This is a genomic window from Serratia sp. S4, assembly GCF_000347995.1.
Lineage (GTDB): Bacteria > Pseudomonadota > Gammaproteobacteria > Enterobacterales > Enterobacteriaceae > Serratia > Serratia quinivorans.
The window spans coordinates 4,767,604-4,825,274 of sequence record NZ_KB661120.1 but is presented as its reverse complement, the minus strand read 5'-3'; the positions used below and the strand labels follow the sequence as shown (position 1 = coordinate 4,825,274).

The 57,671-nt window shown below is 56.1% G+C and carries 48 protein-coding genes and 1 riboswitch (2 of these 49 only partly in view); of the genes, 24 read left to right on the top strand and 24 right to left on the bottom strand.

Going from position 1 to position 57,671, the window contains the following annotated elements; translation table 11 throughout:
- A protein-coding gene (gene metH, locus SERS4_RS0123200) for a methionine synthase (RefSeq protein ID WP_371257932.1) crosses the window boundary here: on the top strand, window positions 1–1,726 show its end. It extends 1,970 nt beyond the left edge of the window; 1,726 of the gene's 3,696 nt are visible here — the last part of the coding sequence; its start codon lies beyond the left edge, outside the window; it ends in the stop codon at window positions 1,724–1,726.
- Window positions 1,727–1,763: 37 nt separating this feature from the next.
- On the opposite strand, the gene SERS4_RS0123195 is transcribed toward metH, so the two are convergent.
- Complete coding sequence (locus SERS4_RS0123195) at window positions 1,764–2,474, bottom strand: UTRA domain-containing protein (protein ID WP_026142562.1); 711 nt, start codon at window positions 2,472–2,474, stop codon at window positions 1,764–1,766.
- A 191-nt stretch (window positions 2,475–2,665) separates the two neighbouring features.
- Here SERS4_RS0123195 and SERS4_RS0123190 point away from each other — a divergent pair, with 191 nt between their 5' ends.
- The 6 genes from SERS4_RS0123190 (at window position 2,666) to SERS4_RS0123165 (ending at window position 8,961) form a co-directional block, all read left to right on the top strand.
- Window positions 2,666–3,727, top strand: a complete 1,062-nt coding sequence (locus SERS4_RS0123190) for an ABC transporter substrate-binding protein (RefSeq protein ID WP_017894228.1) — start codon at window positions 2,666–2,668, stop codon at window positions 3,725–3,727.
- A gap of 11 nt (window positions 3,728–3,738) precedes the next feature.
- Window positions 3,739–4,536, top strand: a complete 798-nt coding sequence (locus SERS4_RS0123185; RefSeq protein WP_017894227.1) for an alkaline phosphatase family protein — start codon at window positions 3,739–3,741, stop codon at window positions 4,534–4,536.
- Between the two features lie 9 nt (window positions 4,537–4,545).
- On the top strand, window positions 4,546–5,385 hold the full coding sequence (locus SERS4_RS0123180; RefSeq protein WP_017894226.1) for an ABC transporter permease subunit: 840 nt from the start codon (window positions 4,546–4,548) through the stop codon (window positions 5,383–5,385).
- 17 nt (window positions 5,386–5,402) lie between these two features.
- Entirely contained in the window at window positions 5,403–6,188 is a 786-nt protein-coding gene (locus SERS4_RS0123175; protein WP_012147179.1) for an ABC transporter permease, read from the top strand.
- A gap of 3 nt (window positions 6,189–6,191) precedes the next feature.
- Entirely contained in the window at window positions 6,192–7,184 is a 993-nt protein-coding gene (locus SERS4_RS0123170) for an ABC transporter ATP-binding protein (protein ID WP_017894225.1), read from the top strand.
- Window positions 7,185–7,311: 127 nt separating this feature from the next.
- Complete coding sequence (locus SERS4_RS0123165; protein ID WP_012147177.1) at window positions 7,312–8,961, top strand: Na/Pi cotransporter family protein; 1,650 nt, start codon at window positions 7,312–7,314, stop codon at window positions 8,959–8,961.
- Between the two features lie 90 nt (window positions 8,962–9,051).
- Here SERS4_RS0123165 and SERS4_RS0123160 read toward each other — a convergent pair whose 3' ends face one another.
- The 5 genes from SERS4_RS0123160 to SERS4_RS0123140 form a co-directional block, all read right to left on the bottom strand.
- The gene (locus SERS4_RS0123160; protein ID WP_017894224.1) at window positions 9,052–13,899 is read right to left on the bottom strand and encodes a hemagglutinin repeat-containing protein; all 4,848 of its coding nucleotides are present in this window, start codon (window positions 13,897–13,899) and stop codon (window positions 9,052–9,054) included.
- A gap of 45 nt (window positions 13,900–13,944) precedes the next feature.
- Window positions 13,945–15,621, bottom strand: a complete 1,677-nt coding sequence (locus SERS4_RS0123155; RefSeq protein ID WP_012147175.1) for a ShlB/FhaC/HecB family hemolysin secretion/activation protein — start codon at window positions 15,619–15,621, stop codon at window positions 13,945–13,947.
- A gap of 385 nt (window positions 15,622–16,006) precedes the next feature.
- Window positions 16,007–16,924 (bottom strand): ketopantoate/pantoate/pantothenate transporter PanS, encoded by a 918-nt coding sequence (panS, locus tag SERS4_RS0123150; RefSeq protein ID WP_017894223.1) that lies wholly within the window; start codon window positions 16,922–16,924, stop codon window positions 16,007–16,009.
- A gap of 144 nt (window positions 16,925–17,068) precedes the next feature.
- The gene (gene lysC, locus SERS4_RS0123145; RefSeq protein ID WP_012147173.1) at window positions 17,069–18,436 is read right to left on the bottom strand and encodes a lysine-sensitive aspartokinase 3; all 1,368 of its coding nucleotides are present in this window, start codon (window positions 18,434–18,436) and stop codon (window positions 17,069–17,071) included.
- A 109-nt stretch (window positions 18,437–18,545) separates the two neighbouring features.
- Window positions 18,546–18,739, bottom strand: a riboswitch (Lysine riboswitch).
- 52 nt (window positions 18,740–18,791) lie between these two features.
- Window positions 18,792–20,600 (bottom strand): sodium:proton antiporter, encoded by a 1,809-nt coding sequence (locus SERS4_RS0123140; RefSeq protein WP_017894222.1) that lies wholly within the window; start codon window positions 20,598–20,600, stop codon window positions 18,792–18,794.
- A gap of 273 nt (window positions 20,601–20,873) precedes the next feature.
- Between SERS4_RS0123140 and pgi the strand changes: the two genes are divergently transcribed.
- Entirely contained in the window at window positions 20,874–22,520 is a 1,647-nt protein-coding gene (gene pgi, locus SERS4_RS0123135) for a glucose-6-phosphate isomerase (protein ID WP_017894221.1), read from the top strand.
- Between the two features lie 62 nt (window positions 22,521–22,582).
- Here pgi and SERS4_RS0123130 read toward each other — a convergent pair whose 3' ends face one another.
- Entirely contained in the window at window positions 22,583–24,016 is a 1,434-nt protein-coding gene (locus SERS4_RS0123130; protein WP_017894220.1) for a capsule assembly Wzi family protein, read from the bottom strand.
- A gap of 221 nt (window positions 24,017–24,237) precedes the next feature.
- Here SERS4_RS0123130 and psiE point away from each other — a divergent pair, with 221 nt between their 5' ends.
- Window positions 24,238–24,645, top strand: coding sequence for a phosphate-starvation-inducible protein PsiE (gene psiE, locus SERS4_RS0123125; RefSeq protein ID WP_012147169.1), 408 nt, complete (start codon window positions 24,238–24,240; stop codon window positions 24,643–24,645).
- Between the two features lie 219 nt (window positions 24,646–24,864).
- Here the strand turns inward: psiE and malG are convergent, their stop codons facing one another.
- The 3 genes from malG to malE form a co-directional block, all read right to left on the bottom strand.
- A complete protein-coding gene (gene malG / locus SERS4_RS0123120) occupies window positions 24,865–25,755 on the bottom strand; it encodes a maltose ABC transporter permease MalG (RefSeq protein ID WP_012147168.1) in 891 nt (296 codons plus the stop codon).
- An 11-nt stretch (window positions 25,756–25,766) separates the two neighbouring features.
- Entirely contained in the window at window positions 25,767–27,344 is a 1,578-nt protein-coding gene (gene malF, locus SERS4_RS0123115; protein WP_017894219.1) for a maltose ABC transporter permease MalF, read from the bottom strand.
- 63 nt (window positions 27,345–27,407) lie between these two features.
- Complete coding sequence (gene malE, locus SERS4_RS0123110) at window positions 27,408–28,601, bottom strand: maltose/maltodextrin ABC transporter substrate-binding protein MalE (RefSeq protein WP_017894218.1); 1,194 nt, start codon at window positions 28,599–28,601, stop codon at window positions 27,408–27,410.
- A gap of 359 nt (window positions 28,602–28,960) precedes the next feature.
- On the opposite strand from malE, the gene SERS4_RS27475 reads away from it, so the two are divergent.
- The 4 genes from SERS4_RS27475 to malM all read left to right on the top strand — a co-directional run bounded on the left by SERS4_RS27475 (window position 28,961) and on the right by malM (window position 33,372).
- Window positions 28,961–29,932 (top strand): alpha-amylase family glycosyl hydrolase, encoded by a 972-nt coding sequence (locus SERS4_RS27475; RefSeq protein ID WP_012147165.1) that lies wholly within the window; start codon window positions 28,961–28,963, stop codon window positions 29,930–29,932.
- On the top strand, window positions 29,925–31,034 hold the full coding sequence (malK, locus tag SERS4_RS0123100; protein WP_012147164.1) for a maltose/maltodextrin ABC transporter ATP-binding protein MalK: 1,110 nt from the start codon (window positions 29,925–29,927) through the stop codon (window positions 31,032–31,034). The genes SERS4_RS27475 and malK overlap by 8 nt, the downstream gene beginning before the upstream one ends.
- A gap of 29 nt (window positions 31,035–31,063) precedes the next feature.
- The gene (locus tag SERS4_RS0123095; protein ID WP_153858812.1) at window positions 31,064–32,368 is read left to right on the top strand and encodes a maltoporin; all 1,305 of its coding nucleotides are present in this window, start codon (window positions 31,064–31,066) and stop codon (window positions 32,366–32,368) included.
- Between the two features lie 95 nt (window positions 32,369–32,463).
- Window positions 32,464–33,372, top strand: a complete 909-nt coding sequence (malM, locus tag SERS4_RS0123090; RefSeq protein ID WP_017894215.1) for a maltose operon protein MalM — start codon at window positions 32,464–32,466, stop codon at window positions 33,370–33,372.
- 55 nt (window positions 33,373–33,427) lie between these two features.
- Here malM and SERS4_RS0123085 read toward each other — a convergent pair whose 3' ends face one another.
- Genes SERS4_RS0123085 through SERS4_RS0123075 form a run of 3 tightly spaced genes read right to left on the bottom strand, consistent with a single transcriptional unit; the run spans window position 33,428 to window position 36,840 of the window.
- Entirely contained in the window at window positions 33,428–34,411 is a 984-nt protein-coding gene (locus SERS4_RS0123085) for a nucleoside hydrolase (protein WP_017894214.1), read from the bottom strand.
- 22 nt (window positions 34,412–34,433) lie between these two features.
- Window positions 34,434–35,435, bottom strand: a complete 1,002-nt coding sequence (locus SERS4_RS0123080) for a LacI family DNA-binding transcriptional regulator (protein ID WP_017894213.1) — start codon at window positions 35,433–35,435, stop codon at window positions 34,434–34,436.
- Between the two features lie 22 nt (window positions 35,436–35,457).
- The gene (locus SERS4_RS0123075) at window positions 35,458–36,840 is read right to left on the bottom strand and encodes an MFS transporter (protein WP_017894212.1); all 1,383 of its coding nucleotides are present in this window, start codon (window positions 36,838–36,840) and stop codon (window positions 35,458–35,460) included.
- A gap of 392 nt (window positions 36,841–37,232) precedes the next feature.
- Here SERS4_RS0123075 and ubiC point away from each other — a divergent pair, with 392 nt between their 5' ends.
- Both ubiC and ubiA read left to right on the top strand, forming a co-directional pair.
- A complete protein-coding gene (gene ubiC / locus SERS4_RS0123070) occupies window positions 37,233–37,757 on the top strand; it encodes a chorismate lyase (RefSeq protein WP_017894211.1) in 525 nt (174 codons plus the stop codon).
- Entirely contained in the window at window positions 37,754–38,647 is an 894-nt protein-coding gene (gene ubiA, locus SERS4_RS0123065; protein WP_017894210.1) for a 4-hydroxybenzoate octaprenyltransferase, read from the top strand. The genes ubiC and ubiA overlap by 4 nt, the downstream gene beginning before the upstream one ends.
- A 110-nt stretch (window positions 38,648–38,757) precedes the next feature.
- Here the strand turns inward: ubiA and SERS4_RS0123060 are convergent, their stop codons facing one another.
- From SERS4_RS0123060 to plsB, 4 genes are all read right to left on the bottom strand, one after another.
- Entirely contained in the window at window positions 38,758–39,204 is a 447-nt protein-coding gene (locus SERS4_RS0123060; protein ID WP_017894209.1) for an SgcJ/EcaC family oxidoreductase, read from the bottom strand.
- Window positions 39,205–39,264: 60 nt separating this feature from the next.
- Window positions 39,265–39,819, bottom strand: coding sequence for an ankyrin repeat domain-containing protein (locus SERS4_RS0123055; RefSeq protein WP_017894208.1), 555 nt, complete (start codon window positions 39,817–39,819; stop codon window positions 39,265–39,267).
- A 57-nt stretch (window positions 39,820–39,876) separates the two neighbouring features.
- The gene (locus SERS4_RS0123050) at window positions 39,877–41,430 is read right to left on the bottom strand and encodes a catalase (protein WP_026142559.1); all 1,554 of its coding nucleotides are present in this window, start codon (window positions 41,428–41,430) and stop codon (window positions 39,877–39,879) included.
- A 396-nt stretch (window positions 41,431–41,826) separates the two neighbouring features.
- Window positions 41,827–44,292, bottom strand: a complete 2,466-nt coding sequence (gene plsB / locus SERS4_RS0123045) for a glycerol-3-phosphate 1-O-acyltransferase PlsB (RefSeq protein ID WP_026142558.1) — start codon at window positions 44,290–44,292, stop codon at window positions 41,827–41,829.
- A gap of 149 nt (window positions 44,293–44,441) precedes the next feature.
- Between plsB and SERS4_RS0123040 the strand changes: the two genes are divergently transcribed.
- From SERS4_RS0123040 to SERS4_RS0123025, 4 genes are all read left to right on the top strand, one after another.
- The gene (locus tag SERS4_RS0123040; RefSeq protein WP_012147155.1) at window positions 44,442–44,810 is read left to right on the top strand and encodes a diacylglycerol kinase; all 369 of its coding nucleotides are present in this window, start codon (window positions 44,442–44,444) and stop codon (window positions 44,808–44,810) included.
- Window positions 44,811–44,931: 121 nt separating this feature from the next.
- Window positions 44,932–45,540 carry a transcriptional repressor LexA gene (lexA, locus tag SERS4_RS0123035; RefSeq protein WP_012147154.1) on the top strand — a complete coding sequence of 203 codons (609 nt, stop codon included), beginning with the start codon at window positions 44,932–44,934 and terminating at the stop codon, window positions 45,538–45,540.
- A 292-nt stretch (window positions 45,541–45,832) separates the two neighbouring features.
- The gene (gene dinF, locus SERS4_RS0123030; protein WP_017894204.1) at window positions 45,833–47,191 is read left to right on the top strand and encodes an MATE family efflux transporter DinF; all 1,359 of its coding nucleotides are present in this window, start codon (window positions 45,833–45,835) and stop codon (window positions 47,189–47,191) included.
- A gap of 291 nt (window positions 47,192–47,482) precedes the next feature.
- Window positions 47,483–47,692 (top strand): CsbD family protein, encoded by a 210-nt coding sequence (locus SERS4_RS0123025; RefSeq protein ID WP_017894203.1) that lies wholly within the window; start codon window positions 47,483–47,485, stop codon window positions 47,690–47,692.
- Between the two features lie 108 nt (window positions 47,693–47,800).
- Here SERS4_RS0123025 and zur read toward each other — a convergent pair whose 3' ends face one another.
- From zur to SERS4_RS0123005, 4 genes are all read right to left on the bottom strand, one after another.
- The gene (zur, locus tag SERS4_RS0123020) at window positions 47,801–48,313 is read right to left on the bottom strand and encodes a zinc uptake transcriptional repressor Zur (protein ID WP_026142557.1); all 513 of its coding nucleotides are present in this window, start codon (window positions 48,311–48,313) and stop codon (window positions 47,801–47,803) included.
- 156 nt (window positions 48,314–48,469) lie between these two features.
- Window positions 48,470–49,228, bottom strand: a complete 759-nt coding sequence (locus SERS4_RS0123015) for an anti-sigma factor (RefSeq protein ID WP_017894201.1) — start codon at window positions 49,226–49,228, stop codon at window positions 48,470–48,472.
- A complete protein-coding gene (locus SERS4_RS0123010) occupies window positions 49,225–49,674 on the bottom strand; it encodes an RNA polymerase sigma factor (protein ID WP_026142556.1) in 450 nt (149 codons plus the stop codon). The genes SERS4_RS0123015 and SERS4_RS0123010 overlap by 4 nt, the downstream gene beginning before the upstream one ends.
- 89 nt (window positions 49,675–49,763) lie before the next feature.
- Window positions 49,764–50,297: a tetratricopeptide repeat protein gene (locus SERS4_RS0123005; protein WP_012147148.1), complete on the bottom strand. Its 534-nt coding sequence runs from the start codon at window positions 50,295–50,297 to the stop codon at window positions 49,764–49,766.
- Between the two features lie 206 nt (window positions 50,298–50,503).
- On the opposite strand from SERS4_RS0123005, the gene dusA reads away from it, so the two are divergent.
- Both dusA and pspG read left to right on the top strand, forming a co-directional pair.
- Entirely contained in the window at window positions 50,504–51,514 is a 1,011-nt protein-coding gene (gene dusA, locus SERS4_RS0123000) for a tRNA dihydrouridine(20/20a) synthase DusA (protein WP_017894199.1), read from the top strand.
- Between the two features lie 159 nt (window positions 51,515–51,673).
- A complete protein-coding gene (pspG, locus tag SERS4_RS0122990) occupies window positions 51,674–51,892 on the top strand; it encodes an envelope stress response protein PspG (protein WP_012147146.1) in 219 nt (72 codons plus the stop codon).
- Between the two features lie 311 nt (window positions 51,893–52,203).
- Here pspG and SERS4_RS0122985 read toward each other — a convergent pair whose 3' ends face one another.
- Window positions 52,204–52,635 (bottom strand): lysozyme inhibitor LprI family protein, encoded by a 432-nt coding sequence (locus SERS4_RS0122985; RefSeq protein ID WP_017894198.1) that lies wholly within the window; start codon window positions 52,633–52,635, stop codon window positions 52,204–52,206.
- Window positions 52,636–52,753: 118 nt separating this feature from the next.
- A complete protein-coding gene (locus SERS4_RS0122980; RefSeq protein WP_017894197.1) occupies window positions 52,754–53,743 on the bottom strand; it encodes a quinone oxidoreductase in 990 nt (329 codons plus the stop codon).
- Between the two features lie 177 nt (window positions 53,744–53,920).
- Here SERS4_RS0122980 and dnaB point away from each other — a divergent pair, with 177 nt between their 5' ends.
- A complete protein-coding gene (dnaB, locus tag SERS4_RS0122975) occupies window positions 53,921–55,345 on the top strand; it encodes a replicative DNA helicase (RefSeq protein ID WP_012147143.1) in 1,425 nt (474 codons plus the stop codon).
- Between the two features lie 17 nt (window positions 55,346–55,362).
- Entirely contained in the window at window positions 55,363–56,442 is a 1,080-nt protein-coding gene (gene alr / locus SERS4_RS0122970) for an alanine racemase (RefSeq protein ID WP_017894195.1), read from the top strand.
- Between the two features lie 42 nt (window positions 56,443–56,484).
- On the opposite strand, the gene SERS4_RS0122965 is transcribed toward alr, so the two are convergent.
- Window positions 56,485–57,252: a transporter substrate-binding domain-containing protein gene (locus tag SERS4_RS0122965; RefSeq protein ID WP_012147141.1), complete on the bottom strand. Its 768-nt coding sequence runs from the start codon at window positions 57,250–57,252 to the stop codon at window positions 56,485–56,487.
- Window positions 57,253–57,466: 214 nt separating this feature from the next.
- Between SERS4_RS0122965 and SERS4_RS0122960 the strand changes: the two genes are divergently transcribed.
- Window positions 57,467–57,671: the 5' end (the start) of an Lrp/AsnC family transcriptional regulator gene (locus SERS4_RS0122960; RefSeq protein ID WP_012147140.1), read on the top strand. The gene runs 263 nt beyond the window's last position; the window shows 205 of its 468 coding nt (coding positions 1–205); the start codon lies at window positions 57,467–57,469; its stop codon lies beyond the right edge, outside the window.

Sequence of the window (57,671 nt, the reverse complement as noted above, 5' to 3'; positions counted from 1 at the left end):
ATGGCGCGGCTGGCCGGTCGAAAAACGACTGGAATATTCACTGGTCAAAGGGATTACCGAGTTTATCGAACTCGATACCGAAGAAGCGCGCCAGCGTGCGGATCGTCCGATCGAAGTGATCGAAGGGCCGCTGATGGCAGGCATGAACGTGGTCGGTGACCTGTTCGGCGAAGGCAAGATGTTCCTGCCGCAGGTGGTGAAATCCGCCCGTGTGATGAAGCAGGCGGTGGCCTACCTGGAACCGTACATTGAGGCCAGCAAGGAGAAAGGCACGACGGCGGGTAAAATCCTGCTGGCGACGGTGAAGGGCGATGTACACGACATCGGTAAAAACATCGTCGGCGTAGTGTTGCAGTGCAACAACTACGAAATTGTCGATTTGGGCGTGATGGTACCGACGGAGAAAATCCTGAAAACCGCGCGTGAACAAAACGTCGATATCATCGGCCTGTCGGGGTTGATTACCCCGTCGCTGGACGAGATGGTCAACGTGGCTAAAGAGATGGAGCGTCAGGGCTTTACCCTGCCGTTGCTGATTGGTGGTGCCACGACCTCCAAGGCCCATACTGCGGTGAAGATTGAGCAAAATTACAGTGGCTCAACCACCTACGTGCAAAATGCCTCACGCACCGTGGGTGTGGTGTCGGCACTGCTTTCCGCCACCCAACGCGATGATTTTGTGGCGCGTACTCGTAAAGAATATGAAACCGTGCGCATCCAGCATGCGCGTAAAAAGCCGCGGACCCCACCGGTCAGCCTGCAGAAAGCGCGCGATAACGCCATGGTGCTGGATTGGGAAAATTACCAGCCGCCAGTGCCGAAACAGTTGGGCGTTTACCCGGTTGAAGCCGGTATAGAAACGCTGCGCCATTACATCGACTGGACGCCATTCTTTATGACCTGGTCGCTGGCGGGTAAATACCCGCGCATTCTGGAAGATGAAGTGGTGGGTGAAGAGGCCAAACGGCTGTTTGCCGACGCCAACCAGATGCTGGACATGCTGGCCGCCAACGGCAGCCTCAACCCGCGCGGCGTCTACGGCCTGTTCCCGGCCAACCGTGTCGGCGACGATGTGGAGGTGTACCGCGACGAAAACCGTGACGAGGTGCTGGTGGTCAGCCGCCACCTTCGTCAGCAGACGGAAAAAACCGACTTCCCGAACTACTGTCTGGCGGACTTTGTCGCGCCGAAAAGCAGCGGCAAGGCCGACTACTTCGGCGCCTTCGCGGTGACCGGCGGTCTGGAAGAGGATGAACTGGCGGCGGCCTATGATGCGCAGCACGATGATTACAATAAAATCATGGTGAAAGCGCTGTCGGATCGTCTGGCGGAGGCTTTCGCCGAGTACCTGCACGAGCAGGTGCGCAAGCTGCACTGGGGCTTCGCGGCGGAAGAGAGCCTGAGCAACGAAGAGCTGATCCGCGAAAATTACCAGGGCATCCGCCCGGCTCCGGGCTATCCGGCCTGCCCGGAACACACCGAGAAAGCGGAAATCTGGCGCCTGCTGGACGTTAACCGCCACACCGGTATGGTGTTGACCGAATCCTTCGCCATGTGGCCGGGGGCGGCGGTGTCCGGCTGGTACTTTAGCCACCCGCAAAGCAAGTATTTTGCGGTAGCCCAGCTCCAGCGCGATCAGGTGGAAGACTATGCGGCGCGTAAAGGCATGAGCGTCAGCGAGGTTGAACGCTGGCTGGCACCCAACCTCGGCTACGACGCCGACTGATTATCCTTCTTTAGGGGCGCGGCTTGCCGCGCCCCTGTCATTGCGCCTCCACGTCAATGTGCAGCGCGTCGTAACGCCAATATTCCAAATCACAATCAATCACCCGATCGTGCTGATCGCGGTTAACCCGGGTAATAAACAGCGCCGGGCTGCCGTAGGTTACTTTCAGCATGGTGGCCGCGTCCTGTGGCAGCAGGGTGGGTAGCATATCGAAACGCACCCGGCCATAACGAATGCCGTAGCGTTCGGCGTACAGCCCGGTCAGCGACTGGGTTAAATCTTCGTCCAGGATACCGGCAAAATAGGCGGGATTGAGGTAGTGCTCGCAGTACAACACCGCACGACCGTCGATATAGCGCAGCCGACGAATGCGGTAGATCTCGCTACCAGGGGACAGATCCAACCGTTGGCACAGGCTGCCGTACAGCGGCAGAGTGGTGGCGTCGATCACTTCGGTATGGGCATCGCGTCCCTGCTGCTGCGCCATGGCGTGGAAATGGCTGCGCTGCAACGGGTTGTACACCAGCCGGGGCGGCGAAATAAACCAGCCACGCCTGACCTGACGGTAAATCACACCCTGCGCCTCCAACTGGCCGAGCGCTTCCTGCAGCGTAATGCGGGTGGTGGAAAACTGTTCGCTCAGGGCTCGCTCGGAAGGCAGTTTGCCATCGGCGTTGAACTCCCCGTCGGCGATACGGCTGGCCAGAATCTGGCAAATAGTCGCCACGGTTGTTGTTCCTTCACTCATGCACAGTTGCCCCAATTGAGTGCGCTTTGCCCCGCTAAAGGTAGACCAACGCCAGCTTCGGTGACGCCCGAATGCGATAAAAATGCTGCTTTTTTAGACTGACATATAATTATCACATTCGTCCGTTAGATTGGCTTGGTTCTTGCTGGACTAGTCCAGCCACTTCCACACTACCACCCGGAGCATCAGTTATGAAACGTTTGTGCGCTTCTGTGTTAACCAGTGCCATTATCCTGTCCAGCCAAACCAGCTGGGCTGCCGATTCCGATCTGGCGGCGCTGGCACAGGCTGCCAAGAAGGAAGGGGAAGTCAACAGCGTCGGCATGCCGGACAGCTGGGCCAACTGGAAAGACACCTGGCAGGATCTGCTCAGCAAGTACGGCCTGAAGCATGCCGATACCGACATGAGCTCGGCGCAGGAAATCGCCAAGTTCGATGCCGAAAAGAGCAACGCTACGGCGGATATCGGTGATGTGGGCGCAGCATTCGGCCCGATCGCGGTACAAAAAGGGGTGACCCAGCCGTACAAGCCATCCACCTGGGATCAGGTGCCTGACTGGGCGAAAGACAAAGACGGTCATTGGGCGCTGGCCTATACCGGCACCATTGCTTTCATCATCAACAAGAAACAGGTGAAGGAGATCCCGCATAGCTGGGCGGATCTGCTGAAAGGAACCTATCAGGTCACTATCGGTGACGTGGGTACCGCCTCGCAGGCGGCCAGCGGCGTATTGGCGGCCACTTACGCCATGGGCGGCAATGAGAAGAACCTGAAGCCGGGCCTGGAATTCTTCGGCAAGCTGGCGAAAGCTGGACGTTTGAGCCTGAGCAACCCGGTGATCGCCTCACTGGAAAAAGGCGAAGTACAGGTCGGCGTAGTTTGGGACTTTAACGGCCTTAACTACCGTGACCAGATAGACAAAACCCGCTTTGAAGTGTTGATCCCGTCCGACGGCTCAATCACCTCAGGCTACACCACCATCATCAACAAATACGCCAAGCACCCGAACGCCGCCAAGCTGGCGCGTGAATACATCTTCTCCGACGCCGGCCAGATCAACCTGGCGCGTGGCTACGCCCGTCCCATCCGTGCCGAACATCTGACGCTGCCGGACGATGTCAAAGCCAAGCTGCTGCCGGCCGAACAATATAAAAATGCTCACCCAATCGCCGATCCGGCGGCCTGGGAGCAAAGCGCCAAAACGCTGCCGCGTCAGTGGCAGGAAAACGTCATTATGTTTATGCAGCAGTGAGTTAAGCCATTATGAAAACGATCCTCGTATTGCTGGACGGGCTGAACTATCAGGTGGCGCATGACGCCATGGGCTATCTGCAGGCCGAATGTGCGGCAGGGCGCGGACGTTTATATCAGTTGGAGAGCGAGCTTCCCTCGCTCTCCCGCCCGCTGTATGAGTGCATCCTCACCGGCGTGCCGCCGGTGGAGAGTGGCGTGGTGCATAACCAGGTATCGCGCCTCTCGCATCAGCAGAGCGTGTTTCACTATGCGCGCGCCGCAGGGCTGACCACCGCAGCGGCCGCCTACCATTGGTTCAGTGAGCTGTATAACCGCACCCCGTTTGATGCCGCCCGCGATCGTCATACCGACGATGCCGAGCTGCCGATCCAGCACGGCCATTTTTATTACGACGACCGCTACCCGGACTCCCATCTGTTTGATGACGCGGAAAGTTTACGCCGCCGCCATCAGCCCGATTTCTTGCTGATCCATCCAATGAACATTGATGATGCCGGGCACCGCTTCGGCCTGTCTTCGCCGCAGTACCGCAATTCGGCGCGCAATGCCGACGGCGTGCTGTCGCGCTATTTGGCCGATTGGTTGGCCGACGGTTATCAGGTGATGGTTACCGCCGATCACGGCATGAATGACGATCGCAGCCACGGCGGCGTGCTGCCCGAAGAGCGTCAGGTGCCGCTGTTTGTCTTCGGCAGCGCATTCAGCCAAAACGATGCCGACCCGCAGCAAACCGACCTGTGCGGCACGCTGTGCGAACTGCTGCAGGTGGCACACAACAAGCCGCGTTGCCGTGCGCTGTTGGCATAAGGGTGATTGATGAAAGCCAAGTGGATTGCCGCCTTGTGCCTGTTGCCGTTTATCCTGCTGTTTGGTGCGTTCCAAATCGCACCGCTGGTGTGGATTGCGGTCAGCAGTTTTTTCAGCCAAACCAGCGGCTGGGGGCTGGGCAACTATGTTGATGTGTTGACCTCGCCGTTCTATCTGCAGGCGTTTCAGTTCTCGCTGGAGATTTCTCTCTGGTCGAGCGTCTATGGGCTGTTAATCGCCCTGGTGGGCAGTTACTCACTGCGCCAGCTAGGCCAGACGCGGTTCCATGATTTTGTGATGTCGTTTACCAACATGACCAGCAACTTCGCAGGGGTGCCGCTGGCATTCGCCTTTGTCATCCTGCTGGGGTTAAACGGCTGCCTGACGTTGCTGTTACGCAAGTACGGCCTGATGGAGAGTTTTAACCTTTACTCCAAAACCGGCCTGATCGTGCTCTACACCTACTTCCAGATCCCGCTCGGCGTGCTGCTGCTGTACCCGGCGTTTGATGCACTGCGTGAAGACTGGCGCGAATCGGCATCCTTGCTCGGAGCCAGTCCGTGGCGCTATTGGCGGCATATCGGCCTGCCGGTGCTGGCTCCGGCGCTGATGGGCACTTTTGTCATCCTGCTGGCCAACGCATTGGGCGCTTATGCCACTGTGTATGCGCTGACCACCGGCAATTTTAACGTTATCCCCATCCGGATCTCGGCGCTGGTGGCGGGGGACATCTCTCTCGATCCTAACCTGGCCAGTGCGCTGGCGATGCTGCTGGTGGCGATGATGGCGTTTATCACTCTGATCCATCAGTGGCTGCTGCGCAGGAGTTACCTCAATGCACACTCATAATATTGCGGAGGGCGGCCATGTCGCGTTTTGAAACCGGCTATCACCGCGTAGTGAGCGGCTTGCTGCTGCTGATCCTGCTGTTACCGCTGGCGGCGACGCTGATTTATGCGCTGGCCACCCAATGGGGCGCGACCATCCTGCCGGACGGTTTTACCCTGAAATGGCTGGTGACGTTATGGAGCGATCCGCGTTTCCTGCTGGCGCTGTGGCACTCGCTGCTGATCTGCTTTGGCACTTTGGTGCTGGCGGTGGTGGTGATTTTGCCGATGATGTTTGTGATTGCTTACTATTTCCCCAAGCTGGATGCGGTAATGAACGTGCTGATCCTGCTGCCGTTCGCCGTACCGCCGGTGGTGTCGGCGGTCGGGCTGATGCAACTGTTTGCCGCCGATCCGCTGCCGCTGCTGGGTACGCCGTGGATCCTGATTGGCTGCTACTTCTCTATCGCGCTGCCGTTTATTTACCGCGCCATCAGCAACAACATGCAGGCGATTAACCTGCGTGATCTGATGGATGCCGCGCATCTGCTGGGGGCCAGCACCTGGAAAGCGGCACTGTTGGTGGTGCTGCCGAACCTGCGCAAGGGCGGGATGATTGCCGTGCTGTTGTCGTTTTCTTTCCTGATTGGCGAGTTTGTCTTCGCCAACCTGCTGGTGGGTAGCCAATATGAAACGCTGCAGGTTTACCTGTTTAACATGCGTAACGGCAGTGGCCATTTCACCAGCGCACTGGTCATTTCTTATTTCGCCGTGGTGCTGATCGTCACCTGGTTGGCGAATTTGCTGAATAAAAATAAGGGCTAACCCATGGCTTATCTCAACGTCACCCGCCTCAACAAACACTACGGCCAGACCCAGGTATTTCAGGATATCGATTTCACTGCCGAAGAAGGTGAGTTTGTCACTCTGCTCGGGCCGAGCGGCTGCGGCAAGTCTACGCTGCTGCGCTGTCTGGCGGGCCTGACTTCGGTCGACAGTGGGCAGATCCTGCTGCAGGGTCAGGATCTGGTGCCGGTGCCGCCGCAAAAACGCGGTATCGGCATGGTGTTTCAGAGCTATGCGTTATTCCCGAACATGACGGTTGAAGGCAACGTGGCATTCGGCCTGAAAATGCAAAAGCTGGCGACCGGACAGATCCAGCAGCGGGTACAGGAGGTGCTGGCACTGGTGGAACTGACCGAGCTGGCGAAGCGCTACCCTCATCAGCTTTCCGGCGGCCAATGCCAACGGGTGGCGCTGGCGCGATCCCTGGTGACGCGTCCGCGCTTGTTATTGCTGGATGAACCGCTCTCGGCGCTGGATGCCCGTATCCGCAAACATCTGCGCGAACAGATCCGTCGGATCCAGCGTGAGCTGAACCTGACGGCGATCTTTGTCACCCACGATCAGGAAGAGGCGCTGACGCTGTCGGATCGCATCGTGCTGATGAACAAGGGGCAAATTGTACAAAGTGGCGATGCGGAAACCTTATACACCCAACCGGCCGACGTTTTCGCTGCCGGGTTTATCGGCAACTACAACCTGCTGAGCGCTGAACAGGCGTCCGTTTTGACCGGCAACACTTATCGCGGTAAGGTGGCTGTTCGCCCGGAGTCCATGACCTTACTGCCTGCCGGGCAGGGTATCGCCGCCACTATCCTCAACCACAGCCTGCTGGGCAACGTGGTGCGCTATCGGGTTAAGGCCCGTGGCGTAGAGCTGGTGGTCGACGTGCTCAACCGTTCGGTCGAGGATTTGCGGCCCGACGGCAGTGAAATTGGACTACACTTAGAAACTGTTACATTACGGGAAGTTGCATGACATTTTCCCGCTGACAAACGGAATTTCCCTTCCCTTCAGCGGCAGTCTGCAACCCGTTGCCGCTGTTCTGCTCTTTTAACGCCCGGCAGAACGGTTGCCTTGCTGGCGTTTAGGGAGCGTATTTTTCGTGTTGACCCTTCTTCATCTGCTCTCTGCGGTGGCGCTGTTGGTGTGGGGTACCCACATCGTGCGCACCGGGATTATGCGGGTCTATGGCGCTAATTTGCGTCGAGTATTGAGCGACAGCGTGCAGAAAAAGCCGCTGGCGTTCGTCTCAGGTATCGGCGTGACCGCGCTGGTGCAAAGCAGCAACGCTACTGCGCTGCTGGTGACCTCTTTCGTCGCACAAGGGCTGGTGGGGCTGACGCCTGCACTGGTGATCATGCTCGGTGCCGACGTTGGTACCGCGCTGATGGCGCGCATCCTGACCTTTGATCTCTCCTGGCTGTCTCCGCTGCTGATCCTGGTCGGCGTGTTCCTGTTTCTCAGCCGCAAGCAAACTCGCGTGGGCCAAATGGGCCGAGTGTGTATTGGCCTGGGGCTGATTGTTCTGGCGCTGGAGCTGATCGTGGCTGCCGCAACGCCAATCACCCAAGGGGCAGGGGTGAAGGTGTTGTTCTCGTCATTGACCGGTGATGTGATGCTGGATGCACTGACTGGCGCGTTGTTCGCCATTGTCAGCTATTCCAGTCTGGCGGCGGTGTTGCTGACGGCAACCCTGACTGCCTCCGGCGTGATTTCACTGAAAGTGGCACTGTGCCTGGTGATCGGTGCCAATCTTGGCAGTGGTCTGCTGGCTGTGATTAACACCAGCGGCCAGAATGCCGCTGGCCGTCGGGTGGCGCTAGGCAGCCTGCTGTTCAAGCTGATCGGTTGTGTGCTGGTGCTGCCCTTTGTCTCTTATCTGGCTGATGCGATGGCTCGGCTGCCCGGTGGCAACGAAGAGTTGGTGATTTATTTCCACGTGTTCTACAACCTGATCCGCTGCCTGATACTGATCCCGCTGGCCGGGCCGATGGCGCGGCTGTGCGAAACGCTGATCGCCGACGTAGCGGCTGACGATCCCCGGTTGCGACCACGGCATCTGGATGCCAGCGCGTTGGATACGCCGACGCTGGCGTTGGCCAATGCGGCGCGTGAGACCCTGCGTATGGGGGATGTGGTAGAACATATGATGATCCTGCACCGCGAAGTGCTGCACGGCAAGATTGGGCAGGATAAAGAGGTGCGCCGGTTGGACGATGACGTTGATGTGCTGTACACCGCCATCAAGCTGTATCTGGCGCAGATCCAGAAAGAGGAACTGGGCGAAGAGGATTCGCGACGTTGGGCAGAAATCATCGAAATGGCGCTCAACCTGGAGCAGGCCGGGGACATTATCGAACGCATGACCGGCGATATTGCGTCGAAGTCACTTGCGGCGCGGCGGGCGTTTTCAGCCGAAGGGTTGGCGGAGCTGGACACATTGTATGAGCGACTGATTGGCAACCTGCGGTTAAGTCTGTCGGTGTTCCTGTCCGGTGACCTCACCAGCGCCAAGCGGCTGCGACGCTCCAAGCACCGCTTCCGTATTCTGGATCGCCGCTACGCGCATGCGCACGTCGATCGCCTGCACCAACAGAACGTGCAAAGCATCGAAACCAGTTCGCTGCACCTGGGGTTGCTGGGTGACATGAAACGTCTGAATTCCCTGTTCGCAGCGGTGGCGTATAACGTGCTGGATCAGGATGAGAAGGATGACGAGCGTGAGTGGGAGGACACCCCGAGCACGCTATAAAAAAATGCCCCCGGCTGAAACCTGCTGCCAAAGGCATTGCTTAAATAAACGTCTCCCTCTCCCGAAGGAGAGGGGACCATTTACCGCCAGTTATTTACCCGAAAAGACTCCTGCCTTGGCATCAGCGGCCTGGTTGTTGATATAACCACCGACCGGGGTCTCCAGGTTCACCACGCTTTTTCCGGCGATGCCCAGCAGTGCGCCGGCCGAGGCGGCCGCATCGAGGTGCCCGCCACCCTGATAGCGATTGCCCGCCACGTCCTGTTGCTCCAGCTTGCCGTTACCCAGCGTCACCTCCCCCTGTTGGCTGCGGATCTCGCCGCCTGTCAGGTGCGTGTTGCCCTGCACGTTCAACGTCACGTCATTTTTCCCGCTGATGGCGGACTGCACGCCAACCGCATCGTTATTGACCACGTCGGCGTTGACCTTGAACTGGCCCTGTAGCCCTGCGGGGCCGGTCAGGCTCTCTTTGGACTTGTTGCCGAGGAAGCGAGCGCCGCGATCCCACAGCGGGGCCTTCTCTTTTTCGCCGACCAGCGTTTCCGGCAGGGTGACTTTGCTATCGGCCTTGCTGAAACTGACTGCGCCGGTGGTGTCCTGTTTTGGATCGAGACGACGGGCCACGCTGTTGTACTTGTCGGTAGTGGCGTCAGCGACCTTGTTGATGCCGCCCTCCAGCTTCTCCTTCACCTTGCCGGCATAGTGCGGCGTGCCCACTTTCGACAGTTTGGAGGTGATGCTGCTGGCCGGGTCGTTGGTGTGGCTCAGGCCGACGTCCACGTTGACCTTGACGCTGCTTTCGCTGTCTTTACGGCTCTCGACGTGCAGATCGCCACCGACGTTGCCCTGTACGCGATCGGCATCGATTCGCGCGCCGGCCAGGGTAGTGTCCTTGCCACTGTTGAGCGTCACTTCGTCGGCGCTAATCAGGCTGTTGCCCTGGGTCGTTTTCTGCAGCTTATCGACGCCGACCTTCACTCCGGCACCCAGAGTATGGGTGTCGCTGCCGCTGGTGGCGTCAACCTTGCCGTTGGCATCCTTGTTGAAGGATTGGCCGCCTTTGACGTTGGCCTTCAGCCCCAGGTTCCAGTTGTTTTTCTGCTCCTGATTTTGCGCCGACTCTAACACCACACCGCCGTGTTCGGCATTCAAGGCGACGCTGCTGCCTTTGACCTCGGTTCCCTGCAGGTGCAACGCCTGGTCGCCATTGCCTTTGGCGGTAATGTTCACTGCGCCGCCGCTGGTGATTTTGCCGCCCTGTTGAGCCGTGGAGGACTCATCGACCTTGGCAATGTCAAATGCGCCGCCGAGGGAAATGACACCCGCGCTTTTTTTGTCGTTGTCGGTGCTGATACCACCAATATCGATATTGCCTGATAGCGTGTCGTCCTTACGCGTTTGGTGCGACTTGGCTGCCTGTATCGCAACCTTATCGCCTGCCTTCAGCGAGACGTCACCCTGGCTGGTAACCGTGCTGCCTTGCAGCGTCAGCCCACGACCGGCCTCAAGCTCTACGCCCTGCTTCCCGCCGAGGTGGCTGACCTGTGCGCTGCTGCCATCGCTCGCCCCTTTGCTGTGACCGCCGCCCAGCCCGGCGCCGAAGCTTTTGGTTTCCGGTGAGGTACCGCCTTTGGCCGACACTTTGACATTGAAGCCGCTGTGGCTTTCATGGTTGCGATCGGTGGCCTGCTCGAAACGGATGTTGCCGTCTTCCGCTTTCACCTGTGCCTTACCCTTACCGGCATCCAGCGAGGTACCCTGATACACCGCGTCCTGCTTGACCTTGATATCGATGCCATTGGCGGCGGTGATGCTGCCGGTAACGGCCTGGCTGCCGCCGCTTTCGCTGCGTTTATTGCCGCCTTCACCTTTGGCATCCACGGTCAGATCGCTACCGGTGGTGGTATAAACGCGCACGCTGGCACCGCCGCGGGTTTCGCTGTTGCTTTCCTGCCGACTGTTTTGCGCCGCTTCACTTTGGTGGCTGTCTGCCGTCAGCGTTACGCTCCCCTGGGTGGCCTGGTATTTTGTTCCGCTATCCTGCAGTTTGCCGCTGGCGGATACCTCAATATCCCCGGCGGTAATGGTGCTGATCACGGCCTGCGAACTGCTGCTGCGCTTTTCGCTGCTGCCGCCATTGGCGCTGATATCCAGCCCGACATTAGGTGCGCCGATGCCGCCGATCTCGTTAATTACACCGTTGGCGTCCAGCTTCGCGGCTTTCCCTACCGCGCGCTCAACCGGGCGGGTGACGGCGCTGTAATCAATGTTGGCACCGATATCCACGCCGACGTCGGTTTTGCGGGTGTGGCTGCTTTCGCTGTCGATAGCGGCCAGATGGGCGATGCTGTCGGCATTTTCCTGATATTTACCGCCCGCCTGGTGCTGGGCACCTTGCTGGGTCAGCTTGTCCTTGGCGTTAATGGTCAGATTGCCGGCTATGTCACTGCCCGAGGTCACAGCCTTGCGGCTTTCCGAGTGTGTTTTGCTGTTCTCGTAACCGCCTTCGATACCGGAACCGACTTTATCTATGCCACCGGTGTAATAAAAACCGCCGCCAATTTTGGTTTTCTCGGTGTCGCTGGTGGTCTTGTTTTCCGCCGCCAGGAAGGAGACGTTGTCGCCGCTGACGCTGGCATCACCCTTAGTGGTCACCAGTTTGGAGCCGGTGAAAGTCACGTCTTTATCCGCTTTCAACGCTACGCTGCCGCCACTGAGCATCGAAGACTGTTGCTCGCTGCGGGTGGTTTTCTCGCTGTCGCTGGTATGTTCAATTCGTAGGCCGGCGCGGTATTGCTTATCACCTTGCTCTTTGGCATAACCGTTGACAGTCAGCGCGGTTTTCTGCTCATCAATGCGTTGCTGCTGCTCTGCGGCGCTGACGTTGATATTGCCACCGGCGTTGATGTCCAGCTTGCCGACGCTGGTCACCTTGCTGCCCACCACGTCGGTATCCTTTTTACTGACCAACTGCAGGTTGGTATCGGAAACCAGCTCACTGGCGGTGGACTGTTGGTAACTGTTGTTGGATTTTTGCGAACTGCTGGTGATGTTAAAGGCAGTGCCGGTGCGGGCATTGACCTTGTCGACGTTGGTACTGAGCGCGTTGTCGATCCGCAGGCCACCTTCACTGGCTTCGACAAAACCCCCCTGTTTGCCTTTCACCTTGCTGCCGGTAATGGTGACGCCCTGCTGCCCGTTCAGCCGCAAAATGCCGTCGGCTGTCAGTTCGGAGGCGTTGCTGATCTCGCGAAGGTTGCTGTTGTCCTTGTTGTTACCGCCGCCAATCCCGCCCCATGAGGTTTTATTGTCGCGGACGGTCTTCGCATTGGCGGTTTTTTGCACGTTGATGTTGATTTGGTCCTTGGCGTCGACCGTCAGGTTACGCCCCGCATGGACTTTGGCCCCCTGGGCCTGCAGATTGTTGCCGGCCGTGAGCGTCAGATCGCCGCCGGTATACAAATCGCTGGCTTTCAGGCTTTCGGTCTCCTGGCTGTTGTACCAACTGCCGGTGCGCAGGCTGGAGGTATGGTTGCGCTGATTACCGCGTTCGCTGGATTTATCCTTCTCGACCAGCCCGCTGAGCTGCACGTCGCGCTTGGCCTCGATTTTCAACGTGTCGCCCGCCGTGATCTTGGTGCCAAGCAGCTTCACATCCTGTTTGGTGGCGGTCAGCGTGGCATTCTTTGTGGCGCTGATGGTGCTGCCGATCTGCTGATGCTGTTCATTATCACGGCTGACGTTGTACTTCCAGGAGTAGAACCATTGGTTGTCGGTGTCGCCCTGAGCCTGTTTCAGTTGCTGACCGTCGAGCGTCAGGCTGGCGCCTTGCAAGCGGATCTCGTCACCCTGAATATCGACGGCGCTCAGGTGGTTGCTGTTATCGGCCAGCAGGCTGATGTTTTTACCTTTCAGCTTGGTGCGGGTCAGTTGCTGGCTGTTGTTGTAGTCGCTGATGTAAATACCGCCGCGATAGTTTTGGTAGTTTTTAACGCTGGTGTAGCTGTTGTTGTCGTCAATGACCTTGCTTTGGGCACTGATGTTGTGGGCTTTCACCCGGATCTCTTCGCTGCCCTGCAGTTGGCCCGCCAGCTTCACACCGCTGCCGGTTAGGGTATGGACGATATTGATGCGCCCTGCCTGCATGCTGCCAAGATAGTAGCTGTCCGTTGTGCCTAATATCTGGTCCCAGAATGTGACCTCAGGTTGCTCGCTGCTGAGCACCTGTGCATCGCGCGATACGCGGTTGTTGCCGCTGATGGCATTGATATCTGATACCCTTTTGTTGCTTTTCTGATCGTAGACCGGGTTAACGATCACCTCGCCGTGGCTGGTGATTCTCGGTGCGATCAAATCCAGCACGCCAGCGGCGTTGAGTTTGCCATCCAGGCTCAGGGTGTTGCGATTACCCAGCGTGCTGTAGCCCTGCAGCATGCCGTTTTCCACCAGCGGGTTGCCCACCACCAGTGATGAACGGCTGGTATTGATAAAACCGCAGCCGTTACAGGTGATGCCGTTCGGGTTGGCCAGCACGTAGTCGGCCGCCATGCCGAAGATTTCCTGCTGGCCGAGCAACAGTGATGGATTGCGGCTGATCACTTCGTTGAGGATCACGCTGGCCGCCTGATTGTTCAGGTTCGGGTTGGCACCCAACTGCCCGGCCAACTGAGACTGCCCGGCGTTGAGTGAGTTATTCAGCACCGCGCCTGGCTGGTTGACGTTGAAATCCTGATATTGGTTATGCGACAGCCCGTGGTCATTCGGCGTCACGATATTCACCACCTGCGCACCGTTACCGGCAGTGGTAACACCGGGTCCGTTAGCACCGTTGGCCGCCACGATCTCAGCGGCGTAACCGCTGCCGAGCGAGGCGAGAATGATCGCCAGTGAAGCGGCCAACTTACCCGCCGCCGAAAGCCTGAAGTTATTATTTTTCATCCATGTATCTCCATATATCGCTGTGGTAGTGCAAGAAAACGCTGACTAAAAGGTGTACGAAAAGCGCGCCAGTACCTGGACGGGATCGTCGGGCATGGCGTGACTGGACAGTAGCCAGCCACGGCTGGCTTCGACGTCGAGCGACGCCCGCTGGTAACGCAGAGTGGCGCCGGCACTCAGACCTGCGCTGCTTTGCCAGCCCGAAGGCCGATTGTCACGCGGCAGCACCCGGCCGACATCGCCACCAATGCGCGGGGTGAGGATGCTTTGGCCCAGGTTGAAGCTGCGGGACAGGGTATTTTGCAGATACCAGCCGTTATCGCCGGACAGCGTGCTGCGGCTGAAACCGCGGATCGCGCTGCGGTCGGTCAGGCTGAGCCATTCCACGCCGGGCAGGCGATCGCGGCTGTATTGCCCGTAAAGCAGGTTACTGAGCTGGTAGCTGGAACCGGCCAGGGTGAAACGTTGGTTGAGGTTGGCAAACAGCTTGCCCTTGGTGAATTGGGCATCGGGCAGCCCGGCACCGCCGTGGCTGTCGGCCCCAAACCACGGCAATCCTTGTTCCACGCTGAGGTTGGCGCTGACAAGCCCGCCAGGCAGGATCTGCAGGTGGTTAACGCCCAGTTCGAACAGGCTGAGCGTCGGGCTGCCGAGGCCGATACGCACGGTGTCGAAATAGTTATTGATGCGCTTATGGGTTAGCTGACCGCTCAGGGCGTTGATTTGATCGCGATCGCGGTAAAATACATAGTCGCCGCGCAGGCCGTACTGCTGGGTCTGGCCGTGCAGCTTATAGCTGTTGAACACCAACTGCTGGCGGTTCATGTATTGCGAATAGCTGGCAAAGCCGCTGAAGGTAAAGGCGCCGTAGGGCAGGGAATAGAGCAGGGTATAGGCGCGGTTGTAGCGCTGCGATGGGTCTTTCAGCGTGCCGGCGACGTTCAGACTGACAAAGTCCGACAGGCCGAATGGACTGTCCAGCGTTGCCGTGCTGCGCGCTAACCACTGGCCGGTATTTTTTTGGCCATAATTGTCCAGGGTGGCAGACAGCAACCAGGGTTTGGCATGTTGGTTGTGCAAGCGAATAATGGAGCCGCCGGTTTGGCTGCCCGGCAATATATCCAGACGGGTTTTGTTCGATTGCAAACGATTGGCCTGATCCAATCCCTGATCGAGCTGAGTTAATTTCAGCGGCTTACCTTCCAGTCCGGGGAATAATAATTGGCTGTTAACCCAACGATCGCCACCTTCTATTTTCTCGATAAATCCTTCGGTCACCCGCAGCCCTAATTCCCCCTCGGCATTAGGGCGAATAAACTGTACGCGGGCGGTGATATAGCCTTTATCAAGATATAAACGGGTTAATTCGCGCGCCAGGCGGTTGATGTCATTACTGCTGATGCAACGTGGTGGCAGTGCGCTGAGCGCCGCCAAATCTTTCGCCGACAGCAGGGTAATGCCTTGCAGATATACGCCATCGATGGGCAGGCACTGGGCCGAACGCGGTAATGCCGGGGTCGCAGGCTCGGGTTCTGCCAGTAATTGCTGCTGTTTAAGCTGTCGGTAGCGGCGTTGCTCTATCTGTTGATTCACTTCACGCGTGCCGTCTTGCAGGGCGCGGCGTGATTCACCCATCGGCGAAAAATGCTCCATTTCCGGCAGGGTAGCGGCGGGGAGTGCGGTGCTGAACAGCAACGCCAGTGCGACGGTTTTTTTAATCATTTTAATCCATTATGAGAAGCCAGCGGGGTGGCCTGCTCAATCCATGAGGTCAAGAAACGGACGGCCAGAGGCCGGCCCGAAACAGCGAGCGACAAGCACATTGCGTGATATCTCGATTTGCCGCAGGCAAATTAAGACGATGGGTATTTATCTAAATAATAATTAGGCTGCTTGTTTTAATTTTCTGATTCCTTTAGTTAATTAACTAAAAAAAGTAATTAACCTGTCCGTTATTTAAACTTTATCGGCACGGATGGGAAGAATCTGAATTTTTATTTTTCCTGGGGATAATAGGGGAACGGGATATTTCTGACAATCCGACCAGTGGCAAATACGAAATTTCGCAGAAGGGGTGGGGCGCAGTTATTTGCGCCCCGGAGTGAGATTATTTTTTGTCGGTCGGCCGACCGGACCAGTAACCCGCCAGCAGGGAGCCGGACAGGTTATGCCACACCGAGAACAGCGCGCCCGGCAGAGCGGCCAGCGGCGAGAAATAGATTTTGCCCAGCGTTGCCGCCAGCCCGGAGTTCTGCATGCCGACTTCAATCGCCAGCGTACGGCAGGTGGACTCGTCGAAGCCAAATAGCTTGCCGCCCCAGTAACCGCTCAGCAGCCCGATGGCGTTATGCAGGATCACCGCGATGATCACCACCAGCCCGACCGAGGCGATGTGGCTTTGGCTACCGGCCACTACGGCGCTGATGATCGCCAAAATACAGACCATCGACAGCGCCGGCAGAATAGGCTCAATGCGTTTGACGGTTTTGGTAAAGGTGTGGTGCACGATCAACCCCAGACCAATCGGGATCACCACGATCTGCAGAATGCTCAGCAGCATGCCCATCACATCGACGCTGATCTCGGTATCAACGTATAAGCGGGTCAGCAACGGCGTGGCGAACACGCCCACCAGCGTGGAAACCGCCGAGATGGTCACTGACAGTGCCACGTCGCCCTTTGCCAGATAGATCATGACGTTGGAAGCCGTACCGCTGGCAACGCTGCCAACCAGCACCATGCCGGCGGAAAGATCCGGCGGCATGTGGAACAGCATCGCCAGCAGCCAGGCCGCCAGCGGCATGATCAGGTAATGCAAAAAGATCCCTGCGGCTACCGGGCCGGGCCGGGACAGCACGCGCTTGAAGTCATCCAGCCGCAGCGTGACGCCCATGGCAAACATGATCAACATCAGCAGCGGGCTGACGTAGGGGCCGATACCGGTAAAGGTGGTGGGGGTGAAGTAGGCGGCGACGGCGAGCAGCACCGCCCACAGGGGGAATAATCGGGTCAATTTTGCCAGCATGAATGAGGTTTTCCTTAGCCAAATAGAACGATGGGATGGAGTTGTGTTTTTTTGCGAGTTCAGCGGACTGAACCCCTACGGTTATGAACTGATTTTTTAGATGTAGGGGCGCAGCATGCTGCGCCCGCAAGGGATGATAATAGTTTATTCGAACAGATTGTGATGCAGGGTGCGTACCACTTGCTCGGCGTCGTTGCCGGGCACCAGGAAGCACAGGTTATAGCTGCTGGCACCGTAGCAAATCATGCGGATATTGAACGGGTCGAGCACGCCAAACACTTCTTTGCCCACGCCGCAGGCCTGGGAAAGTTTGTTGCCAATCAACGCCACCAGCGCCAGGTTTTCTTCCACTTCCACCCGACACAGTGATGAAAGATCGGTCAGCAACGAGGTGGTCAGCGGGCTGCCACCGGTGTTGGTAGAGCCGGTAGTGTCCATAGTCAGCGCGATACTGACTTCGGAAGTGGTGATCAGATCCACCGAGACATTATGGCGCGCCAGAGTGTTGAACACTTCGGCCAGGAAACCGCGTGCGTGCAGCATGTTGAGGCTGTGCAGTGTCAGCAGGGTTTGCTTGCGGCGCAGTGCCAGTGCGCGGAACAGCGGCGGATTCTCGGTGGTATTACACACCAGGGTCCCCCCGGCGGCCGGATCCTTGCTTGAACCGACAAACACCGGAATATCGCACCGCACCGCCGGCAGCAGGGTCGCCGGGTGCAATACTTTCGCACCGAAGGTCGCCATTTCTGCCGCTTCTTCGAAGGTAATTTTATCAATGCGTTTCGCCGCCGGAACCACGCGCGGATCGGTGGTGTAGATGCCCGGCACGTCGGTCCAGATATCCACCCGGCTGACGCTCAGCGCTTCGCCCAGCAGTGCGGCGGTGTAATCGCTGCCGCCGCGACCCAGCGTGGTGGTGCGGCCTTTCGGCTCGCTGCCGATAAAGCCCTGGGTCACCACCAGCGCTTCTTGCAGGCGCGGTTTGAGCAGCGATTGGGCTAATTGGCTCAGCGCTGCGGTGTCCGGTGTGGCACGCCCGAAGTGGTCATCGGTGTGCATCACTTTACGCACGTCAAACCATTCCGCCTGCACCTGGCGAGCGCGCAGGATCTCCACAAACAGCAGGGTAGACATCAGTTCGCCATGGCTGACCAGTTCGTCGGTCAATGCCGCCGAGTTTGCCAGCGACGCCGCTTCGGACAGCATGGCGATGTTTTCCAGCATGCGGTCGATTTCTTCACGGACAACCGCCGGATTGTCGAGACGATCAAGGATAGCGTATTGGATGCGACGGATTTCATCGAGCTGGAAATGGCGTTTGTCGGCATCGCTGCCTTCGGCCAGAGCCACCAACAGGTTGGTGACGCCCGCAGAAGCGGACAAGACCACCAGGCGTACGTCCGGATTGGCGAGTACGACGTCGGCGCTGCGGTTCATGGCTTCATAGTCAGCAACGCTGGTGCCGCCGAATTTGGCGACAACGGTGGAATTCTGGGGTGCTGCTTGGTTCATGTAAAAACCTCGTGTCAGGGTGGCTCTATTCAGAGAGCGCTTTTTGCATAGCCTTGGCACAAGGGAGGAGCGATAAGCAGGGGGCAGACGTAGAGGTTAAAGCTACGATACACCCAGAAGCGCCCCACCTTGCTGATTGCCCCTACGGACAATCCCTGGTGACAACTCAGGGGATTCAGCCCCTGTAGTCGATACGATGAATGCCGCACATCACCTTACCTCGGCGTCGCTCCCCCTCAAGCGCCGTCATTGGACAACGGCTCCTCTGACACTCTACCTGGGCGACGCACCTCTTCTGGCTTGCACACCGGGTGCGCAAGTAGGCTGTTAGGAATAGCCGGTAATCGCGCTGCTGTCAACGTCCGGACGTTGAGGGATTTTCATCTTGTACCAGTGCAATCAGCGTACAGGGCATAGATGGGACGAAACCGGTACCGATCGGCTGCAAAGTGCCGTCCTCGCGCTGACTGAATAGCGGAATAACGCCCTGATGTTTCTCAAGATATTCCAGCCAGCCAAAGTTCTCGTTCAGCTTGGTGGCCTTGATGGCCGCCCCCTGGGCGATCAGACTGCTTAAGCGGCCATAAGTAGCTTCTTGATTAAATAAAACCTCATGCCGACGAAAGCGCGAGCTTTCACCACTGTTGCCGCGGCCTTTCAGCGGGGCACCGGAGCGGATGGCGAACACCTGCCCGTCGCCAAAAATATGGCCAAAGTGATAGACCGCCAGCGCATTCTGATGGCGGTTGGGCGACAGCGCCAACACCTGCGCGGTATCGCTGAGATCGAGGTAGTTCTCGGCATGTTCGGAGTAAGCATGGCCATAATAGGCGGGGATGCCGTCCATACGCGCCTGGCGGTAATACTCCCAACTGCTGTCGGTGACGATCACCGGGATATTCATTTTTATCAACGCCTGCGCCAGCATGCGCGCCACGCTGTTGGCGCCGACGATCAGCACGCCGCGTGGTTTTTGCTGCTGTACCCGCAACCAGCGTGCCATCATGCTGCTGGTCAGGCTTTGCAGCACCACGGTACCGATGATCACGGCGAACACCACGGTCACCAGGCGATCGGCTCCAGGATAACCGCTGCGTTGCAAGGTCAGGGCGAACAGCGAACTGACCGCCGCAGCAACGATACCGCGTGGCGAAATCCAGCACAGCAGCAGCCGATCGCGCCAGTGCAGGGAGGAGCGCCAGGTCGACACCGCAATACACAGCGGCCTTGCAATAAACTGCACCACCAGCAGCAGGCCCAGCAGCGGCCAGCCCATATTCCACAACGCCTGGATATCAAGCCGCGCTGCCAAAATGATAAACAGCGCCGAAATCAGGATCGCCGACAGCTCTTCTTTAAATGCCAGGATGTCGCTGGTATCGACATCGCGCATATTGGCCAGCCAGATGCCCATCACCGTGACGGTCAGCAGGCCGGACTCGTCGGCAATGGCGTTGGACAGGCCAAAAGCGGTGAGCATAATTGCCAGCACCGCCAGGTTTTGCAGGTAGCCCGGCAGCCAGACGCGGCGTAGCGCCACGCCCAGCAGGTAACCGAACAGTGCGCCGGCCACCAGACCGACGGCGGCGGTAATACCCAGGGTGTAGAACAGGTGAGTGTAAGATTCCGAATGCTGTTTCAGTACGATAAATTCAAACACCAGCAGGGTGAAGATAGCGCCGACCGGGTCGATCACTATCCCTTCCCAGCGCAGCACCTGGTTGATATTGGCGTTGGGTCGCACCACCCGCATCAGCGGGGCGATCACCGTCGGGCCGGTGACCACCGTTACCGCGCCGATCAGCGCCGCCAGCTCGGGGGGGAAGTCCAGCAGCCACCAGCAGGCCACGCCGATCACCAGGAAGGTCATCAGCATGCCGATGGTTACCAGGTTGCGCACTACGCCACCCAGGCCACGAATTTCCTCGACCCGCAGCGTCAGCGCGCCTTCGAACAGAATAATGGCGACCGACAGCGACACCAGTGGGAACAGCAAATCGCCAAACAGCGCGTCCGGCTGGACCCAATGCACCACCGGGCCCAGTACCACGCCAAACACCAGCAGCGGCAGAATGGCCGGCAGGCGTAACAGCCAGGCCAGCCACTGCGCCAGCAGCGAACTCAATCCAATAACCACCAACATCAACGGGGCAGATAATTCCATAGTCATGTCCTTCGTGTTTCAAACCGCAGCCTGATTGGCCGCGCATCCTTAGCCTAATTACGTCAATGACGTGGTGATAACCTGACACAGCTTAGTGACAGTTAACTAACCCTGATAACAGGCTGTTATCCAAAAGTATAGGGGAAGAGCTGAAACGATGCGGCGGCGTTTGACAGTTAGCGCCTATCGCAAGAAAAGAGATCATAATCACAGTCGAACAGGCTACAATCGGACAACCACGTCATCTTTATTCTCAAGCCTAAGAGTGTTGCTATGAAAAATATCAATCCTAGTCAAACCGCTGCTTGGCAAGCCCTGCAGCAACATTTCGAACAGATGAAAGATGTACAGATCAGCGATCTGTTTGCTCAGGACAAAGAGCGTTTCTCCAAGTTCTCTGCCACCTTCAACGATCAGATGCTGGTGGACTACTCTAAAAACCGCATTAGCGCGGAGACCCTGGAAAAGCTGCAGGCACTGGCGAAAGAAACCGATCTGCAAAGCGCGATCAAATCCATGTTTGCCGGTGAGAAAATCAACCGTACCGAAGACCGTGCGGTGCTGCACGTTGCCCTGCGTAACCGCAGCAATACCCCGATTATTGTGGACGGCAAAGACGTGATGCCGGAAGTGAACGCGGTGCTGGCCAAAATGAAACAGTTCTGCGACCGCGTGATTGGCGGTGACTGGAAAGGTTACACCGGCAAAGCCATTACCGACGTGGTGAACATTGGTATCGGCGGTTCTGATCTCGGCCCTTATATGGCGACCGAGGCGCTGCGCCCTTACAAAAATCACCTGAATATGCATTTTGTCTCCAACGTTGACGGCACCCATATCGCCGAAACGCTGCAGCCACTGAACCCGGAAACCACCTTGTTCCTGGTGGCGTCCAAAACCTTCACTACTCAGGAAACCATGACCAACGCCCACAGCGCGCGCGACTGGTTCCTGAGCACTGCCGGTGACCAAAAACACGTGGCGAAACACTTTGCTGCGTTGTCGACCAACGGCAAGGCGGTGGGTGAGTTCGGTATTGATACCGCCAACATGTTCGAATTCTGGGACTGGGTCGGCGGTCGTTATTCCCTGTGGTCGGCGATTGGCCTGTCAATTGCCTTGTCGCTGGGCTTTGATAACTTCGAACAGCTGCTGAGTGGCGCGCATGCGATGGACCAACACTTCGCACAAACTCCGGCAGAGAAAAACCTGCCGGTGCTGCTGGCGCTGATCGGCATCTGGTACAACAATTTCTTCGGTGCAGAAACCGAAGCTATCCTGCCTTACGACCAGTACATGCACCGTTTTGCTGCTTACTTCCAGCAGGGCAACATGGAATCCAACGGTAAGTATGTCGATCGCAACGGCAACCCGGTGGATTACCAGACCGGCCCAATCATCTGGGGCGAGCCAGGCACCAACGGTCAGCACGCGTTTTACCAGTTGATCCATCAGGGGACCAAACTGGTGCCTTGCGACTTTATCGCACCGGCCATCAGCCACAACCCGCTGAGCGACCACCACGCCAAACTGCTGTCGAACTTCTTCGCACAGACCGAAGCGCTGGCGTTCGGTAAATCGCTGGAAGTGGTAGAGGCCGAGTTTGCCGCACAGGGTAAAACGCCGGAAGAGGTCAAGCACGTGGCGCCGTTCAAGGTGTTTGAAGGCAACCGCCCGACCAACTCCATCCTGCTGCGTGAGATCACCCCGTTCAGCCTGGGCAGCCTGATTGCCCTGTATGAACACAAGATCTTCACCCAGGGCGCGATCCTGAACATCTTCACCTTCGACCAATGGGGCGTGGAGCTGGGCAAGCAGCTGGCAAACCGCATCCTGCCGGAACTGGCGGGTGACGAAGCGGTCAGCAGCCATGACAGTTCAACCAATGCGCTGATCAACCGCTTTAAAGAATGGCGTTAATTACCGCCTGAATTGATGCCAATAAAAAACCCGCCAAGGCGGGTTTTTTTACATCTGAACGATTACAGATCGATTGGCACTTCGAAACTGATGCCTGCGCCCACGTCATCGGCGGTGCTGGCATGGCTATCGGTGTACCACAGGCTGGTATCGAATTTGACCTGGGAAGGAAGGGTGTAACCCCAGCCCAGTTGAATGCCTTTCAGCGTGTCAGATTTCGGGAACGCCTGGTTGATTGACTGGTTGTTCGGGTTCACTTTGGCATAGACCAAACGGGTGCTCCAGCGTTGGCTGTCGTCCAGCACCAGCTCTACTCGGCCGGACAGCATTTGCCCGTCGCCGCCCATGGCATGACCCAGTGGGTAGCCTTGCTGGTAGTAGCCACCTTTGTAAATGTAGTGATTGTACATAACGTTGTTGGCATTGCCGTTGGAGCGAGTATCAGTGCCCTCAATGTGCCAGTTGATGGTGGTTGGGCCCCATTCCGGGTGGCCTTCCAGACCTAAAAGATAGGCATTGTGCGACGGCAACATGCCGGCTTCATCTTCACCGGTGATTTGGCCGTAGAAGCTGACTGGCAGGCCGATCAGCGGCTGCATTTTCAGCTTGAAGTCAAACCCGCCAAGCTGGTTGCCCGGATCGTTTTTCGGGTCGCCGGTGTTGTCATTGCCGGTCACACCGTCCCAGAACGAACTCCAGGAGTGCGGACGGCCATCGCCACCCCACATCATGACGCGTGAAGCGCCCAGCTCGAGGAAGTTGGTCGGCATCATGGTAAAACGACCGCCAATCAGTTTGGTATCAGGCACGGCAGTGTATTGCGACAGCTGGCCGGCGGTCAGCTGGTACTGCCAACGGCCAATCCACGACAGCCAAGGGGTTTCAAACGGTGATTGATCGGCTCGTTGCAGCATAAAACCGGCAACCGGGCGTGCGGCGTCGGAACGAATCAGGCTGCCGTCATAGCCCGGCCCCCACCATTGGGAAACCTCGCCAAAGGACAACCATTGGTTCCAGATTTTCACTGCACCATAGGAGCCGTTCAGGTTGAATTTGGAGCCGTCGCTGACGCGTTGATCGCCCTCGACCGAACCCTGAACGCGCACGTCCCAGAACTCGCCGTTGGCACCGGCACCGATAGTCAGACTTTGGTCAGCATATTGGTTCTGGCCGAAACCCTGTGGCGTGCCCGGTTTGTCGGTGGCAGCGTAGCCGCTGACGCGAATATTGGCTTTTAAGTCACCGACGCGGCGTTGAACGCGGTCGAGAACGTTTTTCTCGGTGTTGGTTACCGGTTTGGCCTGTGAAATTACGGAGCTGATTTCTTCCTGGCTCAGTGGCCAGGTGGACAGGCTGACGTTGATGACGCCACGGTCGGACAGCCAGGCGAGGTCATTACGCAGGTCATTATCAGGGGTTACCAATCCGCTGGCATGGCCGCTCAATGCACAGGTAAACAGGCCTGCGGCGACCAGTCCGTTAAGTTTAGCGCGCATAAATATTCCCTTGTTAATTCGAGTTGTTTGTTTTATGTAAAGATCTATGACCCATCATAGTGGACATTTCAATTTGCTACAAATATATCCATATGAAACATTAAAGTGTAACCTTTTGAATAATATTTAATTTTTTCAGGCCCTGCGCAGATGTTAATTTTTAAGATAATGCCTATGTCAGGATGCGCGAATAACTACAGTGGTATTGATGGGGAATATTTATGGCAAAAACCTCTCGTTCGGTGATGATCGCCAAAGGGTTGCAACGGGTGTTGAACGTGGGGCTGTTGCTGCTGGCGGCGATCCTGATCGTCTTTTTGGTGAAAGAAACCATTCATTTGGCGAAAGTCTTATTTGTAAACAACGAGGAATCGACGTCCTATTTGCTGATTGAAGGGATTGTGATTTACTTCCTCTACTTTGAGTTTATCGCCTTGATTGTGAAGTATTTTGAATCGGGTTATCACTTCCCGCTGCGCTACTTTATTTATATCGGCATCACCGCGATTATTCGTTTGATCATAGTGGATCATGAAAACCCAATAGACACGTTAATTTATTCTGCCGCGATATTGTTGCTGGTGGTGACGCTTTATCTGGCTAACACCGACCGTTTAAAACGAGAGTAAATAGTATAAAAATGGCGGCCCAGAGGGCCGCCGAAGACACAGGTATAGATTACCCGTCGCCTTTCAAGCTACAAGCGTTGTTAACTGCACTCGCCAACCCCAGTTACTTACTAAAGTAAGCGCCTGAGGATGGGCGAGCTGGTCGCCTAGCTGTAACTTGAAATCCATAGGGTAAAGAAATAGAACGAAGTACATCAAGCGTATTGCAGTGGCACAAAACTAACCTTTCACCCCACCGGCCGTCAGGCCACCGACCAGCCAGCGCTGCGCCAGCAGGAAGACGGCGGTAATCGGAATCGCTGACAGCACCGCCGCAGCGGCAAAGTCGCCCCACAAATAGTTCTGCGGGTTCAGATATTGCTGCATCCCAACCGCCAGCGTATAGCTGTTGACGTCGCGCAACAGCAGCGAGGCCACCGGCACCTCGGTGATGGCGGCGATGAACGACAGAATAAACACCACCGCCAGAATCGGCACCGACAGCGGCAGTAGCACCAAACGGAAAGCCTGCCACGGGCTGGCCCCGTCCAGTGCCGCCGCTTCTTCCAGCGAATTATCGATGGTTTCGAAATAGCCCTTGATGGTCCAGACGTGCAGCGCGATGCCGCCCATATAGGCGAAGATTACACCGCCGTGGGTGTTCAAACCGATAAACGGAATGTACTGGCCCAGGCGATCGAACAGGGCGTACAGCGCCACCAGCGACAGTACCGCCGGGAACATCTGGAAAATCAGCATGCTTTTCAGCAGGGTGCTTTTACCGCGAAAACGCATGCGGGCAAAGGCATAGGCACAGGTGGTAGACAGCGTGACGATGCCGATGGCGGTGATCACCGCGATCTTGATCGAGTTCCACAGCCACAGCAGGACCGGGAACGGCGGTGGGGTGACGCTGCCATCGGCGTGCGTCACGCTCATGCCGAGCGCCAACCGCCAGTGATCCCAGGAAATTTGTTCCGGTATCAGGCTGCCGGTGGCGAAGTTGCCAGAGCGCAGCGAGATAGTGACGACCATCAGCAGCGGGAACATGATCAGGGCGATAAAGCACAGCATCAGTGCATGGGTTATCCACAGGCGCAGACGCTGGGATTTGGGTTGGACCATAGCCATTATTTTTCTCCCTAGTCGAAGTTCATCTTGCTGGCTTTCAGATTCAGGATCGCCAGGGCGCCCACCAGCAGGAAGATCAGCGTGGCAATCGCCGCCGCCAGCCCGAAGTCCTGTCCGCCGCCGCCTTCGAAGGCGATGCGGTAGGTGTAGCTGACCAGCAGGTCGGTATAACCGGCCGGCGTGGTGGTACCGATCATGTCCGGCCCGCCGTTGGTCAACAGTTGGATCAGCACGAAGTTATTAAAGTTGAAGGCGAAACTGGCGATCATCAGCGGCGTCAGCGGTTTAATCAGCAGCGGCAGAGTGATGCGGAAAAAGTTCTGCATCGGGGTGGCGCCGTCCATCGCCGAAGCCTCGTAAAGGTCGTCCGGGATCGCCTTCAGCAGCCCCATGCACAGGATCATCATGTACGGATAACCCAGCCAGGTATTGACGATCAAAATCATGCTTTTGGCGGTGACAGGGTCGCTGAACCAGGCCGGTTTGATACCAAACAGATGGCTGAGCATCATGTTGATTTCACCGAAGCTTTGGTTGAACAACCCCTTGAAAATCAGAATCGAAATAAACGACGGCACCGCGTAGGGCAGTATCAGCATCACGCGATAGATTGCTTTGCCTTTCAGCGCTTCCCACTGCACCACGCAGGCCAGCACCATGCCTACCGCCACGGTGAGGATCACGGTCATCACCGAGAACACGATGGTCCAGATGAAGATCGACACGAACGGCTTCTTGATGCCTTCGTCCTGCAACACACGCAGGAAGTTTTTCCCGCCAATGGTGACGGTATAGCCCGGACTTAGCGTTTCTTTGGCCCAGTTACCGTCGGCGTTCACCGCCTGATAAAAGCCAATCTCCGGGTTCGGCCGGTATTGAATATGGGTCTGTTGGTCGGTCAGCGCATTGCTGTCCTTATCCAGTGCGTAAAGTGGACTGGTACCGGAAAATTGGCGCAGGGAACTCATGCGCAGCTCACCGCCGTCCGGTAATTGTGCCACCAGTTGGCTCAGTGCCTGACGGTTTTGAGTGATCACCCGCAGCGTGGCGCGCTCGCCTGCCGGTTCGGCGCTTTCTTCGACCAGTTTTAGCGTTTGCGGTGCGTTGGCATCAAAGCTGAAAGGCTGGGAAATCAGCTGCTGGCCGTTGTCCGGGTGGGTTAACTGCAGACGCCAGCGTTGGTTTTCCACCGGATACAGGCCGAAGGTAAAGGTCTTGCCGGTCTGGAATTGACGTTGCATCAGCACCGACTGGGCGCGCTCAAAGGTGAGCTGATTGGTGCTGCTGTAGTTGGTAAAGGCGATGGCGATAGTGCAAATCAGCGGAAACAGGACAAACAGCCCCATGCCGGCGATGCCAGGGTAAACATAGCGCCAGGCATAAGCGCGGCGGTTAGCGAAGACGTAAAGCCCGGCGCTGACCAGAATCAGCGTCAGAATGGCAAACAGGTATTCACCCTGTGCATACATCAACACAATCAGATAGCAGGTAACCAGGCTGAACAGGCCGATAACCAGCCATTTCAGTATGTCACTCTGCCACCACTTCGACTTTTTGCGCGCAGGTGAACCGGCGTGAGCTAATTGCATAGGGCGTTCCTTTCTGTGAAGCCGCAGCGGGGTGCCTGTCTGCACCCCGCACAACATAGTGTGTTACTTGGTGATACGGGTCTGTACGTCATCCAGCGCGGCTTTCACCGTCTGGCGGCCGCTGACGGCGTTGATCACCGCACTGCGCTCGGCATACCAGAAGGCGCTCATCTGCGGGATATTCGGCATGATTTCGCCGTTCTGTGAGTTCTCCATGGTGGCGGCAATCTTCGGATCTTTCGCCAGTTGTTCCTGATAGGACTTCAGCGCTACAGCGCCCAGTGGTTTGTCCTTGTTGACGTCCGCCAGCCCTTCGTTGGTCAGCAGGTAGTTTTCCAGGAATTCGGTCGCCAGTTCTTTGTTCGGGCTGGCGGCATTGATCCCGGCGGTCAGTACGCCGACGAAAGGCTTGGAAGGCTTGCCTTTAAAGGTTGGCAGCAGGGTCACGCCGTAGTTGATTTTGCTTTGTTCGATGTTTGACCAGGCCCATGGGCCATTGATGGTGATCGCGGTCTGGCCTTTATTGAACGCGGCTTCGGCAATCGAGTAATCGGTATCGGCGTTGATGTGTTTGTTTTTCACCAAATCGACGATGAACTGCAGGCCTGCCTGTGAACCGGTATTGGCCACGCCTACGTCCTTGATGTTGTACTTGCCGTTCTCATACTTGAAGGCATAACCGCCGTCGGCAGCGATAATCGGCCAGGTGAAGTAGGGTTCTTGCAGGTTCCACATGATGGCGCTCTTGCCTTTGGCGCGCAGCTCTTTGTCCAGCGCCGGGATCTCTTCCCAGGTTTTTGGCGCCTGTTTGATCAGGTCTTTGTTATAAATCAGCGACAGCGCTTCCACCGCGATCGGGTAGCCGATCAGCTTGCCGTCGTAGCGCACCGCGTCCCAGGTGAATGGGAACAGTTTGTCCTGGAAGGCTTTCGAAGGATGGATTTCGGCCAGCAGGCCCGACTGCGCGTAGCCGCCAAAGCGGTCATGGGCCCAGAAGATAATATCCGGGCCGTCGCCGGTGGCGGCAACCTGTGGGTATTTCTCTTCCAGCTTATCCGGGTGCTCGATGGTGACTTTGATACCGGTGTCTTTCTCAAATTTTTTGCCGACCTCGGCCAGGCCGTTATAGCCCTTATCGCCGTTGATCCAGATAACCAGTTTCCCTTCCTCGATCTTGGCGAAGGCGGAAGAAGAAAGCACCAACGTGGTCAGAGCCGAAAGCACCAGTGTGCGGGCGGTGGTAAAGCTGCGAGTCATAATCCAATCCTTCTTTTTTATGGGCACGTTAATCAAGGAGAGAGGTTTCGCGGTAATAGTGGGTCACAAAGCGACACATTCTCATCCTCCCCCCCTCTACGCCCCATGCCTGCGTAGTGTGATCCAGTTAACATTGCTCTCTATTCTGTGGCGTCAGACACAAAATAGGGGGACGATTTTTGCCAGGCAGATCACAGATTTGTCTTAAGCGTGGAACTTCTCATCGCCGCGGTCGTTCCCTCATCCTCCCATCTCCTCCCCCATGAAAAATTCTGTTACGGATGATTACCCTTTGTGGGGTTTACCGCACTATCGGCCACATTGATTTTTATCGCCACGAGCAGCAGGGAACCGGATTTATGTCGCCAATGCCTACCGCCACTCAACCCACCCTGTATCGGATCCATCCGGTCAGTTTCCGTGATGGAAACGGGGATGGAGTGGGCGACACCCACGGCATGATTGCGGCCTTGCCCTACCTGAGCACGCTGTCGATTGACGGCCTGGTGTTGCCGCAGGCGTTGGCGGCCCAGGAGGAAGCGGCGGTCGTTGCCCAGGGGTTGGCCCTGTGGTACTGCGACGGGCCAAACCACATTCGTCGCGCTGCGGCACCGCAACAATATTTGCGCAGCCCACTGGCGCTGGAAGTGGTGCCCTTTAGCGTGGAGAGGCTGGTTGAGGTTTTGAATGCTCGCCGCACCACGTTGGCAGAAAGCCTGTGGAGCACCGGTGATGCTGACCAGCCTCGGGTGGTCAGCCACTGGGGGCAGGGTAACTTGCGCTCCGCCGATGCCTTTTTGACGCTGTTGGCGATGCTGCCCGCACCCATTTGCCTGTATCAGGGGGAAGAGCTGGGCTTGCCGCACGCGGCTGGTCTGCAGGATCCGCTCGGCGCGCAAACGCCGATGCCCTGGCATGAAGCCCCTGAGCAAGTGACCGCCGGTGAGATCCACTGGTATCAGCAGGTGGCGATTGAACATCGTGCGCTGGCCATCAGTCGCCAACAGTATGACAACCAATCCACCTTGCGTTACTGCCAGTCCTTGCTGGCGCTGCGCCGTTTAGCGGTGATCCAGCAGGGAGAACTGAGCGCGGTCAGCCAGAGTAATGGTGTCGTTAGATTACTTATTACCCATCAGGATCAATGCCTTGAAGCGCTGATTAACCTGCAGCCTTATACTCAGGCGGCCGCACCGTCTGAGGCGACCTTGCCACTGGCTTGGCAGCACGGTGCACAGCAAGAGGGTCATCAATGGGTTTTGGCGGGTTTTGCGTCCGCCATTTTTACACGAAATGTTAACTGCGAAAGCAGGGGAGTAACGCATGGCTAGCGTCACATTGCGCAGCGTTTATAAGGCTTTCGGCGAAACGGTGATTTCCAAAGACGTCAATCTGACGATCAATGACGGTGAGTTTGTGGTGTTTGTCGGGCCATCGGGCTGCGGTAAATCGACGCTGCTGCGCATGATCGCCGGGCTGGAGGATATAACCTCCGGTGAGCTGATGATCGGCGATAAACGTATGAATGAGGTGCCGCCGTCCGAGCGCGGCATCGGCATGGTATTCCAGTCTTACGCGCTGTATCCGCACCTGTCGGTGGCCGACAACATGTCGTTCGGCCTGAAGCTGGCCGGGGCTAAAAAAGCGGAAATCAATCAGCGGGTCAATCAGGTATCGGAAGTGCTGCAGCTGGCTCACCTGCTCGACCGACGGCCAAAAGCGCTGTCCGGCGGGCAGCGTCAGCGGGTGGCGATCGGCCGTACGCTGGTGGCAGAGCCGGACGTGTTCCTGCTCGATGAGCCGCTGTCCAACCTCGACGCCGCGCTACGGGTACAGATGCGCATTGAGATCTCCCGTCTGCACAAGCGTCTGCAGCGCACCATGATTTACGTCACCCACGATCAGGTTGAAGCGATGACGCTGGCCGACAAGATCGTGGTGCTGGATGCCGGGCGCGTCGCCCAGATCGGCAAGCCGTTGGAGCTGTACCACTATCCAGCCAACCGCTTTGTCGCCGGCTTTATCGGATCGCCGAAAATGAACTTCCTGCCGGTCAAAGTGACCGCCGTAGAGCCTCAACAGGTCCAGGTCGAACTGCCTAACAGTCAACTGGTGTGGTTACCGGTGGAAGGCACGCAGGTGCAGGCCGGCTCGAACATGTCACTGGGCATTCGCCCGGAGCATCTGTTGCCTGGTGATGCCTCTGAAGTTCGGCTGACCGGTGACGTACAGGTGGTGGAGCAACTCGGCAACGAGACGCAAATCCACATCCAAATCCCGGCAATTCGTCAAAACCTGGTTTACCGCCAGAACGACGTGGTGCTGGTAGAAGAAGGTGCAACATTCGCCATCGGCCTGCCGCCTCACCGCTGCCATCTGTTCCGTGAAGACGGTACGGCATGTAAACGGCTGCACCAGGAGCCGGGCGTTTAAAGCATCACAGTCTGTATAACAGGAGAATAATGATGACTACTCTGCGCAAACTTCCTCTGGCACTGGCAATCGCCGCTGGTGTTCTCACCACTCAGGCCATGGCCCTTGATTTTAAAGGCTATGCCCGTTCCGGCATCGGCTGGACCGGCAGTGGCGGTGAGCAACAGTGCTTCAAGGCCACCGGCGCCGACAGCAAATACCGTCTCGGTAACGAATGTGAAACCTACGCCGAACTGAAGCTGGGTCAGGAAGTGTGGAAAGAGGGCGACAAAAGCTTCTACTTCGATACCAACCTGGCTTACTCGGTTTCACAACGTTCCGACTGGGAAGACGTGACGCCAGGCTTCCGTGAAGTGAACGTGCAGGGTAAAAACCTGATCGAATGGCTGCCGGGGGCCAATATGTGGGCCGGTAAGCGCTTCTATCAGCGTCATGATGTTCACATGATTGACTTCTACTACTGGGATATCTCAGGTCCGGGTGCCGGTCTGGAAAATATCGATCTGGGCTTCGGCAAGCTGTCTGCTGCCGTGACCCGCAACTCCGAATCCGGCGGTTCTTACGGTTATCTGGATAATGAACTGGACCAACGTCCGACCGTCAACGACACCTTCGACGTGCGTCTGGCCGGTCTGGAATTGAACCCGGGCGGTACCCTGGAGCTGGGTCTGGACTACGGTCGGGCTAACGCGCAGGACGGCTACAGCCTGGCCGATGGCGCCAGCAAAGACGGCTGGTTGGTGACTGCGGAACATACCCAGAGCATCCTGACCGGCTACAACAAGTTCGTGCTGCAATACGCCACTGACTCAATGACCTCGCAGAACAACGGCCGTAGCCAGGGGTCAACCATCGACAACAACGGCAAGATGATCCGCGTGCTGGATCACGGTGCCATCGACTTCAACGATCAATGGGCGATGATGTATGTCGCCATGTTCCAGGACATCGATCGCGACAACAACAACGGCAGCACCTGGTACACCGTGGGCGTGCGCCCAATGTACAAATGGACGCCTATCATGAGCACCCTGCTGGAAGCCGGTTACGACAACGTGAAATCCCAGCGCACTGGCGATCGCAACGGCCAGTACAAGGTCACCCTGGCGCAACAGTGGCAGGCGGGCAACAGTATCTGGTCACGTCCGGCTATCCGCGTATTTGCGACCTACGCCAAGTGGGATGAGAAATGGGGCTACGCGACTTCCAGCGACGCAGAGGGCAATCCAGGTCTGAAAGCCGGCACCGCGTATAACGACACCAGCATGCACACCTTCAGCCGTGGCAATGACGATGAAGTCACCTTCGGCGCCCAGATGGAAATCTGGTGGTAATGAGATAACGGGGAGAGCCAGGTGCTCTCCCCAACCTGTATTCGCCGACATCGTCTCTCTTGCCTGAGCCGCGTCGGTTACCTTGGGGTATAACAATGAAAAAGAATCTGCTGTCTCTATGCCTGTCACTGGCTCTTACCGTTGGTGCACCACTGGTGGCCAATGCCGATACGCCGGCCAATGTATCCATCGCTCCTGCTATTAGTTCCAGCACGCTGCAAAGCCTGCCATGGCAACCGCTGGTGCCACCGGTCAGCCAGAATGTGAAACTGGATAATGTCAGCCCGCAAATTAATCAGGGTGACATTCAGGGCGCTATCGCCGCCTATACGCTGCCGGCCGATCGCGGTTCGCTGGAAGTCACACTGAGCAGCATCAGCAAGAACAACTCAATTTATGCACCTAGCGTCTTGGTGCTGGATGAACACCTGCGTCCGGCGGCCTATTATCCGAGCAGCTATTTCCCTTATCAGCCACCGGGTGCGATGTCATCCGATCGCCTTGAGGGCACGTTGAAACTGACGCCGGCACTGGGCCAAAAGCAGATTTATTTGCTGGTGTATACCACCCGTCAGGATCTGGCGAAAACCACTCAATTGACTAACCCGGCGAAGGCTTATGCGCAGGGCGTGGGTAACGCGGTACCGGATATTCCGGATCCGATCGCCAGCCACAGCACCAGCGGGACCATCAAACTGAAAGTTACGGCCGAACAGGGCAGCGGCAATATCATGATTGGCATGCTGCAACCGGCACCGGCGGCGGCACCAGTGGTGGTGGGATCAACCGCGGCGGTTGCTGCAGCACCGACTCCGGCACCGGCTCCAACCAAACCGGCGGAACCGATGTTGAATGACACCGAAAGTTACTTTAACAACGGCATCAAACAGGCAGTGAAGGCGGGGGATATCGATAAAGCGCTGAAACTGATGAATGAGGCTGAAAAACTGGGTTCTACCACAGCGCGTGAAACGTTTATTGGCAGCGTGAAAGGCAAGGGGTAGTACCCGACGCTGCCGATGCTGGCTTGATGATTGGTGCGCCCCGGCGCACCTTTTTTCATTCGTCGGCCAGTGTTTCACCGATCAACGCCAGCAGGCGCGCATTGTCCACCTGCTGCATTATCCGCACCGGTCGACCTTCGGCTTCCGGCATGCCGACCGTCAGGCGCAGACTTTCCGGTCGCCAGCGACGGGAGCTGCCGCGCGTTATGGCTCCTTCCAGCGCCACGTCGACAAAATATTCCTCCGTGGTGACCAACTGCGGTTCCAGCAGCCAGGCAATCACCAGTGCATCATGGATCCAGCAGCCCGGCAGATGGCGGGTATGGCGGGAGTAGTCGATCCAGGGCTGAGTGGTGGTTCGCAGGTAGCGGCACAGCGGCGTATCCGGCTGGGTCATTTGGGCAAGATCGGCCTGAGTCAGCATGGTTTGCGTGGTGACATCCAGCGGGGCGAGCGTGATATTGGCACCGCTGGTCAGCACCTGCCTGGCCGCTTCCGGATCCAGGCCGAAATTGGTGTCCTTGATGTAACCCTCGACGTTGAACACCCCACCCATAATCACGATTTCCTTCACCGCCTGCGCCATCTGCGGGTACAACTGCAAGGTATGGGCGACGTTGGTCAGCGGGCCGATTGCTGCCAGGGTGATCTCGCCGGGGTGATTGCAGATCAACTCGCCGATCGCTACGGCGGCGTTGGGGGTGGGTATTGTGGCGGCTTGGGGATAAGGCGTATTACGCCACAGGGTGGCTAGCTGCGGATCGGTAATCGCCCGATCCAGATGGGTGCGCCAGGGTTCTGGCGCTTCGCTCAATGCTCGCGTTGCGCCAGCCACCACCGGCACCTGATAACCGGTTTGCTGCAACAAATGGCTGGCGACGGCAAAACCGACGTCGCGCGGCGTATTGCCGGCCACGATGCTGATCAGCTCCAGTGAGAGCTGAGGTTTGGCCGCCAGCGCCAGCGCCAGAGCCAGCCCGTCGTCAACGTTGGCGCCGGGAATGCCGTTGCCGGGATCGCAATCAATAATCAAACGCATAGCAGTTACCTGAATCAATAAACTAGCAGCCGCACGATCGGCGGATATGCAGCTGGAAGGCGAATTCGTGCAGTTCTGGCTGCGCGGTACCGGTGGCCAACATGGCGATGGCCTGCCTGGCCATGGCGTCGATCGGTTGTTCGACCGCGCTGAGCGGCGGCACGCTGAATTCGGACTGTTGGGTGCCGTTAAAGCAAATGATAGCCAAATCGTCCGGCACGCGCAGTTGATGTTCCGCCAGCGCTGACAGACAGCCGAGTGCCTGTTGTTCGTTGGAGGTGAATATGGCGCGTGGGCGGGGGCCTTGCAGCATTTTCTGGCTGGCCTGATAGCCGCCCTGTCGGGTATAGGGGGCTTCAAAAATCCATTCTTCACGCGGCGTAATACCCGCCTCAATCAGCGCGTCACGCCAGCCGTTAAGGCGATCTTGTGCGTTGAGCATGGTCAGCGGGCCAACAAAAATGCCGAGCTCCCGGTAGCCGTGCTGCAACAGATGGCGTGTGGCCTGGCAGGCGGCGTCGCGTTCATTAACGCGGATGGCGCTGATACCGGCATGGCTGTCGATGGTATCTATCATCACGCAGGGGGTGCCGGAATTGCGGATCAGATCAAACCAGGGATGACGATCGACGCTGGTATACAGCAGCCCGTCAACCTGACGGCGCAGCAGGTGGTTAATCAGGTCGTGCTCGTGCTGCCGGTCGTCGCCGGCGTCCCCCAACAGCAGCACGCGGCCATGGTTGAAGGCTTCACGCTGCAGTGCCCGTGCCATTGTGGCAAAAAACGGGTTGGAAATATCGGGAACCACCAATCCATAAGTCAGTGTATTGCCCGAAGCCAGCGCCCTGGCGATGTCGTTCGGCCGGTAACCGGTTTGCTCGATCGCCGCCAGCACCCGCAAACGGGTAGCTTCTGCCACCGGGCGCGGACCGTTATTGATCACATAGCTGACTACCGCGACCGAAGTGCCCGCTACGCGGGCGACGTCGGCGCGGGTGATACGCCGCGCGGATTGATTATCCAAGTTGGGTTCCTGTACGCCCTGATTACACCGCGTCCTGCGGCAGGTTAAGGTCGCGGCCACGGGTTTCCGGTGCAAAGAAGGTGGTGATTAAGCCAATGCCTGCCATTACAACAAAATAGCAGGCAACAGGCCACCAGTGACCGAAACCGGCCAGCAGCGCGGTAGCGATCAGCGGTGCGGTCCCACCGGAGAGGATCGACCCCAGTTCCTTGGCGAAAGCCATTTTTGAGTAGCGGTTTTTGACGCCGAACAGTTCCACTCCATAGGCCGCCTGCACGCCAAAAATGCCCAAAGATGCGATACACATGCCGATCACAATCACCGAAATCACTATCGCCGGCTCACGGCTGTCGAGCAGCCAGAAGGCCGGGAAGGCGTACAGCACCAGCAGCAGACAGAACCAGCGGTAAGTGACGCGGCGGCCGAAGCGGTCGGAAAGCCAACCCGCCAGCGGGATCACCAGGAAACCGCACAGCGAGGCGATCATTACCGCCAACGCCGGCACCGATTTATCCACCATCAGCACCTTGGCAACGTAACCTACGATAAAACCCTGACACAGATAGGACGGGCCATTCTCACCAATACGCAGGCCGAGCATGATCCAGAAGGCTTTGGTGCGCTGCAGGTAGCTGCGGTTATCCGCTGCCACGGGAGCATTGTCCAGCATGCGCTGACGGTTTTGTTGCAGTTCGCGTTCAAATACCGGGGTTTCACGCACGTGACGGCGCAGGTACAGAGCGCCCCCGGCGATCAGGATGCTGGCGAGGAACGGAATGCGCCAGCCCCAGGCGATCAGATCGGCCTTGTCCAATTGCAACACCAGCAACCAGACCAGCGAGGCTAACAGAGTACCGCTGTTGGAGCCGATCGCAATGATCGAAGCGACCAGGCCACGGCGTTTGGCCGGTGCGTATTCTGCCAGCATCACCGCGCCTCCGGACAGCTCTGCCCCGGCACCGAAGCCCTGGGCAAAACGCAGGATCACCAGACAGGTGGGGGCCCAGACGCCGATTTGGGCGTAAGAAGGGATCAGCCCGATCAAGGTGGTAGAGACGCCCATCAATGCTACCGTGGTGAGCAGCACCACGCGGCGGCCCTTACGATCGCCAATCCAGCCGAAAACCAACGCGCCGATAGGGCGAGCAATAAAACCGACGGAGTAGGTGGCAAAGCTGGCCAGCAACGCCACCATTGGAGTGGCTTCGGGGAAGAACACGTCGCCGAACACCATGCCGGCCGCCAGGCCATACAGGGCAAAATCGACATACTCCATTGCCGTACCGAGCCAGCACGAGAAAGTGGCGCGCCAGAATTGGCCGCGCCCTTCTTTGGTGGTCAGGCGTTCGTCGGCCGCCAGCGTATCGCCGGCGGCCTGCTGGTGTGCAAGCGTTGTTTCGCTCATGGCATTGATATCCTCTTTTCGTCTGCGCCATAAATGGCGCCGTTAAAGATGGTTTCCCTGGTGTCTGCAAGAAGGTTTGCTGACAAAGTTTTGGACTGATGGCGATTCAACGCTGCAGTAACAAGGGTATCTACGCGCGTAGATAAAACAATGCTGCAGGAGTGAAATTTTGCTGGAGATCACATAATCCCCACCGCGCCGGGGAATGAAGGTAAAGAAAACAGATGGCAGAAAGATGACAAGGCGGTGCTTTTAAGGCGCGAAGTTTTGCTGTGCGGCACCCCTCGAATCAGCCTGCCGCTTTTGAATTTCTGCGTTACAATGGGCGCCTGTGAACAGTTTGTCTGGTCTGGCGCGGCCGCAGGGCGCGGCGTCAGGCATGGAGTAGAACAATGTCAGGCAACAGGGATTCGATCCTACCGCCGCTGGAGTGGTTATCCGCGCAACATCCTCCGGCACCCGCCGCCGTCAGCGATTGGCTGATGGAACCAGGTTCCATGACGCGGCGCTTTGAACGCCACTGTGGGCGGGTGCACGTCGAACCACAGCGCGAATGTTTTGTTACCCGCGACCAACTGGGGGAAGAGGCAGAACACCTGCCGGACAGTCCGCGCTATTGGCTGCGTGAAGTTGTGTTGTTGGGCGATAACCAGCCCTGGCTATTAGGGCGTACGGTGATCCCGTTGGAAACTCTGACCGGCCCTGATCTGGCGCTGGTGGATTTGGGTACCTTGCCACTGGGCCGCTATCTGTTCAGCAGCGATGAACTGACTCGCGATTACATTCATATTGGACGGCAAGATGAACTGTGGGCGCGCCGTTCCCGCCTGCGGCTGGCGGGTAAGCCGCTGTTGCTGACCGAACTGTTTTTACCGGCTTCGCCGCTGTACGCGACAGGAAGTTCGGTTCCCGAATGATGAGGAGAGAAAAAACCTTGGAAGGAAGCGTGAATCAAAGCAAATGGCAGGCTTATAGCCATCTGATGCGCATTAATAAACCCATTGGCACCTTGCTGTTGCTGTGGCCGACGCTGTGGGCACTGTGGCTGGCGGGCAAGGGCGTGCCGTCGCTGTCTATCCTGGTGGTGTTTGTGGTTGGGGTCTTCCTGATGCGTGCCGCCGGTTGTGTCGTGAATGATTACGCCGATCGCGCTGTCGATGGCCACGTGAAACGCACTGCCGCTCGTCCGATGCCGAGTGGCCGGGTGAGCGAGAAAGAGGCCAAGGTACTGTTTGTGGTGTTGGTGCTTGTCTCGTTCGGACTGGTGCTGACGCTCAATGCGATGACCATCTGGCTGTCGCTGGCGGCGCTGGCGCTGGCGTGGGCCTATCCGTTTATGAAACGGGTCACTCACCTGCCGCAGTTTGTTCTTGGCGCGGCGTTTGGCTGGGGGATCCCGATGGCCTATGCCGCCGTCAGTGAATCCTTGCCACTGAGCTGCTGGCTGTTGCTGCTGGCCAATATTTGCTGGACGGTGGCTTACGACACCTTATATGCGATGGTTGACCGTGACGATGACCTGAAAATTGGCATTAAATCTACGGCCATTTTGTTTGGTCGTTACGACAAGTTGATCGTCGGTTTGCTGCAGTTCGCCACGCTGCTGCTGATGTTGTGGGTAGGTTATCTGACGCAGATGAGCGGGGCCTTTTACTGGTCGCTGTTACTGGCGGGCGCCTTGTTTATCCATCAGCAAAAACAGATTGCCAGCCGTGAGCGTGATGCCTGCTTCAAAGCGTTCATGGATAACAATTATGTCGGGCTGGTGTTGTTTATCGGTATTGCACTGAGTTACTGGCAAAGTTAAGGGATTGCTGGCATGTTGCACATTGGGGAAATTGCCTAATGGCAGCATGCCTGATTTAAGGTTTTCGTCGTTCAGTTTGCCATAGTTGGCAACAGTTATCCGTTCAAGTATCAGCCCTGAGGCATAGTGGAAGAATGATGAGTGGAAATTTTCCACTCTTTACCGTTCCAAGCGTAGGTGAAGGTATAGCGAGCGGAGACAGACGATTTGTCGGCAAAAGTAAATGTATAAGTTCCTACATCTATGGCTGTATTACAGTCAATACGGATGGTCCGTTGGTCAATCTTGCCCACAGGTTTTTTTTCCAGGAAGTGTTCAAAATAATCTACTCGCTCCGTTTCAGTTAAACGCACCTTATTGGATACAGTAGGGAGCAAGACGGCATCACTCAGATAGTTATCTGCAACCTTTTTCGCATCTCCGGTTTGTAAGGACTGGTTCCATTTATCAAATAAACTTTCAATTGTAGCATTATCAACTTTAACACAGGTGGGAGCGGCAAGAACCGAGGAGGATACAAACAACCATGCGGCTATAATTCCAAATGGTATTTTCATGTTAATACCTTTTCTGTCGAAGTGATTTATTAATGGTAATAAATAACATATAGGGTGGTTTTAGTGTGCGACGAGAATTTCTCCATCAGCAAGGGTTGCAACACTGTTCCCTTGATGGTCAACAGTTTGAGTGTTGGCACCTTTTGCTATTAATGCCTGTAGCAACTCCTTGCGCTGAAATAATGACGCATACATTGCTGCGGTTTGTCCTGCATTATTTCGTATATCCGGTGAGCATTTTGCATCAATCAGACGGGTTGCCACTTTAATCTCCCCTTTAAAAATTGCACCCATAAGTGCACTGTTTCCCCGTTTGTCACGTTGACAGGGGTCTGCTCCCGCTTCAATTAATAATTTTACTGTACTGTCGTGCCCGTGATAGGCAGCAAGAATAATTGCACTATATCCCCGTTCATCTGCCACATTGAGATTGTATTTCCCTGAAATTAACATCTTGATCTGGTCATCATTACCATTTCGTGATGCCTCCCAGAGATAGTTATTCAGTTTTTCTTTGACTTGGTCATCCTGTATAGACGAAACATTTATTGCCAGTACGGAACCAGAGTAAATAAACAGAATGATAAATCCTATCAGCGATTTTATCGAAGCCATGTGACTTTCCCTCAATATCCCCCCGGCCAGAATGTCTCCGGTAGGGGGGATCCTTAGTTAATCAACCAGTTTAGCGGCAAGTTGCTGTACCTTGGCCATATTACCTTTTGCTACGACCGTCAGACGAGTTCCATACTCTGTGTCGGCTTTATAAAAGTAAGAAAGCATAATGTTTTTACTTTCTTCGTCTGTAATGGCCAGTGCCGATCCCAGGCTACCAATTAAATCGTCTTGTTCTTTTTTACTGTAGGAGCGGTAAAGCTCACCGGTCTGTTTAAAGTTTTGCTCACGCTGGATTTTGCTTTGCTGGGTCGTGCCTTCTACTGGCAAATTACTGTAACGTGCTGAGGCCAGCTCTTCACGAGGATAGCGCCGGCTTGGCTGATAGTTAACCCCTTGGTCCTGCGTGCTTTCAGCATTAAGGCTTCCGTCCTGACTACCATTATTCACTGTGGTATGTGCACGGTTAACTGGAAGGTTAAAACCATTGGTGCCTATACGATACATTTGAGTATCCGCGTAGGCAAAAAGCCGCCCCTGCAGGAGTTTGTCTTCCGAAGGTTCGATGCCGGGTACCAAATTTGACGGAGCCATCGCCACCTGTTCAGTTTGCTGGAAAACGTTATTGGGGTTTTTATCCAAAACCAATTGACCAATTTTTTGCTCTGGAACATCTGGCCAAATCTTGGTTGCATCAAGCGGATCAAAATCAAATTTCTTAAGATCCTCTGGTTTTAACACCTGGATATAGAGATCCCACTTTGGAAAATCTCGGCGGTCAATCGCTGAAACCAAATCATGTGTCAGATGGCTGTAATCTTTCCCTTGTACGGCTTCTACCTGCTGCGGGTCCAGGTTCTTGATCCCTTGTAATGTTTTCCAATGGAACTTCACATAGTGAATTTCACCGCGAGCGTTAACAAATTTATAAGCATGAACGCTATTGCCATCCATGTTGCGGTAGCTGGCGGGGGTCCCTTCGTTAGAATAGAGCAGGGTTAGAGTGCGAATCGCTTCCGGGACATGGGAGAAAAAATCAAAGCGGCGCGAATCATCATCAAGGTTAGTGCGAGGATCAGGCTTAAATGCATGAACCATATCGGGGAACTTGATTGCATCGCGGATGAAGAACGTTGGGAAGTTATTGCCTACGAGATCCCAGTTCCCCTCTTTTGTATAAAACTTGGTAGCGAAACCATGCGGGTCGCGCAAGGTTTCCGGTGAGTGGTTACCATGGACGACACTGGAGAAACGTACAAAAACAGGCGTCTTTTCCCCCTTATGAAAAACGCCAGCCTTAGTCAAAGCGGTAATATCTGTTGTGCTCGTAAATGAGCCGAATGCACCAGTCCCTCGGGCGTGCACGACGCGTTCGGGTATACGTTCGCGATCGAAACGCTGTAATTTTTGTAGTAACTGGACATCTTGCAATAGCACGGGGCCGGAAGCACCTGCTGTCTGAGAGTTTTGATTATCCCCCACAGGGGCACCATTATCCCGGGTCAGCGTATCGGCTAGCAATGATGAACTGACCGACATTGCCGTTAATGCAATTAAAAGCGGAGTGGATTTTTTAGAGAGATACCAGGTATTACCATTAGTTTTGCACATGACTTCCTCTTCTTCAGTGAAAAAAGCATCCTTGATACATGGAAAATATATTTATTTTATTTTTTCTAGTAATTAAAATGTGTTTTATTAAACATTACGATAGTCAAAGTATGACTATTTTATTTCATCATCGGGCTGGCTATTAAGAATGGATATTACTTGTAAAAGAAAGAAATGATGAACTCGTTGATACTATTAGTGCGATAGGTATGCTCTTACAAAATGAGCCCCCATGGATTGATGACACTGAGGGTTAAATTTATAATGTGGGGTTAGTTTGGAAAATGGGGGTATCGAGATACGAAATGACAGAAATACCTGCTCGTGAATGCAATACTAAGATAAATTGTGAAAAAAAAAGCACCCGAGGGTGCCTTTTTGTTTTGTATCAATGGATTAGTCTTCTTTCTCTTCCGTTGCGACCGTTTCCGGCAACGCGTTGGTTTCCGCCGGCATACTGACGCTCTCAATGGTCAGCTTGATTTCCGGGGTAATCAAATCGCTCAGCATGTTGTAGACCTCCATGGTGTGCTCACGGACCGCATCGCCGATGTCATTGATGTAGCCTTCTGCACGCAGCGTCGCCACCAGGGTGGAGAACACCGCCTTGTCGAAGAACTCCGGCGCGTTGATGCCATGCAGCACCGACAGACGCTGGGCCATAATACGGCTCTCTTTCTCCAATGCCCCACGGTTGATGCTTGGATTGGCACTGAGGATCGACATGGTGATGGCATAGCGCTGCAGCGTTTCGCGGACACCGGCGGCCAACAACTGCAATGGACGGATGCGTGCCGGATTCAACACCAGATCGTCACCCTTATCGCAGATCAGTTGCTGGCGGATCATTTCGTCGATCAGTGGCCGTAGCACTTCCGGCAGTTGTTCCTTGTCGTTATGCAGGAACAGTTCAGCTTTCAGCATCGGGTAAATCAGGCCAATCTGCCTTAGCAGTTCAGCGCGCGATACCCGGCGGTGATGCATCACGATAGTGGCGATCAGCGATGGCAGAACCAACAGGTGATGGATATTGTTACGGTAATAGGTCATCAACACCGCCTGCTCGCGCGGCAGGATGATGATATCGCCGATGTTATCCTTCTCCACCTCGAACTTGTTCATGTTCAGCGCGTGATCCAGCAGCTCATCCGGCGTCTGGGTTGGTACGGTAACGTCGCCGGCATAAGGCACATTGCGCATCAGTTGCAGGTAGCATTCCAACTGCTCAAGCAACTGCTCGCGGGTCAGCGAGCGTTGGCGTGAGGCCAGCAGCGCCGTGGAACACAGGTTCATGGCGTTGGCGGCGGCGGCATTGTTGATGCGCACCATAATCTTGGCCGCCAAATCGTTGACCGTCGGCGTTAACCAGCTTGGGCGCTGGGCTTCGATCGGGTCAATGGATTCTCGCCACTGTGGCACATTCTGGTTCAGGTAAGCGGTCAACGGCAGTGGGTCACCAAAGTTGACGTAACCCTGGCCGAGATTGCGCAGCTTGCGCAGGCCGCGCAGCATCTGCAACAGGCTCTCTTTTTCCTTGGTCGCGCCACGCAACTCTTTGGCGTAGGTACCCACTTCCATCACGTGTTCGTAACCGATGTAAATCGGCACCAGTGTGATAGGACGGCTACCGCCGCGCAGCATCGCCTGAATGGTCATCGACAGGGTGCCGGTCTTCGGCTCCAGTAATCGTCCGGTACGGGAACGGCCACCTTCAACAAAGTATTCCACCGAGTAACCGCGGGTAAACAGCTCGCCGAGGTATTCACGGAATACCGTCGAGTACAGCTTGTTGCCTTTGAAAGTGCGGCGGATAAAGAAAGCGCCCAGGCGACGGAAGATCGGCCCGGCCGGCCAGAAGTTGAGATTGATACCGGCAGCAATATGCGGTGGCACCAGACCCTGGTGATACAGCACGTAGGACAGCAGAAGGTAGTCCATGTGGCTGCGGTGGCAGGGTACATAAACAATCTCGTGGCCGTCCTGCGCCAACTGACGCACGCGTTCGGCGTTAGTGACGTTGATACCCTGATACAGTCGGTTCCAGGTCCAGCTCAGAACGCGATCGGAAAGGCGCACCGTCTCGTAAGAGAAGTCGGCGGCGATCTCTTCCATCAGCGCAATGGCATTCTGCTGGGCTTTTTCGTGGGAAATCTTCTTGCTGCGCGCTTCGTCCTCGACCGCTTTTTCGATCGCTTTGGACGCCAACAGCTTGTTGAACAGGTCCTGACGGGCCGGCAGGCTTGGGCCGACGGCGGCCAGACGCTGACGCGAGAAGTGCATGCGCGCTACGCGAGCCAGTTTCTGCGCAATGATTTTGTCCGTACCGTGCTCGGTGGCCATGCGGCGCAGCGAAACGGTATTGGAAAAACGGACAAAGCTGTCGCGGCCGAGCCACAGCACGGCGAAGAATTTCTGCACGCCGTTCAGCAGACGCAGATGCGGAGTACCTTGACCTTCGCGCCCCGGAGAGCGGCCAAACATCACCGAAACCGGCAGCATCTGAATGTCGAGATCCGGATTGCTGCGATGCAGGTCCAGATAGTCGTGGAACAGTTTTACCGACTCTTCTTTCGGCGTGTAGTAGCGGAATACGCGCGGGCCGTCGTGAATAAACACGTGGCTTGGCAGCACGGTGCCGTCTATCTCCAGCGGATTGAGGGGGTCGGGCAGATCTTGCGCCAGGCACTGGGTGCGCAGCGTCAGCAAATCCGCCTTGGAATTATAAGGTAAAACATACAAAATCGGCCGTGAGGGATCCAACCCTAATTCCGTGACCGGATCTGAAGGGATAACCTTACTTCTTACCAACAGTTTGAGTGGTAAATTCAATAGTTTATAATAAATTTTACGCCAACCTGACATAACAACGTGAAGCCTCTTGTTAGCAATGCGCCGCAAGCATACCAGAAACCGGGTAGCAGATCTGTGGTGTTGGAAAACCGAGAGCCGGGAGAGTTTCCTGGCCTAGACTGTTTAATTATGACTTATCTCTGCTAAAGGCACTAAAAAACATGGCAAACCAAGCAACCGGCCTGACCCGTATTATTAAAGCCGCCGGCTACTCTTATAAAGGCTTTTCCGCTGCCTGGCAGCACGAAGCGGCATTCCGCCAGGAATTGGTGGCGACCGTGCTGGCTATCATACTGGCGATTTGGCTGGACGTGGGTGCGATAGCGCGCATTTTACTGATCGGATCGGTGCTGTTGGTGATGATCGTCGAAATCCTGAACAGCGCGATTGAGGCGATTGTCGATCGGGTGGGGACTGAGCATCACGAGCTTTCCGGTCGGGCAAAGGATATGGGCTCGGCGGCGGTCTCGCTGGCGATTATTTTGGCGCTGTTTGTCTGGGGGTCGGTGCTGTGGCAGCACTTTGCCTGAGTGGCGGCGTTGCGTTGCGACAGGTGTCGCTAATCCCTGATTTTTATTCACTCTTCGGTTCCCAAGCCGCAGTTACCTGTATATACTCACAGCAAGACTGTATAAACAAACAGGGGGCGGAATGAAAGCACTAACTACCAGACAGCAAGAGGTCTATGATCTGATTCGCGATCATATTTCGTCCACTGGCATGCCGCCAACGCGCGCCGAGATCGCCATGCGTCTGGGGTTCCGTTCGCCAAATGCCGCAGAAGAGCACCTGAAAGCGCTAGCGCGTAAAGGCGTTATCGAGATTATCTCCGGCGCTTCGCGCGGCATTCGCCTGCTGATGGAAGATGAAGAGGGTTTACCGCTGATTGGCCGTGTCGCCGCCGGTGAGCCGCTGCTGGCGCAGCAGCATATCGAAGGGCACTACAAGGTCGATCCTTCCCTGTTCAAACCGAGCGCGGATTTCCTGCTGCGGGTCAACGGCATGTCGATGCGTGACATCGGTATTCTCGACGGCGATCTGCTGGCAGTGCATAAAACTCAGGACGTGCGTAATGGCCAGGTGGTTGTGGCACGCATTGAAGATGAAGTCACGGTCAAACGTCTGAAAAAACACGGTAACGTGGTTGAGCTGCTGCCAGAAAACAGTGAATTCCAGCCGATTGTGGTCGATCTGCGTCAGCAGAATTTCACCATTGAAGGTCTGGCGGTCGGTGTGATCCGCAATGGCGACTGGGTTTAATCCTCACGCCCAAACATCGTCCTCTGATTCAAGTCGCCCCAGCTCTGGGGCGATGTCATATCTGATTCACTATATACCCTATAGCTTTCAAGTTGCAGCTAGGCGGCCAACTCGCTCACCCCCAGGCGCTTACTCAGGTAAGTAACTGGGGTGACAAATCTGCCGGGAGCAGATTTGAACGCTGTTTGCAGCGGCCCCGAAGGGGTGTGGCTCATGGACGGGCCACATAACTGAGTGCAGATAACAACGCTGCAACTTGAAAGATGACGGGTATACACGGGAACATTTCACTATGCGCCTGCTTTCTGCCTTCACCAGCGATACCGATAAAGCCCTGTGGCGCCTTGCGCTGCCCATGATTTTCTCCAATATCACCGTGCCGCTGCTTGGGCTGGTGGATACCGCAGTCATCGGCCACCTCGACAGCCCGACCTATCTGGGTGGCGTAGCGGTTGGCTCCATGGCCACCAGCTTCCTGTTTATGCTGTTGCTGTTTCTGCGTATGAGCACCACCGGGCTGACTGCTCAGGCGTTGGGGGCACAAAATCCTCAGGGTCTGGCACGAGCCTTTATGCAGCCGTTGCTGCTGGCGGTGTTGGCCGGGGTGGCTATTGTGTTACTGCGCTATCCGCTGATTGAGTTGGCACTAAAAATCGTTGGTGGCGATGGGGCGGTGCTGGAACAGGCTCGCTTATTCCTCGAGATCCGCTGGCTGAGCGCCCCGGCGGCGCTGGCGAATATGGTGATCCTGGGTTGGTTGCTTGGCGTGCAATACGTACGCGCACCGGTGATCCTGCTGATTATCGGCAACCTGCTGAATATCGCATTGGATATCTGGCTGGTGATGGGACTGGGCTGGAACGTGCAGGGGGCCGCGACCGCGACCGCCATCTCTGAATATGCCACGCTGCTGTTGGGATTATGGCTGTCCTGGCGCGTGATGCGCATACGCGGCATTTCTGTGCCAATGCTGAGCCAAGCCTGGCGCGGTAATCTGCGGCGTCTGCTGGCGTTGAATCGCGACATTATGCTGCGTTCATTGCTGCTGCAACTGTGTTTTGCCTCGTTGACCATTTTCGGTGCCCGGCTGGGTGGCGAGGTGGTCGCGGTAAATGCGGTGCTGATGAATTTGCTGACCTTCACCGCTTATGCGCTGGACGGTTTTGCCTACGCGGTAGAGGCACATTCGGGCCATGCCTATGGGGCCCGTGACGATAGCCAACTGCGCAAAGTATGGCGTGCGGCTTGTCGGCAAGCCTGTCTGGTGGCGTTGGGTTTTGGTCTGATCTATGCCGTTGCCGGGCAGCAAATCATTGCCGCCTTAACCTCTTTACCGGAGCTGCGCGCACTGGCGAGCCACTATTTGCCGTGGCAGGTAGTGCTGCCGTTGGTGGGAGTATGGTGCTATTTGCTGGACGGCATGTTTATTGGTGCCACCCGCGGCGCAGAAATGCGCAACAGCATGGCAGTAGCCGCCGCCGGTTATGGGCTGACGCTGTTTACCCTGCCTGTACTGGGCAACCATGGATTGTGGCTGGCGCTGGCGGTATTTCTTTCGCTACGCGGCCTTTCTCTCGGGTGGATTTGGCATCGCCACAGGGTGCGAGGGACCTGGTTTGCAGCGGATGCGACACAGTCAAAAAATGCATAAACATTAATTTTGTTTATGTTTTTATTTATATTAAGTTACATTTTCTTGAGCGAAATTGTTTCCGCTTACTTACTGTTCTTCTGGGGTTTTTACTGATTTTTCTTTGTTTTTTGAATTTTTATCCTGATTTTTTCTTTTTTATCGCTATCTGTAGCTATAGTTAATCATGTGGCTGGCGGAATAAATGGGAACTGACAACCCTTTTATTCAGGTCGATTGACCGAAATAATTACTCAGTTAAGTCCGGCCACAGGTGTTTAAAACTGACTAATCACAGGTAACGGAGAGGTTATGAACAAAGATCAAGCCGACGGTAACTGGAAGCAGTTTAAAGGGAAAGTGAAGGAAAAGTGGGGCAAGCTGACCGATGACGATCTGACGGTCATTGAAGGGAAGCGTGAACAGCTTGTCGGTAAAATTCAGGAACGTTATGGCTACCAGAAAGAGGCGGCCGAGAAAGAAGTTAAATCCTGGGAAGACCACAATAAGTATCGCTGGTAGCGCGCTGGGCCACAGCGGATTGCGGCCATAAGCTACTTTTAAAGGCCCGGCGTTTTTATCCCCTTGACGCCAAGCCTGCAGGTACAGGGAGGTACCTGAAAATCCAACCTATTTCTTCTTGATGGCGATGCTGTGATCGTGTTCGCCGCAGTCATGCTTGCTGTCACAGGCTTCTACCTCAACGCAACCCGCACACAGGCCATGCGCCTCCACCACGTTATGACGTAGAACAAAACCAGACTCCTTCGCCAGTTTCTGCAGTGTCTCTTCGACCCCTTCGGTAGTGCGTTCAGTCACCTGACCACAGCGATCGCAGATAAACAGCGCGGAAGTGTGCGTCGGCTGTTCGAAGTGATGGCACAGCACGTAGCTGTTGGCGGATTCCACCCGGTGAATGAAGCCTTGTTCCAGCAGAAAATCCAGAGCACGGTACACCGTCGGTGGTTTGGCCTGGGGTTCGGCGACGCGCAGCAGATCGAGCAGGTCGTAAGCGCTGATGGCACCGGGCTGCTGTGCCATCAGGCGTAACACTTCCAGCCGCTGCGGTGTCAGACGCACATTGCGTTGCTGACAGAGTTGTTCAGCCTGTGCCAGCAGCTTTTCCTGGGTGTTTGAGTTCATGGCAAATTTCCCGGTACGTAAAAAAGCCGATTTTACCATGCTTCAGTCAAATCGCCGAGAGTCGGCCCCTTTTCCTCTGATATGGCGCACTAATCGACTGGTTTAGCGCCTGCCGTCCGTCACCAGTGTGACGATGTTCACACTTGGAGTGGGGTCTTAGCTGGCAAGTGAGTGTTGCAAGCGCTCTGCTAACGCGGCCATTTCCGGCGCAGGGTTATGCCCAATCAGCATAAAACCATGACGGCCATCGGCCCAGTAGACCACGTTCATTCCCTGGCGGCGCTCGCTTTGGGCGGACTGAGACTTGCCCGGTTGCTGAACAATACACAGTGCCAGCGCACCGAATTGAGCATCCAGCCAGGTTAATTGAGCGATACGCCGATCGTCGTAAGCCAGCACGCGAGCGTTTTTCAGCTCGGCGCCGCTCAACATTAACTTCGGTAGCGAGAGTGCGATGCCCAGCCGATCGCCGGTTTGCTGTAGCTGATGGGCAATCTGTGTAGCCGTGTCATCGAAGCCTGCCAGCGTTTCCGGCGTGTACAGTGCCATATATTGGGCGACCAAACCGCGCCAGTTGTCTTCTGGCTGGCTGAACTGTAAATAGGCGCGATCGCCTGCGATGCCCAGTGCCAGAAAACCAACCGCGGCGGCGATCAGGCTACGCCGACTGACACCGCGCTGCGGCACTGGGGTGGTAATGGGGCCTGCGGCGCGTAGACGTTGGACCGGCGCCTCATCAAGCAACGGAGCAAATGCCTGCTTAAAAGGCAGGGTGCTGCGTGCCAATAACGACAAACGTTCGGCCAGCGCGGGTTCATCGATCAGGCGCTGTTCCAGAAGCTGGCGCTGCCGTGGGTCCAATTGATTGTCCAGATAGGCGACCAGCAGTTCATCCGCAGCGTAGGTTGAGCTCATGATTGTTCTCCTTTTGCCTGGGGTGAACGGGTCTGCAGCATGCTGTCATTTGCCAATCTCAGGCGTGCCGCCGCCAGACGGCTCATGATGGTGCCGATGGGCACGCCAAGCACCTCGGCAGCCTCACGGTAAGACAGCTCCTCCACATAGACCAGAAACAGCGTATTGCGCTGCGCCTCCGGCAGCCGGTTAACCCGCTGCATCACCTCGTTGGCCCAAATCGGCTCTTCACTGTTTTCCGACCCGGCCAGTTCGTCGACGTCGACAAAACCCTGCCCCTGGCGGATATGTTGGGCGCGAATCTCGTTAAGCCAGATAGAATGAAGGATCGCAAACAACCAGCGGTCCATCCGCGTGCCCACGGCAAACTGTGCGGCGCGTTCCAGCGCCCGCACGCAGGTGGCTTGAACCAAATCGTCGGCAACATCCCGCCGGTGGGAAAGCACCAGACCATAGCGCCACAGGCGGGAAAGATACTGGCCGATTTCGTTACGGATCGCGTCGCTACTGATGTTTACCTCCGGGCCAGGCTAGATCATGATTCTGGGTGGTGATCGATGGCTGCCGCCAGATCGCGGTACTCTTCACAACCGGTGCCGCATAGCGACTGGATCACCTTCAGTTGTTCTTTCGCCAAATCCTGACGGCCCTTGACCATATAGGCCTCACCCAGATATTCACGGACTTTCGGGTATTTCGGATCGAGCGCTACTGATTTTAAATAGTAGCCGATCCCTTCATCGGTGCGGCCGAGCTTGCGGGTCGCGTAACCGCGGTAGTTCAGTGCAACCGCGGTGTTAGGATCCTTCAGGGTATTGAGCACGTCGAGCGCCTCCTGGTAACGACCGCTTTTTGCCAGCGCATAGGCATAGTTAGCCCGATCGTTGTCGTCGATCATGCTGCTTTTTTCCACCATGCAGGTCTTGGTTTTTGTATCGTATATCTGGCCTTTCGGGCAGGTTGGGGTGGTCTGACCGCTATCATCACCGCCCATTGCCAGGGCCGCCCCGGAAAACAGCAGAGAACCGGCAATGACAGGCAGCAACAGGCGTTTAACGAAACTGTTCATGGTTGTTTCCTCATTGGGAAGGGCGCAGAGCTGCACCCATAACGAGAGAACACCCGACAGCACATTTTTATTCGTTTTTTCGGGGGCTTTTTTTAGTCAGGCGGCACGGTGGTTTTCCCAAGGCGGCCGATTGTCGTTATAATAGCCGTTTGCGGCAGCATGCCGTTCGTTGAAACCAGACAGAATCAGGTAGCCAGTAGCCCAGCATGACGACAGACAACAACGCTTCAAAATACGCCGCCAATCGTTTCTCCATCGCGCCGATGCTCGACTGGACCGATCGTCATTGCCGTTACTTCCACCGCCTGCTGACCAAGGACACGCTGCTGTACACCGAAATGGTGACTACCGGCGCGATTATCCATGGCAAGGGTGACTATCTGGCCTACAGCGAAGAAGAACATCCGGTGGCGCTGCAACTGGGCGGCAGCGATCCGACCGCGTTGGCACACTGTGCCAAATTGGCTGAGCAGCGCGGCTACGACGAGATTAATCTCAACGTCGGTTGTCCGTCCGATCGGGTGCAGAATGGCATGTTCGGCGCCTGTCTGATGGGGCAGGCAACACTGGTTGCCGACTGCATCAAGGCGATGCGTGATGTGGTGTCGATCCCGGTGACTGTGAAAACCCGTATCGGTATTGACGACCAGGACAGCTATGAGTTTCTGTGCGATTTTATCGCCACCGTTGCCGGACGCGGTGAATGCGATATGTTCACCATTCATGCGCGTAAAGCCTGGCTGTCGGGCCTGAGCCCGAAAGAGAATCGTGAAGTTCCGCCGCTGGATTATCCGCGTGTCTATCAGTTAAAACGTGATTTCCCAGAACTGACTCTTGCCATCAATGGTGGGGTGAAAACGCTGGAAGAGGCGAAGCAGCACCTACAGCATCTGGACGGCGTAATGATGGGGCGCGAAGCCTATCAGAACCCAGGCATTCTGGCGCGGGTCGACAGTGAACTGTTTGGCCGCCAGACCGAGGTGATGGACAGCGTGGCGATTATTGAGTCGCTGTATCCTTACATCGAACGCGAACTGTCGAACGGCACCTACCTGGGCCATATTACCCGCCATATTCTGGGCCTGTTCCAGGGCGTGCCGGGTGCGCGTCAGTGGCGCCGTCACCTGAGCGAAAATGCCCATAAGCCAGGGGCAGATGCGCGCGTGGTTGAACAAGCACTGGATTTGGTGCGCCTGCCGCGTACCGAAATGGCGTAATTGACATTAATATCTGACTAAAAGTTAGCGTTTTTGACCAGGCATGTCGCATTATGTGATGTGCCTTTTTTTTAATTTCAATCACTTGGTTTCCACGCCAGCTTGGCACGCTTCTTGTAATAGCTCAGCAGATACTTTGTTTTGCGAAGGAGCAAAATCATGTTGGAACTCTTCTTTCTGGTCGGTTTTGTTGTGATGCTGATGGTGACCGGGATTTCGCTGCTGGGCGTGTTTGCCGCGATACTGGTGGCGGCGGCGTTTATGTTACTCGGTGGGCTGTTTGCGATGGTGATTAAGCTGTTGCCGTGGTTGATTCTGGCTGTGGTCGGTGTCTGGATTTACCGTTCGATGCAGAAACCACAAATACGCCGCTACTGATTTTTTGTTGAATAATCAGGCGGTCACGTTGAAAATTACGCAACAGACTTGTTCTGAATGCGGCAGCGATCACAGCTTGGCGCTTTAAATGCTAATGCGGCGTATTAGCCATGTTTTTTGCCTTTCCGGGCTGTTAGGATATTTGTCGATGCAGCGATGCGACCTATTTCATCACCGCTAGAGACATTTACCCAATACCAGTGTTGCTCAAGCAACCCCCTGTTTCTTGCGGACTCTGCTCTACCCCTACAAACGCAGTAATAGAAAGGGCTCCGTCAGGAGCCCTTTCTATTGGTTATGATCCCGCGATATCAGGATGCTGGCCAGTCATTACTTTCGAGTTGCAGTGTGCGATCAATGGTCATATTCAGTTGGCATGAAGCAGAGTCCAGCATATCGCCGGAACCATGCGGCGCTGCGACCAGCGCAAGACACTGGCTGTCTTTGAACTTCAGCCAGTTACGTTGCGCCTCACGCCAGGCCTTTGGCGCGGCTTTAAACTTGAGTGATTCCTTATAGGCCTTGTTCAAACGCGCATCCCAGAGTTTGAATTCCGCTTCGATACAGGCGGCAGCACCAGGCGTGTTACCGCCATCCTTATCCATGCATTGCATATAGGTCTTGGAGTATTGGTATTTCATCAAAACGTTTTGCTCTGTGTCCTGAGTAGCCGCCGGTGCTGCGCTGACGAATGCAGGGGTTACGGCGAAAACCAGTGCTGTGGCAAGCATTTTTATTTTCATTTCTGCGTTATTTCCTTATTGATCAACATGAATTACCAGAAGATCATATTCCTTCCGTGATAATTATTCGATGCGATACAGTGCTTTATATTGCCTTGTGTTTGTAAGGATATTTATCTCAGCGACCCGGGATCAGCAAGCTTGAACCGCTGGTGTTGCGGCTTTCCAGCACCTGATGTGCGCGCTGTGCATCGGCCAACGCAAACTTTTGCTCTTCCTTCACGTCGACTTTGATAGCCCCGCTGCCGATCAAGGAAAACAGCTCATTGCTGGCATACTGCAGTTCAGCACGGTTGGTAATGTAGCCGTTAAGCGAAGGGCGGGTGACGTACAGCGAGCCTTTTTGGTTCAGCAACGCCAGATCAACACCGGTGACCGGGCCGGAGGCATTGCCGAAGCTCACCATTAGCCCACGGCGTTTCAGGCTGTTAAGTGAGGCCTGCCAGGTACTTTGGCCTACCGAGTCGTAAACGACACCGACTTTCTCGCCCTGTGTCAGCTCAGCCACGCGCTGGGCGATATCTTCCTTATGGTAATTGATGGTTGCCCAAGCGCCGGCGTGCTTCGCCAGCTCGGCTTTTTCGTCGGAGCCGACGCTGCCGATCAGTTTTGCCCCGAGCGCTTTAGCCCACTGGCAGGCTATCAGCCCAACGCCCCCTGCGGCGGCATGGAACAGGAACACTTCACCCGGTTGCACCTCATGGGTTTGGCACAGCAAATAATGCACCGTCAGCCCTTTCAGGAAGGAGGCTGCGCCCTGCTCAAAACTCAGGTTATGCGGCAGCAATGCCACTTTTTCCTGCGAAACGTTGTGCACTTCGCTGTAGGCTCCAAGCGTCGACTGGGCATACACCACCCGGTCACCCGGTTTTAGCACGCTGACACCGGCACCGACCCTGGTGACTACCCCGGCTGCTTCGGTGCCCAACCCGCTCGGTAGTTTGGCCGGCGGGTACAGACCGCTGCGCACATAGGTGTCGATATAGTTGATGCCGATCGCCTTATTCTCGATCTGCACCTCACCGGCTGCCGGATCTACGGGGGTAAAATCAACATATTGCAAGACTTCCGGGCCGCCGGTGGCGGAGAATTGAATGCGCTTTGCCATTTCATTACCTCGAGTGGGGGTCTGATTTCACCCTACGCGTTTTAGCATCGGCGATCCAGTTTGCCCTGGGGTGGCTTGATACTTTTTGCATCTGTTATGCGCAGGAATCACAGCTAAAAATCACGTATACTCTCGCGTCAGGATCCTCCATTCGCCACCGGATAAAGAATACGTTTCATGGCAGGAAAAAAACCAACCAACAGAACAAACGCAGACGAAGCCAAAGAGCGCCCAAGAGACCGCCAGATGGAAGGGCTGAAGATGCCGCCACATTCGCTGGAGGCGGAACAGTCCGTGTTGGGCGGTTTGATGCTGGATAACGAGCGCTGGGACAACGTGTCCGAACGCGTCGTCTCCAACGATTTCTTCAGCCGCCCGCATCGCCTGATCTTTACCGAGATGCAGCGCCTGCTGGAAATGAGCCGACCGATCGACCTGATCACCCTGTCCGAATCGCTGGAACAGCGCGGTGAGCTCGATTCCGTCGGTGGGTTCGCCTACCTGGCCGAATTATCGAAAAACACCCCAAGTGCTGCCAACATCGGTGCTTATGCAGATATCGTACGTGAACGTGCGGTAGTGCGTGAGATGATCTCGGTGGCCAATGAAATCGCCGACGCCGGTTATGATCCGCAGGGTCGCAGCAGTGAAGACCTGCTCGATCTGGCTGAATCCCGGGTGTTCCAAATCGCGGAAAACCGGGCCAGCAAAGATGAAGGCCCGAAAGGCATTGAGCGTATCCTGGAAGATACCGTTGCGCGCATCGAACAGCTGTATCAGCAGCCGCACGATGGCGTTACCGGGGTAGATACCGGCTATCAGGATCTCAATAAGAAAACTGCCGGTTTGCAGAAATCGGATCTGATTATCGTCGCCGCCCGTCCTTCGATGGGTAAAACTACCTTCGCCATGAACCTGTGCGAACACGCCGCGATGACGCAGGAAAAGCCGGTGCTGATCTTCAGCCTTGAGATGCCAGGCAACCAGATCATGATGCGTATGCTGGCGTCGCTTTCGCGCGTAGACCAGACGCGCATTCGTACCGGCCAGCTCGATGACGAGGACTGGGCGCGAATCTCCAGCACCATGGGTATCCTGCTGGAGAAGCGCAATATGTACATTGATGACTCCTCCGGCCTGACGCCGACCGAAGTTCGCTCCCGCGCCCGCCGTATTTTCCGTGAACATGACGGCCTGAGCCTGATCATGATCGACTACCTGCAGCTGATGCGCGTGCCGTCCCTGTCCGACAACCGTACGCTGGAGATCGCTGAAATTTCCCGTTCGCTCAAGGCGTTGGCGAAAGAACTGCAGGTGCCAGTGGTGGCGCTGTCGCAGTTGAACCGAAGCCTGGAGCAGCGTGCCGACAAGCGCCCGGTCAACTCCGACCTGCGTGAGTCCGGTTCCATCGAGCAGGATGCCGACCTGATTATGTTCATCTACCGTGATGAGGTTTATCACGAGAACAGCGATCTGAAAGGGATTGCCGAAATTATTTTAGGTAAGCAACGTAACGGTCCAATCGGTTCCGTGCGTCTGACCTTTAACGGCCAGTGGTCGCGTTTCGATAACTACGCGGGGCCACAATATGATGACGAATAATCAGCTAAGGAACTGAAATGAAAGCGGCAACCGCTGTAATCGACCGCCGCGCTCTGCGACATAATCTGCAACAGGTGCGCCGTCAGGCGCCGCAAAGTCGCCTGATTGCCGTTGTGAAAGCAAACGCTTATGGACATGGCCTGCTGGAAACAGCGCACACCCTGCAAGACGCCGACTGCTACGGCGTGGCGCGTATTGGCGAGGCATTGATGTTGCGCTCCGGCGGTATCGTCAAACCGATCCTGATGCTGGAAGGCTTCTTCTGTGCGGAAGACCTGCCGGTGTTGGTGGCCAATAACATCGAAACCGCGGTGCACAGCATCGAACAGCTCGAAGCGCTGGAGCAAGCCGAGCTGGCGCGCCCGGTGCCGGTGTGGATGAAGCTCGATACCGGTATGCATCGTCTGGGCGTGCGCCCGGAGCAGGCAGAGGCGTTCTATCAGCGTCTGAGCGCCTGCCGTAACGTGGTGCAGCCGGTTAATATCATGAGCCATTTCAGCCGCGCCGATGAGCCTGAGTCGGACACGACGCTCAAGCAAATACAGTGTTTCGAAAGCTTTGCCGCCGGCAAACCGGGGCAGCGTTCGATCGCCGCCTCCGGTGGCACTCTGCTGTGGCCGGATGCGCACAACGAGTGGGTACGTCCAGGTATTATCCTGTACGGTGTTTCACCGATGGAAGGCTCTCAGGGCTGTCAGTATGACCTGCAACCGGCGATGACGCTTAAATCCAACCTGATCGCGGTGCGTGAACACAAAGCCGGTGAATCTGTGGGCTACGGCGGCACCTGGGTTAGCGCAGGTGATACCCGTTTGGGCGTGGTGGCAATGGGCTATGGCGACGGCTACCCGCGCAGCGCACCTACGGGGACACCGGTGTGGCTCAACGGCCGTGAAGTGCCGATAGTGGGTCGGGTGTCGATGGACATGATGTCGGTCGATCTGGGGCCGGAAGCTACCGATAAGGTTGGCGATGAAGTGGTGCTGTGGGGCCAGGCTTTACCGGTCGAACGAATTGCCGACTGTACCGGCATCAGCGCTTATGAACTGATTACCAAACTAACGCAGCGCGTGTCGATGGAATACATCGGCGAATAGCCTGTGAGGGGCCAGCGCCTGCCGGCCCCAATCAATAACGCGTTATTTCTTTACCGCCAGCCATTGATCGATAATGCTCTGATACTCGCCGGTCGCTTTGGACAGGTGCAGCCACTGATCCACATACAATTTCCAGCTTAAATCATCACGCGGTAGCATGTAGGCCTTCTCGCCGTATTGCATCGGTTTTTTGGGATTCACCGCGCACAGTTTCGGAAAACGTTTTTGCTGATACAGCGCTTCGGAGGCGTCGGTGATCATGACGTCGGCTTTCTTGTCGACCAACTGCTGGAAAATCCCCACGTTATCATGGGTCAGCGTCAGTTTGGCCTTGGGCAGATAGGCGTGCACGAAGGCTTCGTTGGTGCCGCCCGCCGGCTCCAACAGACGCACCGACGGTTTATTGATCTGGTCGATGGTGCGGTATTTCTTCACGTCGGTGCAGCGTACCAATGGGATCTTGCCGTCGGTATCCAGCATGTCGGCGAAAAATACCTGCCTTTGACGCTGCAGCGTGACGGAGATACCGCCCATGGCGATGTCGCATTTACCGGCGACGAAGTCCGGCGTCAGGGTTTTCCAACTGGTTTTTACCCATTTCACTTTGGCGCCCAGGCTTTTGGCCAGCGATTCCGCCATATCGATATCAATGCCTTCATAGCTACCGTCTTCTTTCAGGAAGGTATAAGGCTTGTAATCGCCGGTGGTGCACACTTCCAGTGTGCCCTGCTGGATCACCTTATCCAGGTGCGATTGAGCGCTGGCGCTCCCGGCGGCAACCAGCAGTGCGAGAGGTAATAATTTTTTCATCGGCGTCCTTTTTATACATTCGTGGTTTTATGCGCTCTTTAGGCGTTAATTGTCGCTGACTTGCGCGAGTTACCCACTTTTTATGCCATTAGCAGGTGGAAACGTTCGGCATTGCTGCTGTGCGCTTCACAACCTCGGTGGGGGAAGGGTATCCACAGTCAAAAAACTGATAGGCTGTAACGTCAACATTTATTAACACAGTTTACAGGTGGCTATGTACAACATTGACGATTTTGATATGAAAATCCTGACGCTGCTACAGGCCAATGGCCGTCTGACCAATCAGGAACTGAGCGATCTGGTGGGGTTGTCGGCCTCCCAGTGTTCCCGGCGGCGCATCAGTCTGGAGCAGGCGCAGCTGATCCGTGGCTACCATGCACGGCTGGCACCGGAGGCCGTCGGGCTGGGGTTGGTGGGGC

Excerpts from the sequence above, each read along its gene's own strand:
- SERS4_RS0123075 (WP_017894212.1), bottom strand. The coding sequence starts at position 36,840 with ATGAGCGAAACAACGCTTGCACACCAGCAGGCCGCCGGCGATACGCTG.
- psiE (WP_012147169.1), top strand. The coding sequence starts at position 24,238 with ATGGCAAAAACCTCTCGTTCGGTGATGATCGCCAAAGGGTTGCAACGG.
- pgi (WP_017894221.1), top strand. The coding sequence starts at position 20,874 with ATGAAAAATATCAATCCTAGTCAAACCGCTGCTTGGCAAGCCCTGCAG.
- panS (WP_017894223.1), bottom strand. The coding sequence starts at position 16,924 with ATGCTGGCAAAATTGACCCGATTATTCCCCCTGTGGGCGGTGCTGCTC.
- SERS4_RS0123015 (WP_017894201.1), bottom strand. The coding sequence starts at position 49,228 with ATGAGCTCAACCTACGCTGCGGATGAACTGCTGGTCGCCTATCTGGAC.
- malF (WP_017894219.1), bottom strand. The coding sequence starts at position 27,344 with ATGCAATTAGCTCACGCCGGTTCACCTGCGCGCAAAAAGTCGAAGTGG.
- ubiA (WP_017894210.1), top strand. The coding sequence starts at position 37,754 with ATGATGAGGAGAGAAAAAACCTTGGAAGGAAGCGTGAATCAAAGCAAA.
- SERS4_RS0122980 (WP_017894197.1), bottom strand. The coding sequence starts at position 53,743 with ATGGCAAAGCGCATTCAATTCTCCGCCACCGGCGGCCCGGAAGTCTTG.
- SERS4_RS27475 (WP_012147165.1), top strand. The coding sequence starts at position 28,961 with ATGTCGCCAATGCCTACCGCCACTCAACCCACCCTGTATCGGATCCAT.
- SERS4_RS0123085 (WP_017894214.1), bottom strand. The coding sequence starts at position 34,411 with ATGCGTTTGATTATTGATTGCGATCCCGGCAACGGCATTCCCGGCGCC.
- SERS4_RS0123130 (WP_017894220.1), bottom strand. The coding sequence starts at position 24,016 with ATGCGCGCTAAACTTAACGGACTGGTCGCCGCAGGCCTGTTTACCTGT.
- SERS4_RS0123005 (WP_012147148.1), bottom strand. The coding sequence starts at position 50,297 with ATGAACAGTTTCGTTAAACGCCTGTTGCTGCCTGTCATTGCCGGTTCT.
- pspG (WP_012147146.1), top strand. The coding sequence starts at position 51,674 with ATGTTGGAACTCTTCTTTCTGGTCGGTTTTGTTGTGATGCTGATGGTG.
- SERS4_RS0123095 (WP_153858812.1), top strand. The coding sequence starts at position 31,064 with ATGATGACTACTCTGCGCAAACTTCCTCTGGCACTGGCAATCGCCGCT.
- malE (WP_017894218.1), bottom strand. The coding sequence starts at position 28,601 with ATGACTCGCAGCTTTACCACCGCCCGCACACTGGTGCTTTCGGCTCTG.
- ubiC (WP_017894211.1), top strand. The coding sequence starts at position 37,233 with ATGTCAGGCAACAGGGATTCGATCCTACCGCCGCTGGAGTGGTTATCC.
- SERS4_RS0123140 (WP_017894222.1), bottom strand. The coding sequence starts at position 20,600 with ATGGAATTATCTGCCCCGTTGATGTTGGTGGTTATTGGATTGAGTTCG.
- SERS4_RS0122985 (WP_017894198.1), bottom strand. The coding sequence starts at position 52,635 with ATGAAAATAAAAATGCTTGCCACAGCACTGGTTTTCGCCGTAACCCCT.
- SERS4_RS0123190 (WP_017894228.1), top strand. The coding sequence starts at position 2,666 with ATGAAACGTTTGTGCGCTTCTGTGTTAACCAGTGCCATTATCCTGTCC.
- plsB (WP_026142558.1), bottom strand. The coding sequence starts at position 44,292 with ATGTCAGGTTGGCGTAAAATTTATTATAAACTATTGAATTTACCACTC.
- SERS4_RS0123175 (WP_012147179.1), top strand. The coding sequence starts at position 5,403 with ATGTCGCGTTTTGAAACCGGCTATCACCGCGTAGTGAGCGGCTTGCTG.
- malM (WP_017894215.1), top strand. The coding sequence starts at position 32,464 with ATGAAAAAGAATCTGCTGTCTCTATGCCTGTCACTGGCTCTTACCGTT.
- dusA (WP_017894199.1), top strand. The coding sequence starts at position 50,504 with ATGACGACAGACAACAACGCTTCAAAATACGCCGCCAATCGTTTCTCC.
- zur (WP_026142557.1), bottom strand. The coding sequence starts at position 48,313 with ATGAACTCAAACACCCAGGAAAAGCTGCTGGCACAGGCTGAACAACTC.
- SERS4_RS0123050 (WP_026142559.1), bottom strand. The coding sequence starts at position 41,430 with ATGTGCAAAACTAATGGTAATACCTGGTATCTCTCTAAAAAATCCACT.
- SERS4_RS0123195 (WP_026142562.1), bottom strand. The coding sequence starts at position 2,474 with ATGAGTGAAGGAACAACAACCGTGGCGACTATTTGCCAGATTCTGGCC.
- SERS4_RS0123180 (WP_017894226.1), top strand. The coding sequence starts at position 4,546 with ATGAAAGCCAAGTGGATTGCCGCCTTGTGCCTGTTGCCGTTTATCCTG.
- dinF (WP_017894204.1), top strand. The coding sequence starts at position 45,833 with ATGCGCCTGCTTTCTGCCTTCACCAGCGATACCGATAAAGCCCTGTGG.
- SERS4_RS0123060 (WP_017894209.1), bottom strand. The coding sequence starts at position 39,204 with ATGAAAATACCATTTGGAATTATAGCCGCATGGTTGTTTGTATCCTCC.
- SERS4_RS0122965 (WP_012147141.1), bottom strand. The coding sequence starts at position 57,252 with ATGAAAAAATTATTACCTCTCGCACTGCTGGTTGCCGCCGGGAGCGCC.
- SERS4_RS0123185 (WP_017894227.1), top strand. The coding sequence starts at position 3,739 with ATGAAAACGATCCTCGTATTGCTGGACGGGCTGAACTATCAGGTGGCG.
- SERS4_RS0123040 (WP_012147155.1), top strand. The coding sequence starts at position 44,442 with ATGGCAAACCAAGCAACCGGCCTGACCCGTATTATTAAAGCCGCCGGC.
- lexA (WP_012147154.1), top strand. The coding sequence starts at position 44,932 with ATGAAAGCACTAACTACCAGACAGCAAGAGGTCTATGATCTGATTCGC.
- SERS4_RS0123170 (WP_017894225.1), top strand. The coding sequence starts at position 6,192 with ATGGCTTATCTCAACGTCACCCGCCTCAACAAACACTACGGCCAGACC.
- malG (WP_012147168.1), bottom strand. The coding sequence starts at position 25,755 with ATGGCTATGGTCCAACCCAAATCCCAGCGTCTGCGCCTGTGGATAACC.
- SERS4_RS0123155 (WP_012147175.1), bottom strand. The coding sequence starts at position 15,621 with ATGATTAAAAAAACCGTCGCACTGGCGTTGCTGTTCAGCACCGCACTC.
- SERS4_RS0123160 (WP_017894224.1), bottom strand. The coding sequence starts at position 13,899 with ATGAAAAATAATAACTTCAGGCTTTCGGCGGCGGGTAAGTTGGCCGCT.
- malK (WP_012147164.1), top strand. The coding sequence starts at position 29,925 with ATGGCTAGCGTCACATTGCGCAGCGTTTATAAGGCTTTCGGCGAAACG.
- SERS4_RS0123025 (WP_017894203.1), top strand. The coding sequence starts at position 47,483 with ATGAACAAAGATCAAGCCGACGGTAACTGGAAGCAGTTTAAAGGGAAA.
- alr (WP_017894195.1), top strand. The coding sequence starts at position 55,363 with ATGAAAGCGGCAACCGCTGTAATCGACCGCCGCGCTCTGCGACATAAT.
- dnaB (WP_012147143.1), top strand. The coding sequence starts at position 53,921 with ATGGCAGGAAAAAAACCAACCAACAGAACAAACGCAGACGAAGCCAAA.
- SERS4_RS0123055 (WP_017894208.1), bottom strand. The coding sequence starts at position 39,819 with ATGGCTTCGATAAAATCGCTGATAGGATTTATCATTCTGTTTATTTAC.
- lysC (WP_012147173.1), bottom strand. The coding sequence starts at position 18,436 with ATGAACCAAGCAGCACCCCAGAATTCCACCGTTGTCGCCAAATTCGGC.